Genomic DNA, 56223 nt, shown 5'->3' with positions numbered 1-56223 from the left:
CGTGGTGGTCATCTCGGACACCGGCATGTGGTCCGAGACCACGCCGACCGTCTGCACCGGCATGCGCGGCCTGGCCGACTGCCAGATCGACTTCTTCGGCCCGGACACCGACATCCACTCCGGCTCCTTCGGCGGCGCGGTGCCCAACCCGGCCGAGGTGGCCGCCTCGCTGGCCGCCGCTCTGCACGACGCCGACCGCAGGGTCGCCGTCCCCGGCTTCTACGACGGCGTGGTCGAGCTGACCGACCGCGAGCGCGAGCTCTTCGCCGAGCTGCCCTTCGACGAGGCGCAGTGGCTGCGGGTGGCCAAGTCGTACGGAACCCAGGGCGAGGCCGGCTACTCCACCCTGGAGCGGATCTGGGCCCGCCCGACGGCCGAGGTCAACGGCATCTGGGGCGGCTACACCGGGCCCGGCGGCAAGACCATCGTGCCCTCCGAGGCGCACCTGAAGCTCTCCTTCCGGCTGGTCGCCGGGCAGGAGGTGGAGAAGGTCCGGGAGGCCGTCCGCGCCTGGGTCGCCGAGCAGGTGCCCCAGGGCGTCCGGTACGAGATCGTCTTCCCCGGTGCGACCCGGCCCTGCCTGACCCCGCTGGACCACCCGGCGCTGCAGGCGGTCGTCCGGGCGATGGGCCGGGCCTTCGAGCAGAAGGTCCTGTTCACCCGGGAGGGCGGCTCCGGCCCCGCCGCGGACCTGCAGGACGTGCTGGGGGCGCCGGTGCTGTTCCTGGGCATCTCGGTGCCCTCGGACGGCTGGCACTCCGTCAACGAGAAGGTGGAGCTGGACCTGCTGCGCAAGGGCGTCGAGACCTCGGCGTACCTGTGGGGCGAGCTGGCCGGGACCCGGCCGTGATCCGGGTGACGACGATTCGGAAGATGCGACTTCGAACGGGGATGGACCGAGTTGAGCAGCGCGTCTGACACCAGGCACCTGGCCCTGGCCCGCGCCGGGGTGGACCGTGCCGCGCACCATCGGTTCGACGAGCCGTGGCTGGCCGCGGCCTGGAGCCACCCGACCACCAAGGTGCTGCCGATCGCCGGCGGCGAGGCCTTCGTGGTCGACACCGAGCGGGGCACCGAGCTCGTCCTGCTGCCCTCCTTCGAGGCGCCGGACGGCGGCGACCGCTTCTACCTCGGCACCGACGACGACGGCGTCTCCTACTTCGCGCTGGCCGGCGAGAGCCTGCCGGGCCGGCTGGACGGCGACGCCCGCCCGGCCGGGCTGCGCGAGGTCGGCGCCGCGCTCTCCGACCGGGACGCCGGGCTGCTGGTGCACGCCGTCGCCCTGGAGCACTGGCACCGGCTGCACAGCTTCTGCTCGCGCTGCGGCCACCGCACCGAGAAGGCCGGTGCCGGCCACGTCCGCCGGTGCACCTCCTGCGCGGCCGAGCACTACCCGCGGACCGACCCGGCGGTGATCATGCTGATCACCGACGACCGGGACCGCTGCCTGCTGGGGCGTCAGGCGATCTGGCCGGAGGGCCGTTGGTCCACCCTGGCCGGCTTCGTCGAGCCGGGCGAGTCGATCGAGCAGGCGGTCGCCCGCGAGGTCTTCGAGGAGGCCGGCGTGCGGGTCAGTGACGTCGAGTACGTGGCGAGCCAGCCCTGGCCGTTCCCCTCCAGCCTGATGCTGGGCTTCGTCGGACGGGCGGACCCGGCCGGCACCGCGATCACCGTGGACGGCGAGGAGCTGGCCGAGGCGCGCTGGTTCTCCCGCGAGGAGCTGGCCGCCGGCATGGCGGCGGGCGAGATCCTGCCGCCGTCCGGGATCTCGATCGCCCGGCACCTGGTCGAGCTCTGGTACGGCGAACCGCTGCCGGCGGCGGCCCGCTGGTAGGTCACCGGCCCGGCCCGGTGCAGCCCGGGCCACCGTCGGGAAAGGGGCGCGCGGACATTGTCTGCGCGCCCCTTTCTGCTTCGGAATCCCTTTTCTTTCGTCCGTGCCGCCCGACCACGGCCGGCGTTCCGCCCGCCTTTCGTCCGACTTCCGTCCGGCTTCCGTTCAAGCGGCGATATCGGTGCGAAGTGCGACCGAAGCCGTTCGGACCGGCGCCCACCTGCGACGGAGTGCGCCCGTGTGCGCGGTTCGCGCCCGGTCGAAACCTCTCGACGGCGTTCTTGGCCCGTTTCCCTGAAATGCAGGAACCCGGCTGACTACATTCACCGGTGTGACGATCCCCCGAGCCGGAGTGCCCGCTCCCAAGTACCAGCGCCTCGCCGCCGACCTGCGCCGCCGGATCGAGTCCGGTGAGTGGCAGGGCGGGGCACAGCTGCCCGTCGAGACCGAGTTGGAGCACCACTACGGCGTGGCCCGGAACACCGTGCGCCTCGCGGTCGACGTCCTGGTCAACGAGGGGCGGCTGGTCCGTCTCCAGGGCAAGGGCACCTACCTGAAGCAGCAGCCGATGCTGGACCACCGGGCCTTCGGGCCGCCGCGGCAGACCGCCGGCCCGCAGGACTGCCTGTCCGCCCCCTCCGAGGTCTACGCCGAGGAGGCCCGGGCCGCCGGCCGCCGGCTCACCTGCGACTTCGAGATGCTCGTGGTGCGCGCCCGGGCCGACATCGCCGAGCTGCTGGGCATGCTGCCCGGGGAGGCCGTGGTGGTCCGCCGGCAGCTCCGGCTCACCGACCGCGAGCCGTACTCGATCGAGGAGAGCCACTACCGGGCGGGCCTGGCCGCCGGGACGCCGCTGATGGAGCCGGAACCGGTGCCCGGCGGCGACGAGACGGTGCTCGCCGCGATCGGGCGCTGCGAGTGCGCCGCGGCCGACCGGCTGGTGGCCCGGATGCCGGGGCCGGAGGAGGCCGCCTGGTTCGAGGTCGGCCCAGGGGTGCCGCTGCTGGTGCAGACCCGGGTCACCAGTGACGCCCGCGGCCCCGTCCGGGTGGTCGAGACCCGGTACGCGGCCGACCGCTGCCGGCTGCTCTACGGACTCGGGACGGCGCAGGCCGGCACCGACGCGCCCGCCCGGGCGGCGGCCGGCGTCCCCTGACCCGCCCGCACCGGCGCCCCGACGGTCCTCGGTCGACCTCGGGGGGCGGAACCGGAACGCGGCACGGCCCCGGCGGAGGACCTCCGCCGGGGCCGTGCAGGGCCTTCGGAACGGCGGTGCGTTCCGGTGCGCCGTCAGCCGGCCAGCGCCGCCTGGACCTGGCGCAGGCTCGGGTTGGTCATCACGACCTGCTCGCCGCCGCTCTTCGGCTCGACCAGCACGGTCGGCACGGTCTGGTTGCCGTTGTTCACCGACTCCACGAAGCTCGCCGAGGCCGGGTCCAGCTCGATGTTGATCTCGGTGTAGGAAATGCCCTCGCGCTCAAGCTGGCTCTTGAGGCGGTTGCAGTAGCCGCACCAGGTCGTGCTGTACATCGTGACGGTGCCGGACATGGCGGCGTGCTCCTTCGGAGAGGGGGCGTACGGTCAGGGGTCCCAACGCACGGCGCGCATCCGTCATTCCGCACGAGCCCGGCGCGTGCGGAAGGCCACACGCCGGGCGGCGGAGCGATCGTCGTACCGCTGCTGCCGGCCGCGGGGCGGACGCCTGTGGAGAACCCGGCCGCTGTCACCGCCGGCTGCCAGGATGTGCGGTCCGGTCCGCACCGCCCGCCGGGCTGAGAGGATGGTAGCCATGCAGGAAGAGCTCTCGGGCATGTCCGGCCCGTACGACCCGTACGGCTCCTACGCCGCCGCCCCCGCCGGCGCCGACGCGGTGCTCGCCGGGCTCGACCCCGAGCAGCGCGCCGTCGCCACCGCCCTCACCGGGCCCGTCTGCGTGCTCGCGGGCGCCGGCACCGGGAAGACCCGGGCGATCACCCACCGGATCGCCTACGGGGTGCGCAGCGGCGTCTACCAGCCCCAGCAGGTCCTCGCCGTCACCTTCACCGCCCGGGCCGCGGGCGAGATGCGCGGCCGGCTCCGCCAGCTCGGCGCGGACGGCGTGCAGGCCCGCACCTTCCACTCGGCGGCGCTCCGCCAGCTCCAGTACTTCTGGCCGCGGGCGGTCGGCGGCGAGGTGCCGCGGCTGCTGGAGCGCAAGGTCCAGCTGGTCGCCGAGGCCGCCGCCCGCACCGGCCTGCGGGTGCAGCGCACCGAGCTGCGCGACCTCACCGGCGAGATCGAGTGGTGCAAGGTCACCCAGATCGTGCCGGACGACTACCCGGCCGCCGTTGCCAAGACCGGCCGCGAGGCCCCGCGCGACCCGGCCGAGATCGCCCGGGTCTACGCGACGTACGAGCAGACCAAGCGCGACCGCGGCGTGATCGACTTCGAGGACGTGCTGCTGCTGACCGCGGCCATCCTGGAGGACCGGCCGGAGATCGCCGAGCGGGTCCGCGCCCAGTACCGGCACATCACCGTGGACGAGTACCAGGACGTCTCCCCGCTCCAGCAACGGCTGCTGGACCAGTGGACGGCCGGCGGCGCCAGCCTCTGCGTGGTCGGCGACGCCAGCCAGACCATCTACTCCTTCACCGGCGCGACCCCCGAGTACCTGCTGCACTTCCGCACCCGGCACCCGGACGCCACCGTGGTGAAGCTGGTGCGCGACTACCGCTCCAGCCCGCAGGTGGTGCACCTGGCCAACGGGCTGCTCGCCCAGGCCCGCGGCCAGGCCGCCCAGCACCGGCTGGAGCTGGTCTCGCAGCGCGAGGCCGGGCCCGAGCCCGAGTACGCCGAGTACCCGGACGAGCCGACCGAGGCGGAGTCCACCGCGCACCGCATCCGCAAGCTGCTGGACAGCGGTGTGCGGGCGAGCGAGATCGCCGTGCTGTTCCGCACCAACGGCCAGTCCGAGGTCTACGAGCAGGCCCTCTCCGACCTCGGCCTGCCCTACCAGCTCAAGGGCGCGGAGCGGTTCTTCGAACGACCCGAGGTCCGCGAGGCCGGGGTGCTGCTCAAGGGCGCCGCCCGGGCCGCGTCCGACCCGCTGACCGCCGACGAGCCCGACCTCGCCGGCCAGGTCCGCGCGGTGCTCGCCACCCGCGGCTTCACCGCAACCCCGCCGGCCGGCTCCGGCGCCGTCCGCGAGCGCTGGGAGTCGCTGGCCGCGCTCGTCCGGCTCGCCGAGGAGTTCGAGGCCGGCCGCCGCAGCGCGGGGGAGAGCACCGACCTCGCCGCCTACGTCGCCGAGCTCGACGCCCGAGCCGCCGCCCAGCACGCCCCGGCCGTCGAGGGGGTCACCCTGGCATCGCTGCACGCCGCCAAGGGCCTGGAGTGGGACGCCGTCTTCCTCGTCGGCCTCAGCGAGGGCACCCTGCCGATCATCTACGCCAAGACCGACGAGCAGGTCGAGGAGGAGCGCCGGCTGCTCTACGTCGGCGTGACCCGCGCACGGCAGCACCTGATGCTCTCCTGGGCGCTCTCACGTTCCCCCGGCGGCCGCGCGAGCCGCCGCCCCACCCGCTTCCTGGACGGCCTGCGGCCCGGCTCCGGCACCGCCCGCGCGGGATCCCGCGGCGGACGCGGCGGCGTCGAGCACGGCGAGGCCCGGGCCTCCCGCCGCGCCCCGCGCGGCCCCGTCACCTGCCGGGTCTGCGGCCGCACCCTCACCGAGGCGGTCGAGCGCAAGCTGCGCCGCTGCGAGGGCTGCCCCTCCTCGATGGACGAGGCCCTGTACGAGCGGCTGCGCGCCTGGCGCGCGGCCCAGGCGAAGAAGCAGGGCGCGCCCGCCTACGTGGTGTTCACCGACGCCACCCTGATGGCGATCGCCGAGGACGTCCCGGCGGACGAGCGCGAACTGTCCCGGATTTCCGGGGTGGGCGCCATGAAACTGGACAAGTACGGCGCCGCTGTGCTCTCGTTGTGCGCGGGGGAAGAGCTCGTAGACGTGGTCTCCGATGAGACCGCGGACGGGCTCGTGGGGGAGCCGACCGAGCCGGCCTGAGCCGCTCGTGGAGATCACTCCGGAACTCGCCGGAAAAATAGTTTGCGCCCCGTACGCCGCGCGCAATAGCCTGCCGGAGCGGTCAAGGGGACGAGATCGCAAGGCCGTGGAAGGCCCACTTCCGCGTGCCGTTCGAGCACGGCCGGGTCCGTGAGGACCTACCGGCCACCACAGCTCCACACAGCATCACCAGCAGGACCGACCAATATCCGAACACCGGGGCCCGGGGGACTGGGCACCGCGAGACGCCGAGAGGAGGCGAAGACAGTGGAAACCACGAAGACGATCACCAAACTGACTGGCCAGACCGTTTTCGCCATGCCCGTGTGCGCTCCCTCGATGTTCGGCACCCGTGGCACCTCGACCGTCGTCTCGCGTCTGCGCGGCGTGGTCGTGCTGGCCGAAAACGGGCTGGGTCTCCAGGGCACCGATGTCTCCGTTGTCAGTGGCTCCGGCTTCACTGGCCTCGGCGGCGCCGATTCCTTCGAGACGGGTCTGTCCCGTGACTGGGCGATCTTCGGCGGCGGCCTCGAGCTGCGCGACGAGCGACCGACCCAGGCACCGAAGGCAGTGGCAGTGGCAGCCAAGCACGGCGGCTATGTGCGCGTCTCCGGTGCCGGAGCAGCCAAGCAGGACGAGCAGCTGATCAACCAGGCCCAGGCCGCCCACACGGGCGCCCAGGCCATCCGGATGAGGGCCTTCCGCGGCCCAGCACCCTGGAGTGAACGAACCTGAGTCAGCCTCAGGTCGGTCTCCAGGGCCGCGGAACCCGTCACCACCGGGATCCGCGGCCCTTCTGTTTTGTCCGGTACGTCAAGACAAACCCAGGTCCTTCGGGGCCTCCGGTCCGGCCCCACCAGCCAGCTGGACCGGAACCACTGAGAAAAGACGAGGAAGAAGTGTCCACGGTCATCACACCGCCCCTCCCGTCCGTACCGACAGACAAGTTCACCAAGGCCGACCAGGCCGACCCCCCGGAGGTTTCCCTGATGCAGCAGCTCAACTCGCTCGACGAGGCCGACGCTCTCGGCCGCACCATCCCGTGCCGGGCCTTCGACCCGGAGGTGTTCTTCGCCGAGACGCCGGCGGACGTCGAGTACGCCAAGTCCCTCTGCGGCACCTGCCCGGTGAAGGAGGCCTGCCTGGCCGGCGCGCTGGAGCGGCGTGAGCCGTGGGGTGTCTGGGGCGGCGAGCTCTTCGTGCAGGGCGTGGTCGTGGCCCGCAAGCGGCCGCGGGGCCGTCCGCGCAAGACCGAGGTCATGGCGTGATCACCGCCGACATGTCCTCCGGTCACGGAACCGCAGGAGTCCGACGGGGAGAGCAGCCCCCGAAGGACAACCACCTGCGCCGCTCCGTACGCATCGCCGCCGCCAAGGCCGATGCCCTAGCCCACCGCCCCTTCCCGAGCACGCACCACGAGCAGGACCACCACATGACCCCCGTCGCCGATCACACCGCCAGCTTCGAGCACAACGCCGAACTCCGAATCCGGAACAGGAACTTCGACATGAATCTTCTCCAGGAATCCCTGGCCCGCGCCCATATGCACGAACGCATCCGCGAGGCCGAGCGCCAACGCCTCGGCGCGCGCGTCGCACGGGCCGACCGCCTCCGGCGGAAGGCCGAGCGTGCCTCGCTGCGCGCCCGCAGGGCGCTTGCCGTCGCTCTGATGTGACGGACCGCCGCCCCAACCCGGGACCCCCGATCCCGGGAACGGTGCGGCCCGTCCATGGACCAGGCAGAACACCACGAACGACGGCCGCCCCCCTGCGGAAGGGGGCGGCCGTCGCCGTTCACGGTGGAGGACGCAGCCGGCGCCGCGCGCCGTGCGGTGCGCCAGGCAAGATCCGCCAGACAGGCCTTAGTTAGTCGGTGAAGCCCGGCAGCCAGGTGGTCAGTTCCTCGTGCATCCGCACGGTCGCGCCGAGCTGGCAGAGCACGCCGATCGTGCTCAGCGTCACCCGGTGGATCAGCAGGTACGAGGGCGGCAGGTTGAGCTGCTTGCCGAGGTTGTAGGCGGGCGAACGGGGGTCGGCGATCCGGGCCGCCTGTGCGCGCATCCAGTCCCGGGTGAAGGTGAACTCCTCGACCCGGGTGGGCTCGATGATCGGCAGCAGGTAGTCCAGCACCGCGTCCGGGTCCAGCGTGATGGTGGGCCGGACGAAGCCCTCCTGCCGGAGCAGGTCGTAGACGGCGCCTGCCTCGCCGGCCAGCGCGAGCCGCAGCGAGGCGCCGATCGGCTCCGGCAGCCCGCCGGGCAGCCGGTCCACCGTGCCGAAGTCGAGGACGCCGAGCCGCCACTCCTCCACCGGGCCGTCGTCGCCCAGCAGCCGGAAGTTGCCCGGGTGCGGATCGGCGTGCAGCAGGCCGGTGCGGGTCGGCCCGGCGAACAGGAAGCGGGCCAGCAGCTGGCCGGCCCGGTCCCGCTCCTCCCGCGAGCCCGAGGCGATCACCCGGGCCAGCGGCGTGCCGTCCATCCACTCGGTGACCAGCACCTGCCCGGACCGGTCGACGACCTGCGGCACGGCGATGTCCCGGTCCTCGGCGAACTCGACCGCGTGGGCCCGCTGGGCCTCCGCCTCCAGGCCGTAGTCCAGCTCCTCCGTGACCCGGGCCCGCATCTCGGCGATCAGCGGCTTCATGTCCATCCCGGGGATCAGCGGCCCCAGCACCCGCGCGAGCCGGGCCAACTGGCCGAGGTCGCTCAGCAGGGCGTCCCCGGCGCCCGGGTACTGCACCTTGACGGCGACCCGCCGTCCGTCGTGCCAGACCGCACGGTGCACCTGCCCGATGGACGCCGCGGCGGCCGGCCGGTCGTCGAAACTGCGGAACCTCTCCCGCCAGTCCGCACCGACCTGCTCCGCCATCACCCGGTGCACGGTGGCCGCGGGCATCGCCGGGGCCGAGTCCTGAAGCTTCGTCAGCGCGGCCCGGTAGGGGCCCGCCACGTCCTCCGGCAGGGCCGACTCGAAGACGGACAGCGCCTGGCCGAACTTCATCGCGCCGCCCTTGAGCTGACCGAGCGTCGAGAAGAGCTGCTCGGCCGTGCGCTGCTGGAGCTCGGCGGTGACCTCCTCGGCCGGCCGGCCGCCGAGTCGCTTGCCCAGCCCGAGCGTGGCACGGGTGGCGAAGCCGAGCGGCAGCGCCGCCAGTCGCGCCGTCCGCGTCACGGCCTTGCGCGGAAGATCGCTCACCCCGGGGCCTCCCAGTCGGATCGCGCCCGCCGGGGCGGCCCGGCGCGGAGCACCGGACACGGCCTGCCGCCGGGCAGTGGTCACCACGCCATTGTGCCCGCTCGCCGCCCTGGATCCGGCGAATCATCCGGACTGGTATTCGGGCGCGCAAGCGGAGGAGGAGGCGCGCCCGGTGGAATTCACCCCCGCGGCCCATCGGCGGGGTCCTCGCCGACCCCGACCGCCTGCGTTCACCCGCCCGAGGGAGGTTCCCGTCAGCCGGCCCGAGTGCCCGGCCGCCCGAACGGGGGACCTCGCCAGAGCGCAGGTACTGACCGGACGAGGCCCCGGCAGCACGAGGGCCGATCGATGCAAGGCGGCCCGGCCGTACGGGACACCCGGTGCACGGGAGGTTCGGTGCACGGGAGGTTCGGTGCACGGGAGGTTCGGGGCACGGGACACCCGGTGCACGGGAGGTTCGGGGCACGGGAGTCCGGTCTAACCGGGCGGCCAGGGGGCGGTCGGCACCGGTGCGGTCACGTGCCACCCCGCCCGGTACCGGAGCAGGCGCCCGCCCCGGGGACGGCCAGCGGCGGCCGTCCGCCCGGCCACTGGCAGCCGCAGGAGGGGTGGGCCGGAAGTCGCAGCCGCCGCACCATCCCGTCCGCGGCGGAGAGCTCGCACCAGCCGTCCACGCTCGGCGGCAGCACACCGTCCAGGAAGAGCTGAGCGTGCAGCGCCGCCAGCCCGGCGACCGCAGTGGCCAGTGCGCTGTCGCAGGCCGGGCGGCCGTCCAAACCGGCGCCCTCCAGCTGCGCGAGCAGCCCGGGCCAGCCCTCGTCCTCGTCGGCGCGGGTGAGCGCGGCGCAGCTGCCGCAGGCGGACGCCCCGGGCACCACCAGCGGCCCGACCACACCCAGGTGCTCCAGCACACCCACGTACAGGTGCGGCACGCCGGCCCGGGCCAGCTCGTGCGCCTCGACGGCACGGCCCGTCCAGGCGCCGGCGCCGTCCCGCGGCGCGAGGACGACCAGGGCGGGCGGCCCGGCCGCCACCGGGGCGGGACGGTGCCGCGCGGCCGGAGCGGCCCCGGCGGCCCGGAGCACGGCCTCGCGCGCCGCGGTGCTGCGCAGCCGTCCGACGTCGGTGGACGGGATCCCGGCGGGGGAGCAGTCCCCGGGGTCGACCCGGCCGCCGTCGGCCACCGTCACGGTGCCGATGCCGCCCGCGGCCAGGACGGCGGCCAGCGCCGCCCCGACCCGCCCGGCACCCCGGACCTCCACCCGGGCCAGCCGGCGGGCGGCGAGCACCTCCGCGGCCTCGCCCGGCTCCGGATGGACGAGCGAGAGCCCGGCCGCATCCGGCCCGAGCAGCTCCCGCTGCGGCTGCGGGAAGCCGCCCAGGGCCTGCCGGAGGGCCTCGGCGTCGTCCAGCAGCTCGCCGCCGGCCAACGAGTCGAGCAGTGCCCGGCCCAGACCGGGGTCGAGGCCGAGCCGCTCGCCGGCCGTGATCAGTTCGGCGGTGTCGCGGGTGCCGTCGACGAGGTCGAGGAAGGCCGTGACGGTGGCGTCGGCCTGCTCGACCAGCCGGGCGTACCGGCGGACGGTGCCGAACTGCAGGGTCAGCTCGTCCCGCCGGAGGCGGGCGAGTCCGGGTTTGAGCATCGGGCGCATGGGCGTCACTCCGGTGCGGCGTGGGGCGGATCGGGCATGGACGGGCATGGACGGGCATGGCCGGGTGCGGACAGGTGCGGACAGGTGCGGGCGGGGCCAGTCGGGTGATCCCGGTGACGGCAGGATGCCCGAGGCCGGCCTGGCCCGTGAAACGCGTTGTCCACAGGCCCGGTCGGCTTGTACGACCATCTGTGCGTACACCCTGTGGACAACTTCTGTTCGCCCGGCGTGTGCCGACCCTGCACCCGGGCGGCGGCCCCGGTGGCGCCGATCCGTCGGACCCGACGGGTAACGTCGGGTGTCATGGCGGCCGAACCGGACACCCGATCCCCCTCGCCGCGCCGGCGTACCCGGGCCGCTTCCGGTTACGGTGCCGCGGCCGGCGGCGCGCGCGGGCGCGCCCAGCAGGCGGAGACCACCGCGCAGCAGCGGCCGGCCCCGGAGCCGTCCGCCCCATCAGCCCCGGCGGCGGTCGACCGGTCGAACGTCGAGGTCCGCCGCAGCACCCGTCGCAGCCGTACCGTGTCCGCGTACCGCGAGGGCGACCGCACCGTCGTGCTGATCCCGGCCCGGATGTCGAAGGCCGAGGAGCAGCGCTGGGTCTCCCAGATGGTCGAGCGACTGGCCCGCCAGGAGAGCCGCCGCACCCTCGGCGACGACGCGCTGGAGGCCCGCGCCCGCGAGCTGTCGGCGGCGTACCTGGACGGCCGGGCGGTGCCGCGCCGGGTCCGCTGGGTCACCAACCAGAACTCCCGCTGGGGCTCCTGCACTCCGGCCGAGGGCTCGATCCGGCTCTCCCACCGGCTGCAGGGCATGCCCGGCTACGTGGTCGACTACGTGCTGCTGCACGAGCTGGCGCACCTGCTGGTGGCCGACCACGGCCCGCGGTTCTGGGCGCTGCTGGAGGCCTACCCGCGCACCGAGCGCGCCCGTGGCTACCTGGAGGGGGTGGCCGCCGCAGGCCGGCTGCCGCACCTGCCGGGCGCCCGCGGCGGAGACGCCGGGGACGCCGCCGCCGACGGGCCGCCCACGGGCGGAACCGCGGACACCGACGGCTGCGACTGAGACGGAGAAACCGCTGTGGTCGGGGCTGCTGCGGGGGCGGGCCGCTGGGATAGGGTCTCCGGGATCAGCAGCCGTACGGGAGGGGGCCGGTCCGCGCCATGTCCAGGGAACTCGTCAAGGCGTCCCGTGTCCGGATCAGCGAGCTGACCCCGAGCACCGAGCTCTACCTCGGGGTGCACATCACGGCGCCGGGGCTGACCTTCGACATCAGCTGCTTCGGCCTGGACGCCGACGAACGGCTGAGCGACGACCGCTACTTCGTCTTCTTCAACCAGCCGGCCAGCCCCGAGCAGTCGATCCGGCTGCTGGGCGCACAGGGCGGCGACTCGGAGTCCTTCGCGGTCGCGCTGCCCGCCGTCCCGGAGGCCGTCCACAAGCTGGCGCTCACCGCCACCATCGACGGCGACGGACAGATGTCCCAGGTGGCCTCCGGCTACGTGCGGATCGTGGCCGGCGGCACCGAGGTCGGCCGGTACAGCTTCACCGGCGCCGAGTTCTCCACCGAGCGGGCCGTGATGCTGGCGGACGTCTACCGCCGGGGTGGCGAGTGGCGGTTCGCCGCGGTCGGGCAGGGCTTCGACGGTGGGCTGCGCGCCCTGCTGGAGAACTTCGGCGGCGAGGCTCTGGAGGACGAGCCCGCACCGGCCACTCCCGCCGCACCGGCGGCCCCTGCCCCGGCCGCCCCGGTACCGCAGCAGACCCCGTCCGCCGCCGTCCCCGCGCCGCAGCAGTCCCCCGATGCGACCCTGCTCGCCGTCCCCGTTCCCGTCCCCGTCCCCGCCGCGCCGCTGCCCCACCCGGACGCGACCCTGCTCGCCGTGCCCGTGCCGCCGGAGGCCGTTCCGTTTGCGCCGGCCGTGCCGCCCCAGGCCGCCGTGCCGCCCCAGCCTGCCGTCCCGCCGCAGTCCGCCGGGGTGCGCATCTCCCTGACCAAGTACGCGGAGCTGACCAAGTACACCGACGCCGCGGCGGGCCAGGACTGGGTGAAGCAGAACGACAAGCTCGTCCGGGTCAGCCTGTCCAAGGGCAAGGACGTGCTGGCCCTGCAGGGCAGCATGGTCGCCTACCAGGGCAAGGCCGACTTCGCGCACGAGAGCTCCGGCATGCTGCGCACGCTGGTCGGCAATCTGACGGGCCAGCAGCTGAAGCTGATGCGGATCACCGGCGAGGGGCAGGTGTTCCTCGCGGACGAGGCCTGCGACCTGCACGTGGTGCGGCTGGAGGGTGACTCCTTCTGCGTCGGCTCGGACCGGGTGCTGGCCTTCGAGGCCGGCCTGGAGCACGAGGTGCGCCGGATCGAGGGCGAGGGCCTGCCGAACGGCGGCTTCTTCACCCTGCAGTTCAGCGGCCACGGAACGGTGGTGGTGAAGACCAACGGCACCCCGGTGGTGCTACCGGTCACTCCGGCCCCGGAGACGTACGTGGACGTGCAGGCGCTGGTCGCCTGGTCGCGCGGCTCGCAGGTGATCACCACCGCGCCGGTGCGGATCCGCCGTTCCGCCTACGCCGGGCACGCGGCGGAGTCGTACAGCCTGCAGTTCCGCGGCGCCCCGGGGAACTTCGTCGTCGTCCAGCCGTTCGAGGTCTGAGGTCCAGGAGGAGTCATGCAGGCACAGTTCCTCTCCGGGGGCGGGCTCGACGCGTACCGGGCCGCCGACACCGGCGCGCGGATGAGCAACCACGGCACCGCCATGTGCCGGGTGGCGCTGACGTCCGCCTCCGACGTCTACGCCAAGGCCGGCGCGATGGTGGCCTACGACGGCTTCCTGCAGTACGAGCCGGTGCCGCAGTCGCTGCGGAGGGCGCTCGGCGAGTGGGCGTCCGGCGAGCGCAGCCCGCTGCTGCGGTGGGCCGGGGACGGCACGCTCTACCTCGCCGACCTCGGCGCCGACGTGCTCAACCTGCAGCTCGCCGAGGAGTCGCTGTCCGTGAACGGCTCCCACCTGCTGGCCATGGACGCCACTCTGGGCTGCACCGTGGAGAAGGTCCGCGGCCCGGCCCTGCTGGCCGGCACCGGCCTCTACAACGTCACCGTGACGGGCAGCGGCTGGGTCTCCGTCACTTCCCGCGGCGTGCCTGCGGTGCTGGACTGCTCGGAGACCGAGACCTTCGTCGACCCGGACGCGCTCGTCGCGTGGACCGGTGGCCTGGAGGTGCGCACCCGCCGCACGGTCAAGGTCGGCTCGCTGATCGGCCGCGGCAGCGGCGAGGCGCTGCAGCTCGGGTTCCGGGGCCACGGCTTCGTCGTGGTGCAGCCCAGCGAGGACACCGGCGACCGTCTCAAGATCCGCGGCTGAGAACCGAGTTCGAGGAGCCCCCGTGCAGAGCCCCCTCCTGGCGCACACCGCCGGCACCGGCACCGACCGCTTCGCGCTGCAGAACCCGCAGCTGCTGCGGGTCACCCTGGACGGCCGGTCCGAGGTGCTCGCCCGTACCGGCGCCATGGTCGCCCACGTCGGCAAGGTGGACTTCACCGGCTGGACGCCGCCCGCCGGGAACCGCCGTGGCAACCGCAACGGCGGCGGCAACGCCGGCAACCGGCACCGCGACGCCGGCGCGCTCGACCTGATGCGCTGCTCCGGCACCGGCACGGTCTACCTGGCCAACCTGGCCCAGCACCTGCACGTCCTGCAGCTGAGCCAGGAGCGCCTGGTCGTCACCAACAGCTACGTGCTGGCCCTCGACACCACCCTGGACTGGCACACCGTCGCGATCGAGAACGGCGACCGGATCGCCGGCGTCGGCAGCCGCTGCCTGGAGGTCTCCGGCACCGGCGGCCTGGTGCTGATGACCTCCGGCCGCCCGCTGGTGATGCCGGTCGAACCCGGCAGCTACGTCTACGGCGACGCCGACGCGGTGGTCGGCTGGTCCTCCGGCCTGGAGGTGCAGCTGCAGGCGCAGAGCACCAACACCGAGGCCTGGCGCCGGCGCGGCACCGCGACCGAGGGCTGGGAGCTGGCCTTCACCGGCCGCGGCTTCGTGATCGTGCAGCCCAGCGAGCTGCTGCCGCCGCAGCGCGTGCCGCGCGGCTGAGACGAGAGGGCCCGCCCCCGGTGCGCCGTCGGGCGCGGGGGCGGGCTGTCGTGTGCGGACCGGGCCGATCAGACCAGGGCGCGGGCGATGCCGACCAGGGTGCGCACCGAGTCGTCACTCAGCTCGGGCAGCTCGTCGAAGCCGAACCAGCGCAGGTCCAGCGACTCCTCGCTGATCAGCTCCTGCGCCCCGGGCGGGGCGACGGCCACGTACTGCACGTCGAGGTGGGTGTTCTCCGGCCTGTCCTTGCCGGCGCAGCGCACCTGGTGCCGGTCGAGCTTCACCGGCACCGGCAGCCCGTCGACGCCGGTGAGCAGGGACAGCCCCGCGATGCCGGACTCCTCGGTGGCCTCGCGCAGCGCGGCGGCCGCCAACGTGTCGTCACCGGGCTCGCAGTGGCCGCCCATCTGCAGCCAGCGGCCGACCTTCGGATGCAGGGTCAGCAGCACCCGGCCGGCGGCCGGGTCCACCACCACCGCGCTGGCGGTGATGTGGGCGGGCAGGCAGGCCCGCATCAGCCCGTCGGAGTGGCCGGCCAGGTGGTCCAGGTAGTCGAGCCGCAGCTGGTCCTGGCCGGGGTCGGCGGTCTTCCAGTCCTGCAGGGTACGGACGGCGTCCTGGTGCAGGGCGTCGCTCACTTGCCGCCGTCCTCGTCCTCGTCGTTGTCGGTGCCCGCGGTGCCCTCGGGGCCGCCGGTGCTCGCCGAGCCGGGCTTGTCCTCGCCGCGGGCGGCGTCGCCGAGCAGCTTGTCGAGCGCGTCGAAGTCGATGCCGCCCTCCTCCGCGCGGTGCACGAACCCGTCCGGGTCGTCCAGGTCGGCGGCGGTCGGCAGCATGTCCGGGTGCTCCCAGAGGGCGTCGCGGCCCTCGATGCCGCGGGCGTCGGCGAGCGAGGCCCACAGCCGGGAGGCGTCCCGCAGCCGGCGCGGGCGCAGCTCCAGGCCGACCAGGGTGGCGAAGGTCTGCTCGGCCGGGCCGCCGGTGGCCCGGCGGCGGCGCAGCGTCTCGCGGAGCGCCGCGGCCTGCGGCAGGTGCGGCTGGGCCGCGGCGTGCACCACCGCGTCCACCCAGCCCTCGACCAGCGCGAGCGCCGTCTCCAGCCGGGCCAGCGCGGCCTTCTGCTCGGGGGTGTCCTCGGGCTGCAGCAGACCGCCGGCCAGCGCCTCCTGGAGCGCCTCCGGGTTGGTCGGGTCGAGCTGGCCGACCAGCTCCTCCATCCGCGAGGTGTCGACCTTGATGCCGCGCGCGTACGCCTCGACCGCGCCGAACAGGTGCGCCCGCAGCCACGGCACGTGTGCGAACAGGCGCTGGTGGGCGGCCTCGCGCAGGGCGAGGTACAGCCGCACCTCGTCGGCCGGCACGCTCAGGCCCTCGCCGAACTCGGCGATGTTCTGCGGCAGCAGCGCGGCCTTGCCGGACGGCGCGAGCGGCAGGCCGACGTCGGTCGAGCCGACCACCTCGGCGGCGAGCGCGCCCAGCGCCTGGCCGATCTGGGTGCCGAACATGGCACCGCCCATCGAGCGCATGACGCCCATCAGCGGGCCGGCCATGGCCTGCATCTCCGGCGGCAGCACGCCGCCCATGGCGTTGCCGACCCGCTCGGCGACCGGGTCGACCAGGTCCTTCCAGACCGGCAGGGTCGCCTCGATCCACTCGGCGCGGCTCCACGCCACGGCGGTGGTCGAGCCGGACGGGAACTCGGTGGCCGCGTCCAGCCACAGCTCGGCGAGGCGGACGGCCTCGACGACCGCGTTGCGCTCGGCCGCACCGACCGAGCGGTCCTTGCTGCGGCCCTCGGCGGGCTCGGCGACGACCGTCTGCCGGGCGATGTTCTGCGCCAGCTCCCAGTTCACCGGGCCGCCGTCGAAGGACAGCATCTGGCCGAGCTGCTGGAAGGCCGCGCCGAGGTCGTTGGGGTTGAGGTTGCCCATCATCGCGCCGAAGGGGTTGTCGCCGCCGGCGCCGCCCATGCCGAACAGCGCGCCGAGCGGGTTGCCCGCGCCCAAGCCGAAGGGCTGCTGCGGGGTCTCGCCCTGGCCGCCCTTGCCCTCGGCGGCGGCGTCGCCCTGGTCGTCCTGCTTGCCCTTGCCGTCCTCGGGCTCCTCGGGCGGGACGGAGAATCCGAAGGGGAGGTCGCTCACGGGGTCCTCAGATCTGCTCGGCCGTCACGCGGGATGTGGCGGGGAATTCGTGTGCCCGCGGAGGCGGGACGTGTCCATGGTCTCGCGGCCCGATGGCGCCGGGTGCGCCCGCCGGGCCCTTGCCTCGGGCAGGATGGACGGTACGTGACACTCGTACGTACGCACATAAGCTAACCGTGGAGGATGGCCGGTGAGTTCCCCGCCTTCGGACGTTCGCTCTGGGCTGACCGGAGGTGAGGACGACCGCGCGGCCGCCGCGGGTTCACCGTCTCCAGCCTACGGCGGCAAGCCGCTGACCGTGGCCGTCACCGGGGCGGCCGGCGTGCTCGGCGAGCGGGTCGCGGCCCGGCTGGTCGACTCGCCGGGGGTCCGCCGGGTGCTGGCCATCGACGACCGCCGCGGCGAGGTGCCCGGCGTGCACTGGCGCATCCTCGACGTCCGCGACCCGGCCGTGGCGGAGCGACTGGCCGGGGTCGACGTGGTCGTCCACCTGGCCATGGACCTCGGCATGGAGACCGACCCGCGGGCCCGGAGCGCGTACAACGTGCGGGGCGCGCAGACCGTGGTGACCGCCGCCGCGGCGGCCGGTGTCTCCCGGGTGGTGCTGTGCACCTCGGCGATGGTCTACGGCGCGCTGCCGGACAACGAGGTGCCGCTCGCCGAGGACTCCGAGCTGCGGGCCACCGAGGAGGCCACGCTCGTCGGCGACCTGCTGGAGATCGAACGGCTCGCCCGGCGCGCCCCGCGCGCCCACCCCGGCCTGCAGATCACCGTGCTCCGCCCGGCCGTGGTGGTCGGCCCGGGCATCGACACCGTGCTGACCAGGCACTTCGAGGCGCCGAGGCTGCTGGTGGTGGCCGGCTCGCGGCCGTGCTGGCAGTTCTGTCACGTCGACGACCTCGCCTCGGCGCTGGAGTACGCGGCGCTCGGCCTGGTCGAGGGGGAGGTCACCGTCGGCTCCGACGGCTGGCTGGAGCAGGAGGACGTGGAGGAGCTCTCCGGCATCCGCCGCATGGAGCTGCCGGCCTCGCTGGCCCTCGGCACCGCGGCCCGGCTGCACCGTCTCGGGCTGACCCCGGCCCCGGCCGGCGACCTCGCCTACACCATGTACCCGTGGGTGGTCTCCGGCAGCCGGCTGCACGAGGCGGGCTGGCGCCCGGAGCACAGCAACGAGGAGGTGCTCGCCGAACTGCTCGCCCAGGTCTCCGGCAAGCACGCGGTGGCCGGCCGCCGGCTCGGCGGCAAGGAGGCGGCCACCAGCCTGGGTGCGGCCGGCGCCACCGTGGCGCTGGTGGGCACCGCCGCCCTGGTCCGGCGCGCCCGCAAGCGCCGAAGGTTCTGAGCCATCCCTACCCGTCCCGGCTTTCCGCACTGCGGAATGCCACAATCGTGATGCGGAAGCCCTTGCCGGGCGGCACCCGTCATGGGGAATCATGGTGACCATGTCCGAGAACCACGACCCGATCCGCCTGCTCGCCATCCGCGACACCCCGCTGTCGCTGGACGAGGTGTACGAGGCGGTCGGCGACGACGCGGCCGGCGGCACCACGGTCTTCGTGGGGACGGTCCGCGACCACGACGGCGGCAAGTCCGTCTCCGCGCTGGAGTACAGCGCCCACCCGACGGCCGAGCGGGAGATGCGCCGGATCGCCGAGAAGATCGTCGCGGACTTCCCGGTGAAGGCGCTGGCGGCGGTGCACCGGGTCGGCCGGCTGGAGATCACCGACAAGGCGGTGATCGTCGCCGTCTCCTGCGCGCACCGCGGCGAGGCCTTCGAGGCGGCCCGCCGGCTGATCGACGACCTCAAGCACCAGGTGCCGATCTGGAAGCACCAGGTCTTCAGCGACGGCGAGGAGGAGTGGGTCGGCGCGGGCACCTGCTGACCGCCGCCGTCCCCCGTTCGCCTCACTGCCCCCAGGGGCCGCTCCCGGTCCCGGCCCGGTGCGCGGCGGCCCCGCCGTGCTCTCCGCGGCCCCCGTGGTGGCCCTCCTGCAGCCCCGTCACAGGCGTGCCGCGACCCTGCTGAGGGTGAACCGTGGCCGTAACCCGGTGCCCGCCGCCGCCGTTGTCTGCGCGGACGGTTAATCTGCTGATAGACACGACGAGCTGGGAGTACGGACATGGCTGCGCTCGCCTGGTTGATCATCCCCGTCGCCGCCGCACTGGCCGCCATGGTCTGGGCGGGCTGGGCGGCCCGCACCCCCCGCGCCACCGGTGATCCGGCCTCGCTCGCCGAGCACGAGCGGTTCCGCGCCGCGATGGAGCGATCCACCGTCGGTTCCGGCGACGGCCCCCGCCGCTGACGCCCCGGCCCGGGCAGCGCCCCACCGCCGCCGTCCCGTACTGTCGATCCATGCCACGCCGCTCCGCGACGATGCTCGCCGCCACCCTGCTGCTCATAGGCCTGCTGTGCGCCTCCGTGCTGATGCGGGTGCCGTACACCGAGATGAGCCCGGGCCCGACCTACAACACGCTCGGTGAGCAGGAGAAGAAGTCGGGCGGCTCCGTCCCGGTGATCGCCATCAGCGGCCACGAGACGTACCCGACGAGCGGCCACCTCAACATGACGACGGTGCAGGTCACCGGCGCCAAGTACGAGCCGAGCCTGGTCTCCGCGGTGATCGGCTGGCTGCGCAAGGACGTCCTCGTCGTGCCGCACGACAACGTCTACCCGAAGGGCCAGACCGACAAGGAGGCCCAGCAGGAGAACGCCGAGCAGTTCGCCACCTCCGAGGACAGCGCCAAGACGGCGGCGCTCAAGCAGCTCGGCATCCCGGTCGGCACGCAGATCGTGGTCTCCTCGGTGGTGGCCGGCGGGCCCTCGGAGGGCAAGCTGCACGCGGGCGACCGGATCGTCGCGGTGGACGGCACCCCGGTGACCGCCAAGGAGCAGGTGGCGGCGCTGGTGACCAAGCACAAGCCCGGCGAGACGGTGGAGTTCACGGTCGTCCCGCACACCGCCGCGGCGGGCACCGGCGGCTCCGCGGGCACGAACGGCTCGGCGGGCACGAACGGCTCGGCCGGTACGAACGGCACGGCGACCGACAAGGCGGCCGAGAAGAAGGTCACCGTCACCACCGGCAAGGCCTCCGACGGCCGGGCCATCGTCGGCATCCTGCCGGGGACGGACCACACCTACCCGTTCACCATCGACATCGGCCTGCAGGACGTCGGCGGCCCCAGCGCCGGCCTGATGTTCTCGCTCGGCATCGTGGACAAGCTGACGCCCGGTGACCTGACCGGCGGCAAGTTCGTCGCCGGCACCGGCACCATCAGCGACGAGGGCGAGGTCGGCCCGATCGGCGGCATCCAGATGAAGCTGATCGCGGCCCGGGACAAGGGCGCCGAGTACTTCATGACGCCGGCCGAGAACTGCACCGAGGCGTCGAAGGGCACCCCGGGCGGGCTGACCCTGGTCAAGGTGGACAGCCTCGGCGAGGCGTTGAAGGCGCTGGACCAGATCCGCTCCGGCAACACCTCGGCGCTGCCGTCCTGCCCCAAGTAGCGGGGCGCCCGGCCGGGGCACAGCGAGCCGGCGCGCAAAGCCGCAGGAGCGCAACGCGCAGGAGCGGGCCGGGGCGCCCCGTGGGGGCCCCGGCCGGCCCGGTTCAGGAGAAGGTGGCCAGCAGGGCCTCGGTGAGCCCCGGCACCAGGTCGGGGCCGGTCAGCACCTCGCGGGCGACGTCCTTCTCGCGCAGCCGCAGGGCGATCTCCCGGGAGCCGTCGCGCAGCACGGCGGCGGTGATCCGGACCTCCTGCCGCTGCGGGTGGTTCGCCACCCAGTCGGCGAGCTCCTTCTCGGTGGCGTTCTTCGGGCGGGACTGCTCGGCACCCGGGGGAAGCATCAGCCGCTCGACGACCAGCGCACAGCCGGCCACCTGGTCCGGCCAGGCGATGGTGCCGAGGAACTTGTCCAGCTCGGCGCCGGCCGGCAGCTCCTCCTGCTCGACCGGGGTCAGCCCGGTGGCCTCGTCGTCGGCCAGGCCGAGCTGGCGGGCCAGCTTCGGGTCGGCCTTGCGCAGCGCGGCGGTGTCGACCAGCGCGAACAGCCGGGCCGGGAGGTCCCAGCCGAGGGTGGCCGCGTACTCGTCGATCTCCAGGGCGGCGCGGGTCAGCGGGGACGCGGCCGGCGGCAGGCCGTCGGCGGGCGTGAGGGGTGCATCGGACATGCCCCAATCCTCACATGCCCGCGGTGCCCGGAGGCCTTGCCGGGCCCGGTAACGGTCGGGTCTCGGGAGAGCGGGCGGGCGGCCCGGCGGGAACTCAGGTGAAGACGGTCTAAGTTGCACTGAGGACCGATCCGACCACCTTCACGACACAGCAGAGGTGCCACCTTGGTTTTCCAGATGCCGGACCGCCCGGAGCCGGGCTTCCGTGCCAGAGTCGGCCCGCCCTCGCGGCGCACCAGGGTCCTGCTGCTGACGGCGGGCGTGCTCGCCGTGCTGTTCATGCTGTTCGCGCTGGTGTCCGGATTCTGGACGGACTGGCTGTGGTTCAAATCGGTCGACTACGCCACGGTCTTCACCACCCAGCTGTGGACGAAGGCCGGGCTGTTCGCCGTCTTCGGCCTGCTGATGGCCGTGGTGGTCGGCCTCAACGTCTGGCTGGCCCACCGGCTGCGGCCGCCGCTGGCCGCGATGTCGGTCGAGCAGCAGAGCCTGGACCGCTACCGGATGGGCGTGGCCCCGTACAAGAAGTGGCTGCTGGTCGCGGTCGCGCTGCTGGTCGGCCTGGTCGCCGGCGCCGCGGCCTCCGGGCAGTGGCGCACCTGGCTGCTGTGGACCAACCGGACGCCGTTCGGGGTGAAGGACCCCCAGTTCCACCGGGACGTCGCCTTCTACGCCTTCGACCTGCCCTGGTACGAGTTCATCCTGGGCTTCGCGTTCAGCGCGGTGATCGTCTCGCTGATGGCCTCCGTGCTGGTGCACTACCTCTACGGCGGCCTCCGCCTGCAGGGTCCGGGCCGCCGCGCCAGCCGCGGTGCGCAGGGCCACCTCGCGGTGCTGCTCGGTGTGTTCGTCCTGCTGAAGGCCGTCGCCTACTGGCTGGACCGGTACGGCCTGGCGGTCAAGTCCGGTGCCTACAAGGGCGTGGACGGCTGGACGGGCCTGCGCTACGTGGACGCCAACGCCTTCCTGCCGGCCAAGACGATCCTGTTCTTCGTCGCCGTCATCTGCGCGCTGCTCTTCTTCCTGACGCCGATCCGCCGCACCTGGGCGCCGGCGCTGATCGGCTTCGGTCTGATGGCGCTCTCCGCGGTGCTGATCGGCGGGGTGTACCCGGCGATAGTGCAGCAGTTCCAGGTCAAGCCGAACGAGCAGGCCAAGGAGACGCCGTACATCCAGAAGAACATCGACGCGACCCGCAAGGCGTACGGCATCGCGGGCGCCGAGACCCAGCAGTACGACCCGAAGGAGGGCACCAAGGCCGGTGCCCCGGCGCCGGACGCGCAGACGGTTGCGGACATCCGCCTGCTGGACCCGAACGTGGTCGCGCCGACGTTCCAGCAGAACGAGGCGCTGCGCAAGTACTACGCCTTCCCGCGGACGCTGGACGTCGACCGGTACGGCAACCAGGACACGGTGCTCGGTGTCCGCGAGCTCGACCTCGCGGGCGTCCAGCAGCGGAACTGGATCAACGACCACTTCAAGTACACCCACGGCTACGGCGTCGTCGCCGCCAAGGGCAACCAGGTCGACGGCAACGGCAACCCGGTCTACACCCAGTCCGGCCTGCCGACCGACGGCACCTTCGGCGACTACCGCCAGCGGGTGTACTACGGCGAGAAGACCCGGACGTACTCCATCGTCGGCGGCAGCAACCAGGAGATCGACTACACCTCCGAGAGCGGCGCCGACCAGACCTTCACCTACGACGGCGGCAGCGGCGTCTCGCTGGACAACCCGCTGACCCGGGCCGCGTACGCGATGAAGTTCTCCGAGCCGCAGATCCTGTACTCGGGGGCGATCACCGACGGCGCCCGGGTGATCTACGACCGCACGCCCAAGGAGCGGGTGGAGAAGGTCGCGCCGTGGCTGTCGATCGACGCCGACCCGTACCCCGTGGTGCAGGACGGCAAGCTGGTCTGGGTGCTGGACGGCTACACCACCTCGGACGGCTACCCGTTCTCCTCCAAGACCACCCTGGGCGAGTCGACCAAGGACTCGCTGACCGACCAGCGCGGCCGCACCCTGACCGCCGTCAACACGGTCAACTACATCCGCAACTCGGTGAAGGCCACGGTCGACGCGTACACCGGCGAGGTGACGCTGTACCAGTGGGACGAGAGCGACCCGGTGCTGAAGACCTGGATGAAGGCCTTCCCCGGCACGGTCAAGGCCCGCTCGGCGATCCCGGCCGCGCTGATGCCGCACCTGCGCTACCCGCAGGACCTGTTCAAGGTGCAGCGCGATCTGCTCGGCCAGTACCACATGACCGACGCCGACGCGTTCTTCAACGGCACGGACATCTGGCAGGTGCCGCTCGACCCCACCACCAACACCGGTGAGGTCCAGCCGCCGTACTACCTGACGCTGAAGATGCCCGGCGCCCCCTCGGCGAGCTTCTCGCTCTCCAGCAGCTTCGTGCCGAGCGGCCGCGACAACCTGGCGGCGTTCATGGCGGTCAGCGCGGACCCGGGGCCGGAGTACGGCAAGATCCGGGTGCTCAAGGTGCCGGCCGGATCGGGTGCGCTCGGGCCCAAGCTGACCCAGGCGAAGTTCAACTCCGAGAAGGCGGTGGCCAACCAGCTCACCCTGCTGAAGACCGGCAGCGACTCGGACATCGAGTACGGCAACCTGCTGACCCTGCCGGTCGGCGGCGGCCTGCTCAACATCGAGCCGGTCTACCTGCTCGGCCGCGGCGCCAAGGCGCCGGTGCTGCAGAAGGTGCTGGCGGTCTACGGCGACAAGGTGGCCCTGGAGGACAACCTGGCCAAGGCGCTCGCCGCCGTGCTGCCCGGCGCGTCCGGCAGCGCGACGGCCACTCCGACCGCCCCCGCCACTCCGACCACGCCCGCTCCCACCACACCCGGCACGGGTGCCGGCCAGGACCTGCAGAAGGCACTGCAGGACGCCCAGAAGGCCTTCACCGACGGTCAGACCGCGCTGAAGAACGGCGACTGGGCGGCGTACGGGCAGGCGCAGAAGGCGCTCCAGGACGCGCTGGACCGGGCCGCCAAGGCGCAGCCGGGCAGCGGATCGGCGACCCCGGCGCCGTCCGCCTCGCCGTCGCCCTCGGCCTCGGCGACGCCCTGAGCTGCGAGAACCGATTTGTTGGTCCACCCCGCGTCCGTGCTATGGTTCTTTCACCGACGCGGGGTGGAGCAGCTCGGTAGCTCGCTGGGCTCATAACCCAGAGGTCGCAGGTTCAAATCCTGTCCCCGCTACTGAAGATCAGGGCCCGGAGGCCGCCAGAGCAATCTGGCGCTCCGGGCCCTGACGTTTTCCGATCAAGAGGGGGCGGGCTCCGGTAGTATCGAATCGGCCGCCCCGGTCCCGTTGTTGCTGCCGGGGTTTGTGCGGCCCGAGTGTCGGGAAATCGACAAAGCGCTGAAGCAAGTCCCGCAGGCTTCGGCCCGCTCCGCCCAGACGTGGTCCGGGGCAGGTGTACGCGGGTTCCGGGTGATGCGACGATGGACCACATGGGGGAAGCCGAACGGCTGTTGACTCCTTTTCGGACCGACACCCTTTCGGACCGGCAGGGGGCGGCGGCCGCCGACACGGCGCCCCCGGCGGATGCCGCAGCACTCTGGGGGAGCGGGAGTCGGCATGAAGCTGATCGGTAGGAACGACACGGGGGCGAGGTCCGTACCGGCCGCCGTGTCGGAGGCGCACGCCGTGGCCGACACCGACGCCTGGGCGCAGTCCGCCGAGGACACCCAGCAGGGCCTGCCGGCCCAGCGCAGCTACGGCCCCGAGAGCCTCGTCCGGATCTCCGCCCAGCAGCTCGTCGACGCCGTCGGCCGCTACCCGGCCGCGGACGACGACGAGCCCGCCGGCGAACCGGAGGACGCCGCCAGCTTCGAGACCGCCCTCGCCGCCCGCGAGCAGGCCGCCCTGGAGAGCCGCCACCGTTCCGCCGCGGACGCCGGCGACCCCGGCGCCGCCAGCCAGCTCGGCGCGATGCTGCTGCGCCGCGGCGACCTGGAGGACGCCGAACCGTATCTGCGCGCCGCGGCCGCGGCCGGGCTGCGCGCCGCCGCCAACAACCTCGGCGTGCTGCTGCACCAGCGAGGCCACCGCGCCGAGGCCGCCCAGTGGTGGCGGCAGGCCGCCGTCGCCGGTTCCGCGCCGGCCGCCCACGCGCTCGGCCTCCAGCTGCGCGACCAGGGCGAGGAGGAGGCCGCCGAGTACTGGCTGCACTTCGCCGCCGAGCACGGCCACCCCCTCGGGGCCTACGCCCTGGGTGATCTGATGGAGCATCGGCGCGACGTCCGCGCCGAGCGCTGGTTCAAGGTGTCCGCCGACGCCGGCCATCGCGAGGCCGCCTACCGCCTCGCCCGGATGCGCGAGGCGGCGGGCGACAAGGAGACCGCCGAGACCTGGTACCGCACCGCCGCCGCGCGCAGCCACGCCCGCGCCGCGCTGCGGCTCGGCGTGCTGCTGGAGGAGCGCCGCGAACTCGACGAGGCGGCCCGCTGGTACCGGCAGTCCGCGCAGAACGGCGAACCGCGGGCGGCCTGCGCCCTCGGCTTCCTGCTGCGCGACGCGGGCGACCTCGTGGCCGCCGCCGAGTGGTGGCAGGAGGCGGCCGAGGCCGGCGACGGCAACGCCGCCAACGCGCTCGGCGCGCTGCACGCCGGCCGCGGCGAGGCCGCCGAGGCGGAGCGCTGGTACCGCGCCGCCCTGGACGCCGGCGACCACAACGGCGCCTTCAACCTCGGCCTGCTCTGCGCCGGGACGGGCCGCGAGACCCAGGCCGAGCAGTGGTACCGCAAGGCCGCGTACGCCGGCCACCGGGAGGCCTGCAACGCGCTGGCCGTGGTGCTGCTGCAGCGCGGCGACGAGTCCGGCGCCGAGCCGTGGTTCTCCAAGGCCGCCGAGGCGGGCAGCGTCGACGGCGCCTTCAACCTCGGTGTGCTGCACGCCGGCCGCGGCGAACTCCCGCAGGCCCACGAGTGGTACGCCCGGGCCGCCGCCGAGGGGCACGGCGAGGCCGCCCTGCAGCTCGCCGTCGTCCACGAGCAGCGCGGCAACGCCGCCGGGGCGCTGGAGCGCTACCGGCAGGCCGCGACCGGCGGCTCCGCCGAGGGCGCCTTCCGGCTGGCCGCGGTGCTGGAGCGGCGCGGCGACGCGGACGTCGAGGTCGAGCACTGGTACACGGTGGCGGCCGAGGCCGACCACCGCAGGGCCCAGGTGCGGATGGGCGTGCGCGCCGCCGAGCGCGGCGAGCTGCAGACCGCCGAGCACTGGTACCGGCGCGCCGCCGAGGCCGGCAGCCGCAGCGCCGCGTTCAACCTCGGCCTGCTGCTGGCCCGCCACGACGGCGAGAGCGAGGCCGTGCTCTGGTACACCCGGGCCGCCGACGCGGGGCACGGGCGGGCGGCGCTGCGCCTGGCGCTGCTGGCGCTGCGCCGCGGCGAGCCGGTGCAGGCGGAGAACTGGTGCCGGCGGGCCGCGGAGTCCGGCCCGGCCGAGGTGGCGGAGCGGGCGGCGAGGCTGCTCGGTGCGCTGAGCGCCGAGCTGAGCGCGTAGGGCGCGCAGCGGGGTCAGGTGGGCGAACAGTCCGGACAGAGCCCGCGGTAGGTGATCTCGGCGCCGGTCACGGTGAAGCCGAAGCGCTCCGTGGAGGGGAGGGCGGCCATCGGGTCGCCCTCCGGACGGACGTCGCGCACGGTGCCGCAGCCGGAACAGACCAGGTGCTGATGGGCCTGGTGCGCGTTGGGGTCGTACCGCTTGGCGCGGCCGTCGGTGGAGACCTCCAGGATCTCGCCGAGCGAGACCAGTTCGCCGAGCGTGTTGTACACGGTGGCCCTGGAGATCTCCGGGAGTCTCGCCACGGCACGGGCGTGCACCTCGTCCGCGGTGAGGTGGACGTGGTCGCCTTCGAGGACCTCCGCCACCGCCCGGCGCTGCGAGGTCAGTCGCCAGCCGCGTCCACGAAGCCGTTCCAGCAGGTCGCTCATGAATCCACAGTAAGGCACGTTCTTGATTTGGTTCTAGTGTTGACTTGGACTAGGTCCAAGTTAGGATCAGCTCCGATACGACCGGACGACCGAAGGACCTCCCCATGACCACCCAGGACGAGCTGCGGCCCACCCTCACCACGGAGTCCGGTGCTCCGGTGGCCGACAACCAGAACACCGAGACGGCCGGCATCGGCGGCCCGGCGCTCCTCCAGGACCAGCTGCTGTTCGAGAAGCTCGCCCACTTCAACCGCGAGCGCATCCCGGAGCGCGTGGTGCACGCCCGCGGCGCCGGCGCCTACGGCACCTTCACCGTCACCGCCGACGTCACGCCCTGGACCCGGGCGGCGTTCCTCTCCGAGGTCGGCAAGCAGACCGAGACCTTCCTCCGCTTCTCCACGGTGGCCGGCAACCTCGGCGCGGCCGACGCGGTGCGCGACCCGCGCGGCTTCGCGCTGAAGTTCTACACCGAGGAGGGCAACTACGACCTGGTCGGCAACAACACCCCGGTCTTCTTCATCAAGGACGCCATCAAGTTCCCGGACTTCATCCACACCCAGAAGCGGGACCCGTACAGCGGCTCGCAGGAGGCGGACAACGTCTGGGACTTCTGGGGCCTGTCGCCCGAGTCCACCCACCAGGTCACCTGGCTCTTCGGCGACCGCGGCATCCCGGCCACCTACCGCCACCTCAACGGCTACGGCTCGCACACCTACCAGTGGCAGAACGAGGCCGGCGAGCATTTCTGGGTGAAGTACCACTTCAAGACCGACCAGGGCATCGAGAACCTCACCCAGGCCGAGGCCAACGCCCTCGCCGGCGAGGACCCCGACAGCCACCAGCGCGACCTGCGCGAGGCCATCGAGCGCGGCGAGTTCCCGACCTGGACGGTCCAGGTGCAGATCATGCCCGCCGCCGACGCCGCGACCTACCGCTTCAACCCGTTCGACCTGACCAAGGTCTGGCCGCACGAGGACTACCCGCCGATCGAGATCGGCACGCTGGAGCTCAACCGCAACCCCGACAACATCTTCGCCGAGGTCGAGCAGTCGATCTTCTCCCCGGCCCACTTCGTGCCCGGCATCGGCCCCTCCCCGGACAAGATGCTGCAGGGCCGCCTCTTCGCGTACGCGGACGCCCACCGCTACCGCGTTGGCATCAACGCCGACCACCTGCCGGTCAACCGCCCGCACGCCACCGAGGCCCGCACCAACAGCCGCGACGGACACCTCTACGACGGCCGCCACGGCCGGCAGAAGAACTACGAGCCGAACAGCTTCGGCGGTCCCGTCCAGACCGGCCGCCCGCTCTGGTCCGCCGTCCCGGTCAGCGGCCCCACCGGCAACCACGAGGCGCCCTCGCACGCCGAGGACGACGACTTCGTGCAGGCCGGCAACCTCTACCGGCTGATGGACGACGGCGAGAAGCAGCGCCTGATCGAGAACCTCTCCGGCTTCATCGCCAAGGTCTCGGCCGACCGCGACGACATCGTCGAGCGTGCGATCGAGAACTTCCGCAGGGCCGACGCCGACTACGGCCGCCGCCTGGAGAACGCCGTCCGCGAGCTGCGCAAGCAGAAGTGACGGCCTGAGACCGCGGGCCCCGGGAACGCCACGGCGCACCCGGGGCCCGCGAACCACGCCCGGCCCCGGAGCCCTAGAGCCGCAGCAGGCCGTCCCGGATCCGCTCCAGCAGGGCCACCGAGACGTCCTCCGCCGCCCGCTCGTGAACCCGCACGTACCGCTCCGCCGCCAGGTCGGCGACCAGCACCCGGGCTACCCCCAGCGGCACCGCCAGCAGTGCAGCCAGCTCCGCCACCGACCGCGGGTACTGGCACAGCTCCACGATCCGGTGCCGCTCGAATCCCAGCGGCGCCGCCAGCGCCGCCGGCTGCGCCGTCACCAGGGTCTCCACCCGCAGCTCGTCCCGGACCGGCTGCGTCCGGCCCGCGGTGATCACGAACGGGCGGACCACCTCGCCCGCGTCGAACCCGGTCATCCCGCCACCCCGACCGCCGGTACCTGCCGCACCCCGTCCGCCAGCAGCGCCGGCGGCAGCGCCACCGTCGCGGTCACCCCGTGCACCGGCGCCGGGGCGAGGCGCACCACCGCGCCCAGGCGCTCCGCCAGCCGGCCCACCACGTAGAGGCCGAGCTGGCCGCCGCCGTCCACCAGGAAGCTCTCCCGGGCCGCCAGCCGGGCGTTCGCCCGGTCCAGTGCCGACTCGTCCAGGCCCGGCCCGCGGTCCATCACCACGATGAGGCAGCCGTCCACGCCGAGCCGCGCGAACACCTCCACATCGGCGTCCTGCGGCGAGGCGGCCAGGGCGTTCTCGATCAGCTCGGCCAGCAGGTGCGCCACCTCCGCGACCGCGCCGCCGTCCACCAGGACCCCGTCCACCTGGCGCAGCACGACCCGGCGGTAGTCCTCCACCTCGCCCAGCGCCGAGCGGACCACGTCACCCAGGGCCACCGGCTGCGGCCAGCGGCGCGGACTCGCCTCGCCGACCAGCACCAGCAGGCTCTCCGCGTTGCGGCGCATCCGGGTCGCCAGGTGGTCCAGCTCGAACAGGCTCGCCAGCGCCGCCGGGTCCTGCTCACCCCGCTCCAGTGCCGACAGCAGACCGAGCTGACGCATCACCAGCGACTGGTTCCGGCGCCCCAGACCGGCCAGTGACTGCGCGGTGTTGCGGCGCAGGACCGACTGCTCGACGGCCAGCCGGACGGCCGTCCCCGCCACCCGGTCCAGCGCCGCACCCAGCACCTCCAGCTCCGCGGTGCCCGCCGCCGCGGCCGACCCCGGCGTGGCCGCCCTGTCGCCCGCCTGGGCCCGCTCCACCGCCTCCGGCAGCACCCGGTCGGCCAGCTCCTCCGCCTCCACGGCGAGCGCCGCCACCGGCCGGGTGATCGACCGGGTCGCCAGCAGGCCGAGCAGGACCGCGCCGACGGCCGCGGCGAGCGCAAGCCCGGCGTCCACCAGCAGGGCCCGCAGCGCCTGCGAGCGCAGCTCCCCGGCCCGCGCGGAGCTGTCGCCGGCCGCCTGGGACTGCACCACGTACAGGCCGTCGACCAGCTCCGTCGCCGCCTGCCACCAGGCGTCCGCGCGGACCGGCAGCCGGGTGGCCGCCCAGCCGTCCAGGGCCTGCTGCTCCATGCCGGCGGCGGCCACCGCGGCGGGGCCGCGCAGCGCGGCGTCCAGGGCGGCGGTCCGCTCGGGCAGGGCGGTGCGCGGCACCTCGGCGAGCGCCGCGCCCCGGTCGGCGGTGATCCGCACGAATGCCGGGTAGTCGCCGCCCCGGAACGAGCCGGCCGCGAGCACGCCGCTCAGCGTGCCGCGCTCCAGCGCCGCCGCCTCGGTGGCCCGGCTCAGCGCCTCCAGGGTGGCGAGCGCATCGGCCAGCCGCCGGTCGCCGGTGGTGTCCCGGTCGGCGAGGGCCGCCGCGTTCAGCGCGGTGACCGCAGCCGTGTAGAACCTCAGTGCCTCCGCCCGGTCGGCGGCGCCGGTGTCGGCCCGGCCGCGCAGCCCGGCCAGGGTGCTCAGCCCGCCGAGCGCCGTACGCACCCGTTCCGCGCCGGGCGGATCGGCGGCCAGCCGTCGGTCGAGTGCCCGCCGGGCCGTGTCGGCGGCCTCCCGCTGCGGACCGAGCCTGGCCCGGAACGACTCCTCACCGCCGAGCAGGCCCGCGGTCAGGCCCCGCTCGCGCTGGAGCTGATGGACGAACTCCTCGGTGGCGACCACCAGGGCCACCCGGTCGCCCGTCCGGGCGGCGTCGGCGAACCGCCCGGCCTGCGCGGCCGTGCCGACTGCGCCGAGGAGCACCAGGGCGCCGGTCGGAAGGGCCAGCAGCAGGGCGAGCCGGTGGCGGATGCTGCGGAGCTTGTGCACGTGGGGAGTCCCCCTCGGCAGTGGCCCGGCGGGGTGGGGCGCACGGGGAACGGAGGCGCGGTACCGGGTACCGGCCGTTGGCCCGACGAGCCTAGGGGCCTGCTGTTGCAAGGGAGTTGCCGCGCCCTCAGCGCCGTCCGGAACGCGCTGCGGGTGGCCGGCAACCTCGCCGACCACCCGCCGAAACACACCCGCCGAAACACGCCCGCCGAAACACGCCCGCCGAAACACGCCCGCCGGACGGGCCCGTCAGCCGTTCACACGCTCGGCCTTCAGACGCTCAGCCGGCGCAGCGTCTCCGCGTGCAGCAGTCCGTTGGTGGCCACCGCGTCGGCGCCGTTCGGGCCGTCCACCCCGTCCAGGCCGGTGAACCGGCCGCCCGCCTCCTGCACCACAATGCACGGCGCGGCCATGTCCCACAGGCTCAGCTCCGGCTCCGCCGCGATGTCCGCCGCCCCCTCGGCGACCATCATGTACGACCAGAAGTCGCCGTACGCCCGGGTGCGCCAGCAGGCCCGGGTGAGGTCCAGGAACGGGTCGAGGCGGCCGCGCTCCTCCCAGCCGGTCAGCGAGGAGTACGAGAAGGAGGCGTCCTCGACCCGGGACACCTCGGAGACGTGGATCCGGGTCGCCTTGGCGAGGCTGCGCCCGGCGTACGCGCCGAGGTTGCGCGCCGCCCACCAGCGGCGGTTCAGCGCCGGCGCGGAGACGATGCCCACCACCGGCTGCATCTCGCCGTCGATGCCCTCCTCCAGTAGGGCCACCAGGGTCGCCCAGACCGGCACGCCGCGGACGTAGTTCTTGGTGCCGTCGATCGGGTCGATCACCCAGCGGCGCGGGCCCGACCCCTGCAGGCCGTACTCCTCGCCCATCACCGCGTCGCGCGGGCGGGCCCGCTGCAGCACGCTGCGGACCAGCTCCTCCGCCGCCTTGTCGGCGTCGCTGACCGGGGTGAGGTCGGGCTTGGTCTCGACCTTGAGGTCCAGCGCCTTGAAGCGCTCCAGGGTGATCGAGTCGGCCGAGTCGGCGAGGACGTGGGCGAGTCGGAGGTCGTCGTGGTAATCGGCCATGCCCGCACCCTAGCGACCCGGGGCCCTTTCGGTCAGCGCGGCTCGCACAGCGGACCGAACCAGCGTGCGGATCAGTGTCCGGAGCCGCTCAGCTGGAGGCCCACCACGCCGGCGATCACCAGGGTGATCGACACCAGTTTCAGCACGCTGCTGGACTCCTCCAGGAAGACCATCCCGTACACCGCGGTGCCGGCCGCGCCGATCCCCGTCCAGACCGCGTACGCCGAACCGACCGGCAGCGACTTGAGGGAGAGCGTCAGCAGGCCGAAGCTGCCCAGCGCGAACGCGCAGAAGCTGATGGTGGGCCAGAGCCGGGTGAAGCCGTGGCTCAGTTTGAGGTTGATCGCGAAGCCGGTCTCCAGCAGACCGGCGAGGATCACCATGGCCCATGCCATCGGGCTGACTCCCTTGCCCCTCGGAGCATCCATGCGAGCGTGTCCCACGCTCCTAGGATCACCGGCCGGGCGCCGTCCGACACCTCGGACGGCCCGGAGTCCCCGCAGTGGCGGTCAGTCGCCCTCGCGCGTCTCGCGGCTCGCGAGCAGTCGGCGCAGCGAGTACAGCCGCGCGGGCTCGGCGTGCCCGTCCGCCACCCAGGCGTCCAGGGCGCAGTCCTGCTCGTCGTGGCTGCAGGCGCGCGGGCAGTCCGCCGTGCCCGGTTCGAGGTCCGGGAAGGCGAGGATGACCCGGGACGGGTCGATGTGGGACAGGCCGAACGAGCGGAATCCCGGGGTGTCGATCACCCAGCCCGGGTCGAGAGCCTTCTTCGAGCCCGGCTTGGCCCCGGGCGGCGGCGGCAGCCGCAGCGCCAGCGCCGAGACGGTGGTGTGCCGTCCGCGGCCGGTTACCGCGTTGACCCGCCCGGTCGTCCGCTGCCGCTCCGGCACCAGCGCGTTCACCAGCGTGGTCTTGCCGACGCCGGAGTGCCCGATGAAGACGGTCGACCGCCCGCGCAGGTACTCGCGCACCGCCTCCGCGCCGGTCGTCTCCAGCTCGTCCCGCCGGGTCACCACGTAGGAGATGCCCAGCGGCGCGTACGACTCCAGCAGCGGCTCGGCCGGCGCCAGGTCGGACTTGGTGAGCACCAGCAGCGGCTCCATCCCGGCGTCGTACGCCGCCACCAGGCAGCGGTCGATCAACCGCGGCCGCGGCTCCGGGTTGGCCAGCGCGGTGACGATGGCCAGCTGCTCGGCGTTGGCGACCACGATCCGCTCGTACGGGTCGTCGTCGTCCGCGGTGCGCCGCAGCACCGAGGTGCGCTCGGAGACCCGGACGATCCGGGCCAGCGTGTCCGGCTCCCCGGACAGGTCGCCGACCAGGCTCACCGTGTCGCCGACGACGACGCCCTTGCGGCCCAGTTCGCGGGCCTTCATGGCGACGACCTCGCGCTCCTTCTTCGTGCCCGCGTCGACCAGGCAGGTCAGCCGCCCGCGGTCGACGGTGAGGATCATCGCCTCGGCGGCGTCCTCGTGCTTGGGCCGGATCCGGGTGCGGGGCCGGGAGCCCCGGCGGGCCGGGCGGTTGCGGATGTCGTCCTCGTCGGCGTCCTTGCCGTAGCGGCGCATGCTGCTCTGCCCCCGTCAGCCCTGGCCGAGGAGGTCGGCCCACATCTGCGGGAAGTCCGGCAGGGTCTTGGCGGTGGTCGCCACGTTCTCCACCCGGACGCCCTCCACCGCGAGACCGATCACCGCGGCGGCGGTCGCCAGCCGGTGGTCCTCGTAGGTGTGGAAGACACCGCCGTGCAGCGGACGCGGCCGGATCCGCAGACCGTCCTCCGTCTCCGAGACGTCGCCGCCCAGGTCGTTGATCTCCTTGGCGAGCGCGGCGAGCCGGTCGGTCTCGTGCATCCGCAGGTGGGCGATGCCGTACAGGTGGGACTCGGAGTCTGCGAGCGCGGCCACCGCGGCGATCACCGGGGTCAGCTCGCCCACGTCGTGCAGGTCGGCCTCGATGCCGTGGACCTTGCCGGTACCGGTGAACTCCAGGCCCTCGTCGGTGAACCGGCAGGCGCCGCCCATCTGGGTGTAGATGTCGCGCAGCTGGTCGCCCGGCTGGTAGGTGTGCTTCGGCCAGTCGCGGACGGTCACCCGGCCGCCGGTGACCAGCGCGGCGGCGAAGAACGGCGCCGCGTTCGAGAGGTCCGGCTCGACTACCAGGTCGCGGCCGATCAGCGCGCCGGGGGTGACCCGCCAGACGTCCTTCTCGCCGCCGTCCTCGGGCGCGTCCACCTGGCCGCCGGCCTTGCGGATCATGTCGACCGTCATCCGGATGTGCGGCAGCGAGGGCACCGTCTCGCCGATGTTCCGGATCTCCACGCCGTTGTTGTAGCGGGCGCCGGACAGCAGCAGGGCGGAGACGAACTGCGAGGACGAGGAGGCGTCCACGTCCACCGCGCCGCCGTCCACCGCGCCGGTGCCGTGCACCGTCAGCGGGAAGCCGCCGCGGCCGCCGTCGTCGATGCGCACGCCGAGGGCACGCAGCGCGTCGATCACGCCGTGCTGGGGGCGCTCGTAGCAGCGCGGGTCGCCGTCGAAGTGCACCGCGCCGTCGGCGAGCGCGGCGAGCGGGGGCAGGAAGCGCATGACCGTGCCGGCGTTGCCCACGTCCACCCGGGCCGGGCCGAGCAGCCGCGGTGCCGGGATGACCCGCCAGGCCTCGCCGCCGCCGGTGCCGCCGCTGGCCTCGTTGACCGTCTCCTCGACCGTCACGCCGAGCGCCCGCAGGCCGTCCGCCATCAGCTGGGAGTCGCGGCTGCGCAGCGGCCGGCGGACCCATCCGGGGCCGTCGGCGAGCGCGGCCAGCACCAGCGCGCGGTTGGTCGCCGACTTGGAGCCGGGGATGGTGACGGTCGCGTCCACGGCTGCGGTGGCGACGGGGGCGGGCCACAGGGCATCGGTCATGCGCCAAGTCTAGGGGGCCGCCCGGCGACGGCCCGGTGCCCGATCGCATGGCGGACGGGGGGTCTGCGGCGATTCGGTGGGGACGGTGTGCCCACCCGCCGTCAGCGGCGCGCCGGTGCCGCCGGGTTCAGTGCTTCCAGTGCAGCAGCCAGCTCGCCCCGCCCAGCAGGCAGGAGAGCGACACCACCAGGAACAGCGCCACCCACAGCACCGCGCTCACCCCGGTGAGCCGGGACAGCTGGTCCGCGTCCGAGTCCGGGGCCCCGCCGGAGCGCCGCTTGGCCTGCAGCTCGACCACCGGACGCACCCCGGCCAGCAGCAGGAACCACACGCCGAGGTAGGCGAAGGCGGCCTGCACCTGGGTGCCGCCGTACCAGGACACCACCAGGAAGAGCGCGCCGGTGAGCACCACCGCGAGCAGGCCGAAGGCGTTGCGGATCATCACCAGCATCCCGGCCAGCAGCAGGATGGAGATCCACAGCAGCGCGGTGATCCGGCCGTCGGCGAGCAGCGCGGCGCCGCCGAGGCCGAGCAGCGAGGGCGCCACGTAGCCGGCCGCCGCGGTGAGGATCATCCCGGGGCCGGTCGGGCGGCCGGAGGAGATGGTCAGGCCCGAGGTGTCGGAGTGCAGCCGGATCCCGGAGAGCCGCCGCCGGGTCAGCAGCGCCGCCACGCCGTGGCCGCCCTCGTGGGCGATGGTCACCACGGTGCGGCTGACCCGCCACACCGGCGCCGGCAGGATCGCCAGCAGGGCCAGCGCGGCGGTGGTGAGCACCAGCCAGCCCGGCGGCTCGGGCTGGACGCCCGCCACCCGCTGCCAGACGTCCGCGATCTCCATGCTCGTCCTGCCTCCCGTGTGCTGCCGGTCCGGCAGCCTCCCATGCGAGGACGCCGCGGCGGTAGCGGTCGGTTCGCTCCGGTTCGTCCCCGGCCGGTCCCGGGCCCCGTCGCCGGCCCCCTCCCGGGGCGCCCGTCCGGCTGCCGGAACCGGCCCCGGGCGGGACGCCCGGCGTGGCAGGCTTGGCCCCCATGTGCGGTCGTTTCGCCTCCAGCAGCAGGCCCGAGGACATCGTCGAGGTGTTCGGCGTCGAGCAGTGGGACCCGGCCGGGACGATCGCGCCCAGCTGGAACGTGGCCCCGACCTCGCCGGTCTACGCGGTGCTGGACCGCCCGCCGAAGGGGCAGCGCCGGCCGGTGCGGCAGCTGCGGGTGCTGCGCTGGGGCCTGATCCCGTCCTGGGCGAAGTCGCCGGAGACCGCGGTCAAGATGATCAACGCCCGGGCGGACACCGTGCACGAGAAGCCGGCCTACCGCCAGCCCTTCGCCTCCCGCCGCTGCCTGCTCCCGGTCGACGGCTACTACGAGTGGCAGACCGCCCCGGCCGGACCCGACCGGCCGCCGCGCCAGCCGTACTTCGTCTCCCGGGCGGACGGCCGCCCGCTCGCGCTGGCCGGCCTGTACGAGTTCTGGCGGGACCGCACCCTGCCCGCCGACCACCCGCAGGCCTGGCGGGTGACCTGCACCGTGGTCACCACCGAGGCCGAGCCGATGCTCGCCCCGATCCACGAGCGGATGCCGCTCTTCCTCGACCCCGGCTCCTTCGACGCCTGGCTCGACCCCGGCCTGGACGACCCGGACGCGTTGCGCGGCCTGCTGGTGCCGCCGGCGCCCGGCGCGCTCACGGTGCACCCGGTGGGCGCGGCGGTCGGCAGCATCCGCAACAACGGCCCCGAACTCGTCCGGGAGCTCACCGAGGACGACCGCACGACGCTCTTCTGACGGCGCCGGTCCGAGGGCGGCGGCCCGGCGCGTCCGCCGGCACGTCCAGTGGCACGTCCTAGGCTCGGGCCCATGCAGAAGCTGGTGCCGACAGCGGTCGGCGATGCCCGGGTGACGATGTTCGCGGCCGAGGAGCCCCGGGTGCTGCTGGCGCTCGGGCACGGGGCCGGCGGAGGGGTGGAGGCGCGGGACCTGCAGGCGCTGGCCGCCGCCCTGCCGGCCCGGGGCGTGTCGGTGGCGCTGGTCGAGCAGCCCTGGCGGGTGGCCGGCAAGCGGCTGGGCCCGGCGCCGAAGACCCTGGACGAGGCCTGGCTGCCGGTGGCGGCCGGACTCGCCGCCGAGGGCCTGCCGCTCGTGGTGGGCGGCCGCAGCGCCGGTGCCCGGGTGGCCTGCCGGACGGGCCTCGCCTCGGGGGCGGCCGCGGTGCTCGCGCTGGCCTTCCCGCTGCACCCGCCGGGCAAGCCGGAGAAGAGCCGGGCCGAGGAACTGCTGAACACCGGCCTGCCGACCCTGGTGGTGCAGGGCGGCGCGGACACCTTCGGCACCCCGGAGGAGTTCCCCGTGCTGCCGGAGGGCCACCGGCTGGTCGAGGTGCCGTACGGCAGCCACGGCTTCGCGGTGCCCAAGCGGGCCCCGGTCGGCCAGGAGGAGGTCCTGGAGGGGCTGGTGGCGGCGGTCGGGGACTGGCTCGGATCGGTTCCGTCGATCGGGTGAGCGACGGCGGGAATGCGCGGCGGTGCCGGACGGTTGTCAGGACCGTCAGCAGAGTCCCGGGTGAAAGGCAGCGTCCATGGGTTCGATCGCGTGCCCCGAGCGGCCGGAGGAGCGCGCGGCGCAAGGCGCCTTCGTGCCCGACTGGTCGGAATGGATTGTCGCGGGCGAGAAGCCGGTGGGCCGGATATCCTCCATTTCGGGTCGGCCCGCGGTGGGTGGGCCCCGCAGCTCCGAGGAGGTGGGTCCGGTCGTCGGGACCGAGGACGAGGCCGTGCCGGGCGAGGGCCTGCCGGAGGGCGGGACGCTCACCGGTGACGAGCTTGCCGAGGCGATCGGTGAGGACACCTTCCGGGTGTCCGCGGACGAGAGTGAGGACGCGCGCCGCGAGCGGTTCGAGCGCGACGCGTTGGCCTTCCTCGACCCGATGTACTCGGCCGCCCTGCGGATGACCCGCAACCCGGCGGACGCCGAGGACCTCCTCCAGGAGGCCTTCGCGAAGGCCTACGCGTCCTTCCACCAGTTCCGCGAGGGCACGAACCTCAAGGCGTGGCTGTACCGCATCCTCACCAACACGTTCATCAACTCGTACCGCAAGAAGCAGCGCGAGCCCCAGCGCACCGCGGCCGAGGAGATCGAGGACTGGCAGCTCGCCCGGGCCGAGTCGCACATGTCGACCGGCCTGCGGTCGGCCGAGGCCCAGGCGCTGGACCACCTGCCGGACAGCGACGTCAAGGACGCGCTGCAGGCGATCCCGGAGGAATTCCGGATCGCCGTGTATCTGGCGGACGTCGAGGGCTTTGCCTACAAGGAGATCGCGGACATCATGGGTACACCCATCGGTACGGTGATGTCCCGGCTGCACCGTGGCCGCCGCCAGTTGCGCGGCATGCTGGAGGACTACGCCCGTGAGCGCGGACTCGTCCCGGCGGGCAGCGGCGCAGGGCAGGAAGCGAAGGGCGCGGGCTCATGAGCTGCGGCGATCCGCACGACACCGAGTGCGGCGAGGTGCTCGACCACCTCTACGAATTCCTCGACAACGAGATGGCCGAGGGCGACTGCGTCAAGCTGCGCGTGCACTTCGAGGAGTGCTCGCCCTGCCTGGAGAAGTACGGGCTCGAACAGGCCATCAAGGCGCTGATCAAGCGCTCCTGCGGCTGTGACGACACCCCGGCGGACCTGCGCACCAAGGTGCTCGCCCGGATCGACTCCATCCGGGCCGGCCAGCGCGCCGCCCAGGTGCCGGCCGAGGAGGGTGCCGGGCACGGCGCCACCACGGCCACGGCTGCCGCCACCGAGTAGCCTCCGCCCGCACGGCGGCCGTACCCCGACAGCACCGGCGCGGGCCGGCCACCGGTCGTGCCCGGTCGCCGGCCCGCGCCGCAGGTATCAGCAGGGGCCGTCGTCGGCCCAGACGCCCCACTGCCCGCTGTTGGTCGGGATCTCGTTCTGGGTCCACCACTTCGCGTGGTAGTTGTGCCCCTGGTACGAGACCTTGTTGCCGTTGGTGTAGACGGTGGACGCGTTCCACGCGGGCAGGGTGCAGGTGCCCGGCTTGCCCGTCGGGGAGGCCGACGAGGTGGGCGAGGTGGACGAGGTCGGGGTGGCGGTCGGGGTGCTGGTGGGCGGGGTCGCCCCGGCGAACTTCACCGTGAACTTGGTGAAGTCCCAGTCGTTCTGGGCCACGCTGGAGCAGGAGCCGGACAGGCCCGGGTCCACCGTGCCGGCGCACTGCCGGTCCCGGTTGACGGACCAGTAGGTGTAGCGGGCCAGCTTGTGCGCGGTCGCGAAGTCCAGCACCGTCTGGAAGTCGGCCTGCTTGAAGTACTCGGCGGCGTCGGTGCGACCGTTCATCAGCGAGACGCCCTCGTGGGCGTAGGCGGTGGCCTCGTCCCAGCCGAAGGTGGTCTGCAGGATCTTGTTGAACTTCACCAGCGCGTCGGTCTGGGCCGCGGCGCCGTTGAAGCCGCCGTCGAACGGCATGATCGAGTAGTTGTTCGGCGTGAAGCCCTGCGACTTGGCCTCGTTCAGCATCTGCGTCCCGAACCAGCCGGTGCCCGCGTTGGTGCCCGCGGTGGTGATCGAGATGTAGAGGCCGGGGTTGTTCTGCTGGAGGATCTTCGCCGCGCCGATCTCGTTGTGGATCGCCGCCGCGTTCTCGTACTCCGGCTCCTCCAGATCGAAGTCGATCGCCTTCAGCTGGTACTTGGTGATCACCTTCTGGTAGCCGGCCGCGGTCGCCTCCGGGGTGCCGCAGCCCTGGCCGAGCTTGTTGCCGCCGTAGCCGCCGACCGAGACGGAGACGTCGCCGCCCTTCGAGCGGATCTTCTGGATCACCGCGGGCATGGCGGTGTCGGTGTCGATGGAGGAGGTGCCGCCCCAGGCCGGGGTACAGCCGCCGGAGTCGAGGATGAAGGCCAGCTGGAAGGCCTTCTGACCGGTCGCGTCCATCACCGCGGCGGCGTCCGGCGGCGAGTTGTCCTCCGGCATCAGGTACGGGGCCGAGGCGTACCAGTTGCTGCCGAGCGGCGCCGCCGCGGTTGTGGAGGCCAGGGCGTCGCCACCGCTCAGCGCTGCGGCGGCGCCGGCGGCGACCAGGCCGAGTGCGGCGATCGCGGCCGCGGCGGTGGCACCGCGCCGGCGACGGTGCCGGCCGGGTGCGGGGGAGTGGAGCTGGGCACGTTCCATCGGGGACCTCTCCGGGGCATGGGGGACCGCCGCCCGGGAGGTTCGGGCGGCGCCGGGTACAAGGACGGTCGGCATCCGCGCACGATGCCGTGGATCAGCTGCGGCCGCGCTGGCGGCCGCCCCCTTCCGGACGGGGTCAATCCCCAAAATGGACTGGACCACTGGCCGGGTCAAGAGTCCTGGGCGAGGCTTGGGCCTCTCTTAAGGAAGCCTTCGGGAAGCGCTCTCAGGGCCGCGCCCGGGGTGAGGCGGACTCAAGTCGTCCCCACCATTGGATCGTTTCACTCGTTCGGGTGAGCTGACCCGGCGTCGGCAGCGTCATTGCGCGATCGTGCGCCCCGGCCCGCGAACCGGGCCCTATTCTCCTCACTGGCCCGCGAACGGGACGGGCCGGGCACGGCGGGGGAGGCTGACATCGCCAGTGAACGCGAGGGGGACGCCCTCACCGGCGCCGCGGCCCGGTACGCCGCAGCCGTACTGGCCGGCGCCCTCTGCTGCCTGATCCCGCTCGCCGGGACCGTCCGCGGCGCGCTCGGCGGCACCGTCGACTGGCCCCGCCTCGGGCTGCTCGCCTTCCTGCACACCTGCGCCGAATCGCTCGCCCTCGGCCTCCCCACCCCGTGCGCCCGGCTCGGCCGCCGACTGCTGCGCCGACCGCCCCGCGAGGCCCGCGAGGCGGCCCGGGCACTGCCCGGCCGCGGCTTCTTCCCGGTGCTCTTCGCCGGCGTGCTGCTGCTGCCGCCCGCCGCCGCGGCCCTGGTCGCCGTCCCCGGCGCGCTCACCGCCCACCTCCCGGCACCCCGCCGACTGCGCCGACTGTGGAACGCCGCCCAACTGGCCGTCGCCGCCTTCACCGCCGCCGCCGTCTACCGCCTGCTCGGCGGACCGCACCTGCTGCTCGGCGCGCACTTCCCGACCGCCGCCCTCGGCGCACTGGCCGCCGTCGCCGTGTTCTGCCTGGTCAACGCCGCGCTGGTCGGCGTGATGCGGCACCTCTGCGCCGCCCGCCCGGCCCGCGGCGCCCACGCCGTGGACCTGGCAAGGGCCACCGGCGCCGTCGTGCTGCCCGCCCTCGTCCAGGGCGCCGGCGGACTGATGGTCGCCGTCCTGTGGCAGGGGCCGTACGGCGCGTTCGCCGCCGTGCTCGCGCTGCTGCCGCTGTCCATCTCCGCCTGGATGTTCGCCCAGGGCCACCGCGAGGCCAACGCCCACCAGGCCACCGTCCGCGCCCTCGTCCAGGCCGTGGAGATCAAGGACGCCTACACCCGCGGTCACAGCGAGAGGGTCGGCCGCGCCGCCGTCCTGATGGCCCGCCAGCTCGGCATGGCCGAGGACCGCATCCGCACCCTGCACTTCGCCGGCACCCTGCACGACGTCGGCAAGCTCGGCGTCGCCACCGAACTGCTCCGCCGCACCGGCCCGCTCACCGAGGCCGAGCGCCGTGCCGTCGAGGTGCACCCCGTCTTCGGCCACGAACTCGTCCGCGACCTCGCCTTCCTCGGCGAGGCCCGCGAGGGCATCCTGCACCACCACGAGCGGCTCGACGGCCGCGGCTACCCGGCCGGGCTGGCCGGCGACCGGATCCCCGAGTTCGCCCGGATCATCTCCGTCGCCGACGCCTTCGACTCGATGACCTCCACCCGCTCCTACCGGCGCGGCCGCCCGGTCGCCGAAGCCGTCGCCGAACTCCGGCGCTGCGCCGGAAGCCAGTTCGACCCGGCGATGGTCACCGCCCTGGTCGCCGCCGTCGACCGGCACGGCTGGCAGCCGGAACCGCCGCCGCCCGGCGGCTGGGACGGCGAGGTGCCCGACATCCCGCTCGGCGTGCCCGAGCCCGCCCGCCGGGTGCCCGGGCCCGGCGGTCGGATCACCGCGGGCGGCGCCCCGTGAGAACCGGCCGGCGCGGCCTCCTGCTGCGGCCGTCCGCCGTCCACGCCGCAGCAGGGCTGCTGCTCGCCGCAGCCCTGCTGCACGTCGCCCTGCACGGCTTCGCCCAGCCGCGGGTGGCGCTCGCCTTCGGCGCGGTCGTCGCGGTCGGCGAGTGGGCGCGCATCACCCTGCCCGGCGACCGCGAGCAGGCGCCGCTCGGCAGCGCCGCCGCACTCGCCTACGCCCTGCTCGGACCGCTCCACTCGACCCCCACCGGCCACGGAACGCTGCAGGTCGTCGCGGTCACCGGCCTCGGCACCCTGGCCGGGCTGCTGCAGCTCGCGCTGCCCGCCGTCCGCGCCCGCCGCCGCCCCGACCCGGGCCGCACCGGCGGCTCCGGCCCCGACACCGTCCACACCGTCCGGGCCGACACCGCCGCCCGGCGGCTGCTCACCACGGCCTTCGCCGCCCTGCTCTTCCAGCCGGTCTACGGCAGCGGGCTGCTCGACCGCGACCCGCTCTCCGGACCGGTCTACGGGGCCCTGCTGACCGCCGTGGCGGCCCTGACCGCACTGTGCGACACCGTGCTGGCCGCCGTCCTGCACCGGGCCCGCGCCGGCCTGCGGTTCGGCGCCGCGCTGGAGGACGAGCTGCGCTCACTGCTCGGCATCGGCTCCGCGATCGTCGCCACCGGCATGCTGGTGAGCCTGCTGGCCGGCGAGGTCGGCCTGTGGGCGCTGCCGCTGTTCTGCACCCCGCTGCTGCTCGCCCAGGCCTCCTTCCGGCGGGCCGCCGAGATCCGCGCCACCACCGGCCAGACCATCGAGGCGCTCGCCCGGGCCACCGAGACCGCCGGCTACACCCCGCCGGGGCATGCGCGCCGGGTTGCCGACACGGCGTGCGCGCTGGGGCGCGAACTCGGGCTCGGAACCCGGGACCTCGCCCTACTGGAGTACGCCGCCCTGATGCACGACATCGGCCAGCTCTCCCTCGTCGAACCCGTTCCCGGCGGCGCCACCGCCCTGTTGCCCGCCGCCGAGCAGCAGCGGATCGCCCGCCTCGGCAGCGAGGTCATCCGGCGCACCGGCGTACCGCGGCGGGTCGGCGAGCAGGTCGCCCGGCTCGCCGACCCCTGCCGGCTGCCGGGCGGCGCCGCCGACCGCAGCCTGCCGCTGGCCGCGCGCATCATCCGGGTCGCCAACGCCCACGACGACCTGCGAACGGAGGCCCGCGCCCGGGGGCTCTCCGAGGCCACCGCCGGCCTGGCCGCGCTGGAGCGGCTGCGGCTGGAGCGGGGCGGCGCGTACGACCCCGCCGTCGTCGACGCATTGGCCAGAGCGGGCGCCGCGGGCCGCGAACCGGCATGAACCGCCGCGCAGGGAGCGCGGGCCGCCGCAGGCGTGGTTGGATGCGGTCGTAGCGTGGAACACCGGATGCGGGGCCACCCGGCACACCGGATCGTTCCCGTTGCAGCAGCCGGCCTCGGAGCAGGTGCTGAGAACTGGCGGACGACAACGGCAGGGACGGAACGTGAGGATCTTCCACCGCGCACGGCACCGGCCGTCGGCCACCTGGCGGCAGACGACCGACCGTGCCTTCACGCTCATCGGCGACGGCCGCTACGAGGACGCCGGCGCGCTGCTCGTCATGGCCGCAGACCTGGAGCCGTGGCTCTCCGACTCCTGGTTCAACCTCGCCCTGCTGCACAAGTTCCGCCGCGACTGGGAGCAGGCCCGCACCGCCGGCCTGCGCGCCGTCGCCCTGCTCGACCGCGAGACCGGCGCCCCCGACTGGTGGAACCTCGGCATCACCGCCACCGCCCTGCAGGACTGGCCGCTCGCCCGCCGGGCCTGGCAGGCGTACGGACTGAGACTTCCCGGCGGGCCCGGTGGCCCGGCGGACGGGCCCGTCGACCTCGACCTCGGCACCACCCCGGTGCGGCTCTCCCCGGACGGCGAGTCCGAGGTGGTCTGGGGCCGCCGGCTGGACCCGGCCCGGATCGAGGTGCTGTCCATCCCGCTCCCGTCCTCCGGCCGCCGCTGGGGCGAGGTCGTGCTGCACGACGGCGCCCCGCACGGCGAGCGGGTCGCGGACGGCGTCGCCTACCCCGTCTTCGACGAGATCGAGCTGTGGGCGCCCTCGCCGGTGCCGACCTTCGTCGTGCTGCTGCAGGCCGCCACCGCGGGCGACCGGGACGCCCTGGAGCGGCTGGTCGCCGACGCCGGGTACGCCGCCGAGGACTGGACGAGCTCGGTGCGGCTGCTGTGCCGGGCCTGTTCGGAGAGCCGGATGGCGATCGACGACGGCCACACCGCGCACCACGACCCGCACGACGACGGCGACCCGACCCACCCCGGCCACCTGAGCCACCTCAGCCAGGGCAGTGCCGGCACCTCCTGGCTCGCCGAGCGCGAGTGCGGGATCGCCGCACCCGCCTCGCTGGTGCGCACCCTGCTGGACCGCTGGGTGGCCGCCTCCCCCGCCACGCGGGCGTACCGGGACCTCGAGGAGGTCTGCTGAGCGGGTTCGCCCGTCCGTCCTGCGCGTCCGGTCCAGTCGTCTTTCCTGCGCGTTCGTCCTGCACGGGTGTCCTGTGCGGGCGTCCGTCCTGTGCGGGCGTCCGGTCGGGTCCGGCGCCGTACCCTTGAGCGGTACACCCGGACGGAACCACGGAGCGGAAACCAGCGATGGCCGACGAGCACGAGCACGACCACCCCGAGCAGGACGAGACGGCGGAGCAGCAGGTCGTCGGCGAGCTGCCCGACGTCTCGAAGGGCACCGCCCGCCCGATCACCGTGTTCGGCAACCCGGTGCTGCACCGCGAGGTCGCCACGGTGACCTCGTTCGACGGTGAACTCGCCTCGCTCATCGACGACATGTTCGTCTCGATGTACGCCGCCGACGGGGTCGGCCTGGCCGCGAACCAGATCGGCGTCGACCTCAAGGTCTTCGTGTACGACTGCCCGGACGACGAGGGCGTGCGGCACGTCGGCCACGTCGTCAACCCGGTGCTGGAGGAGCTGCCGGCCGGCCGCCGCGCACTGGACGACTCGCCGGAGGGCTGCCTCTCCGTGCCGACCGCGTACATGGAGCTGGCCCGACCCGACTTCGCCGCGGTGACCGGCCAGGACAAGGACGGCAACCCGATCCGGGTCGAGGGCACCGGATTCTTCGCCCGCTGCCTGCAGCACGAGACCGACCACCTGTACGGCTACCTGTACATCGACCGGCTCTCCAAGCGCGACCGCAAGGACGCACTGCGGCAGATGTCCGAGGGCACCCCCAAGTACGCCACCGTGCCGAACGACTGACGGCGCGGCGGAACGAACGGCGAAGGGCCGCACCCGGATCCCGGGTGCGGCCCTTCGGCTTGCTGCGGCCCAGAGGGCGGTCCGCACGCTGCGGCGCAGAATGCGGTGCGGCCTAGAAGTCGTCGTCGAAGGAGACCGAGCCCTCGACGGCGACCTGGTACGCGGAGACCCGGCGCTCGAAGAAGTTGGTCAGCTCCTGGACGTTCTGCAGCTCCATGAACCCGAAGGGGTTGGTGGAGCCGTAGCGGATCGGCAGGCCGAGACGGGCCAGGCGCTGGTCGGCGACGGCCTCCAGGTACTGGCGCATCGACTCGGTGTTCATGCCGGGCAGACCCTCGCCGCAGAGGTCGCGGGCGAACTGGAGCTCGGCCTCGACGGCCTCCTCCAGCATCTCGGTGACCTGCTTGGCCATCTCGTCGTCGAAGAGGTCCGGCTCCTCCTCGCGGACGGTGTCCACGACGGAGAACGCGAAGTCCATGTGCATGGACTCGTCGCGGAACACCCAGTTGGTGCCGGTGGCCAGGCCGTGCAGCAGGCCGCGGCTGCGGAACCAGTACACGTACGCGAAGGCGCCGTAGAAGAACAGGCCCTCGACGCAGGCCGCGAAGCAGATCAGGTTCAGGAGGAACGCGCGGCGGTCCTCCTTGGTCTGCAGCGAGTCGATGTGGTCGACCGCGTTCATGTACTTGAAGCAGAACTGCGCCTTCTGGTGGATGGAGGGGATGTTCTCCACCGCCGCGAAGGCCGCCGCGCGGTCGTCCGGGTCGGGCAGGTAGGTGTCGAGCAGCGTCAGGTAGAACTGGACGTGCACGGCCTCCTCGAACAGCTGCCGGGACAGGTAGAGCCGGGCCTCGGGCGAGTTGATGTGCTTGTAGAGGCTCAGCACCACGTTGTTGGCGACGATCGAGTCACCGGTGGCGAAGAAGGCGACCAGGCGGCCGATCATGTGCCGCTCGCCCTCGCTCAGCTTGGCGAGGTCGGCGACGTCGGAGTGCAGGTCCACCTCCTCCACCGTCCAGGTGTTCTTGATGGCGTCGCGGTACCGGTCGTAGAACGACGGGTAGCGCATCGGACGCAGCGTCAGCTCGAAGCCAGGGTCGAGCAGCATCTTCTGGCGGTCGTCGGTGCTCACTGGCAGGCCTCGCAGGACTCGGGGTTCTCCAGGGAGCAGGCGATGGCGTCCTGCTCCTCCTGGCTCATGGTCGGCGCGGGCACCGGCACGGCGGCGCGGGCGCCCGTGGCGGCCTGCGCGATCCGGGTCGCCGGGCGCGACCGAAGGTAGTAGGTGGTCTTCAGACCGACCTTCCAGGCGTACGCGTACATCGAGCTGAGCTTGCCGATGGTCGGCGCCGCCATGAAGAGGTTCAGCGACTGGCTCTGGTCGATGTACGGCATGCGGGCCGCGGCCAGGTCGATCAGCGCGCGCTGGGGCAGCTCCCAGGCCGTGCGGTACAGCGAACGGACCTCGGCGGGCAGCCAGTTGAGGTCCTGCACCGAGCCGTTGGTCTCGCGCAGCGCGTCCCGGGTCTGCTGGTCCCAGACGCCGAGCTCCTTCAGCTCGCGCACCAGGTACGGGTTGACCTGGAGGAACTCGCCGGAGAGCGTCTCGCGCTTGAACAGGTTGGACACCTGCGGCTCGATGCACTCGTAGACGCCCGCGATGGAGGCGATGGTCGCGGTCGGCGCGATCGCCAGCAGCAGCGAGTTGCGCAGGCCGGTCTCCGCGATCCGGGCGCGCAGCGCGTCCCAGCGCTCCGTCCACTGCGGCGCGGCGGCGTTGAAGTGGTCGATGTGCAGCTCGCCGCGGGCGGCGCGGGTCTCGCCGTACGCCTCGTGGCGGCCGAACTGCTCGGCCAGGTCGGCGGAGCGCTCGTAGGCGGTGAGCATGATGCGCTCGGAGATCAGGGTGGAGAGGATCTTCGCCTCGGCGGAGTCGAAGTCGATCCGCAGCTGGAAGAAGACGTCCTGCAGGCCCATCACGCCGAGGCCGACCGGCCGCCAGCGGGAGTTGGAGGTGCCGGCCTCGGTGGTCGGGTAGAAGTTGATGTCGATGACCCGGTCCAGGAAGGTCACCGCGGTGCGGACGGTCGCGTCCAGCCGCTCCCAGTCCATGGCGTTCAGCAGGTCGGCGGCGGTGGCACCGGCGGCCACGTGGGCGCCCAGGTTGACCGAGCCCAGGTTGCAGACGGCCGTCTCGGAGTCGTCGGTGACCTCCAGGATCTCCGTGCACAGGTTGGACGAGTGCACGGTGCGGCCCGGCAGCGCGGTCTGGTTGGCGGCCCGGTTGGAGGCGTCCTTGAAGGTCATCCAGCCGTTGCCGGTCTGCGCCAGGGTGCGCATCATCCGGGCGTACAGGGTCTGCGCGGGGATGGTGCGGACGGCCTTGCCGGCCTGCTCGGCCTTGCGGTACGCCTCGTCGAAGTCGGCGCCCCACAGGTCGACCAGCTCGGGGACGTCGGCAGGGGAGAACAGCGACCAGTCCTCGTTGGCGTTCACCCGACGCATGAACTCGTCCGGGATCCAGTGCGCCAGGTTGAGGTTGTGGGTGCGCCGGGCCTCCTCGCCGGTGTTGTCGCGGAGCTCCAGGAACTCCTCGATGTCGGCGTGCCAGGTCTCCAGGTAGACGCAGGCCGCGCCCTTGCGGCGGCCGCCCTGATTGACCGCGGCGACCGAGGAGTCCAGGGTGCGCAGGAACGGCACGATGCCGTTGGACTGGCCGTTGGTGCCGCGGATCAGGCTGCCGCGGGAGCGGATCCGCGAGTAGGACAGGCCGATGCCGCCGGCGTGCTTGGACAGCCGGGCGATCTGCGCGTAGCGGTTGTAGATCGAGTCCAGGTTGTCCAGCGGCGAGTCCAGCAGGTAGCAGGACGACATCTGCGGGTGCTTGGTACCGGAGTTGAACAGCGTCGGAGAGGACGTCAGGTACTCCAGACGGCTCATCAGCCGGTACAGCTCCGCCACCTCGGCCACCGACTGCTCGGTGTCGCCGACCGCGAGGCCGGCCGCCACGCGCAGCAGGAAGAACTGCGGGGTCTCGATCACCTTGCGGGTGATCGGGTGACGCAGCAGGTAGCGGGACTGCACGGTACGCAGGCCGAAGTACTCGAAGCGGTCGTCGCCCTGCAGGTCGACCAGCGCGTCGAAGGCGTCCGCGTGCTTGGCCACGAACTCGGCGGTGGTGTCGCCGATCAGGCCCTCGGTGTGGCCGACGGCGATCGAGGCGGCGAAGGAGACCGCACCCTGGGAGACCGCCTCGTCGCGGATCTCCAGCGCCAGCAGGCGGGCCGCGAGCTTCGAGTACTGCGGGTCCTCGGCGATCATCGACGCGGCGGCCTCCACGGCCAGCCCGCGGAGCTCGGCGAAGTCCGAACCGGCGTGGCGGCCGCGCAGCGCGGCGGCGGCGACGTGGCCGGGGTCCACCTGGGGAAGGTCGGTGCTGCGGTCGGTGAGCAGCCGGAGCAGCGCGGCACCGGGGTCGGGCCGGTCGTTGTCGGCGGATCCCTGGGAGGGCAGGGTGACTGAGGCAGCGACGGTCAAGGCGCACTCTCTCCTGTGGCGGCAGCGGACGCTTCGGACACCCCCGAGCCGTGGGCCGGGGGCGCGTCCGGGCATGCGCGCGGCAGGGGGGACCGGCACACCCGACCGTGTCGGAGGTGCGCGTCGCCACCCGGCCCACCCGCGAGGCCCGGACGTACAGCTGTGCTTCATGGCATCTGCGGGGAAGCCTGTGGCACACCGTCGGCAGGCCCTCGGACTGCGCGGGCCCGGGCGTTCACGGGCCTGCTCACCGTTGCGGGGCAGTCCCGGACTCGCACCGGGTTCCCCTGCGTCGACAGCGAGAGTGAGCATACATGTTGTGGTGTCTCCCTGATGTGCCCCCATATCTTGTGCACGTAGCGTGTCGCGTCCGTGGCTGGCGCAGCCCTGCCGGACGTGCCGTGCACACCTCGGCCACATCCGATCCACCCGTCGCCCCCGCGCCGCCCTCACGGAACGGCCACCACCCGGGAGGGGGGCCGCGCCGGATGGCCTACGATCTCCAGTCATGAGCGACGGTACGGGGGCACCGCCAGGTCGGTCGGGGTGGCCGGGGGCCCAGGGGGCGGCGAATCCCGCAGCACGAGGGGCATCGGCCCTGCCGCCCGGACCGTGGCCTCAGGTGCTGTCCCCGGCTCGGGTGTGGCGTCCGGCACGGGTGTGACGCCCGGCCTCGGTGGCGTTTTCGACCTCGGTGGGGCGTCCGGCCTCGGTAGGGCGTCCAACGTCGGTGTGGCGTCCGGCTTCCGGGCGGGGGTTTGCTCGCGGCAATGGCGGGTCCAGTGGCCTGAGGCGTTCTCCGTGTCCTGACTGCCTGTGTCTTCAATTCGACGGCGGTGGCGGGGTTGGCGGGTGGCCGGCCTGCCGGCCGAGGATCCCGGTCGACGAGTCCGGTCGAGGATCCCGGTCGACGAGTCCGGATCCCGGGTGCGACCAGGCGGGCCTCGGTCCCGGGCCGGGTGTCCGAGGAGCTTCGGCAGAGCGCCTTCGCCGGAAGGGCTTCTTCGGAACGTCTTCGTCAGAACGTCAGGGCGTAGACCATCAGGTCGATGCCGGGCATCGGGGCCCAGTCCCGCTCGGGGGCGCGGCGGAAGCCGAGCCGTTCGTAGACCCGATGGGCGTCCGTCATGTCCGGACGGGTGGAGAAGGCCATGCCGGCCAGGCCCAGTTCGCGGCTGCGGTCCATCGCGGCCTGGACGAGGGCGGAGCCGACGCCGCGGCCGCGGGCGGCCCGGGCGACCGCCAGCATCCGGATCTCCCCCTCGTCCGGCTGCGAGATGTCGGCCCAGGCCGTACCGCCCACCGCGAAGGTCACGCAGCCGAGCACATGCTCGTCCTGGGCGTCGACAGCGACGAGGAGCTCTGCCTCCTCGTTGCGGCGGCGGGTGTCGCGGAGAAGTCCGGAGTACGGCCCGCCGGCGAGGCTGAAGCCGTCACCGACGTAGACCTCGACCGAGAGCTCGCCGGCCGGTTCGAGATCCCGTTCGCGGGCGCGGCGGATGACGACGTCCATCCGTCCAGTCTGCCTTCCGTGACGTGGAACCGGGTGGCCGGGGGTCGGTGCAGTCGATCGGGGACGGACGGATCGGCCGGATAGCCGCCGGGGCGGTGCCAGTTGTCGCGGCCGTGCCGACCGGTGCGGTCGAGATCCCGGCCGACGACGGCCCCGATCAGGGCGAACACGCCGACGAAGACGGAGAGGGCGATGGCGTTCTCGAACACGGTGGAAGTCATGCCACTACTCTCCAGGCCGGTCGGGAGTACGACGAGTGGCAGGAATGCCCCCTTGCATCGAATTACTGCCAAGGCTCATCCTGGAGTCATGCCGAAGCCCGAATCCGTGCTGAAGAACGTGGTCGCCGTCGTGCTGGAGGAAGTCCATCCCTTCGAACTCGGTGTCGCCTGCGAGGTGTTCGGCCTCGACCGCAGCGAGGAGGGGCTGCCCGTCTACGAGTTCGCCCTCGCCTCGGACCGGCCGGGACCCAAGCGCACCCATGCCGGCTTCAGCATCGACGTCCCGCACGGGCCCGAACGCCTCGCGCAGGCCGACCTGATAGTCCTCACCGCCACCGGCCTGCGCGACGAGTACCCGCCCGCCCTCGTCGCGGCCCTCCGGGCAGCCGTCGAAGGCGGCGCCCGTGCCCTGTCCATCTGCAGCGGCAGCTTCCTGCTCGGCGCCGCCGGGCTCCTCGACGGCCGGCGCTCCACCACCCACTGGAAGCACGCCGCCGAGATGGCCCGCCGCTTCCCGCTCACCACGATCGAACCGGATGTTCTTTACGTCGACGAGGACCCGGTCATCACCTCCGCGGGCACCGCCGCAGGGATCGACGCCTGCCTGCACCTTGTCCGCAAGGTCCAGGGCGCCGAGGTCGCCCGCGGCATCGCCCGGCGCATGGTCGTCGCCCCGCACCGCGAGGGCGGCCAGGCCCAGTTCGTCAACCGCCCGCTGCCCGAACCCGGCGTCGACTCGCTCGCCCCCGTCCTCGACTGGATGCGCCACCACCTCGACGAGGAAGCGACCGTGGAGCGGCTCGCCGCCCTCGCCCACATGTCCCCGCGGACCTTCGCCCGGCGATTCCAGCAGGAGACCGGCACTACCCCGCACCGCTGGCTGACCGGCCAGCGCCTGCTGCTCGCCCAGCGGCTCCTGGAGGGCACCGCGGAGCCGATCGATGCCGTCGCCGCCCGCTGCGGCTTCGGCAACGCCGCCACCCTCCGCCACCACTTCGCCCGCCGCCTCGGCACCACCCCGCAGGCCTACCGCCGCGCGTTCGCCAGCCCCGAGATCGCGGCGGGGGTGTAGCGAAGGTGCGCGCAGCGGAACGTGCTTGAGGGGGTGCCAAGGCGTGGTGGGTGGTCCGGGCGAGGTGAGGGGGTGCGCGAGCACGTGGTGGTGGGGCGGCCGGCGCGGCCTCCCAGGCAGGGCGAACGTAGGACGGAGGGCGGCGGCCGCCTGACCGGGCGCGGGGCGCGGGAGGCGGGGCGCGGGGCGCAGGTCGCGGGTCGGAGTGCCTGCTGGTGGCAGCCCCGGTGCTACTTGCCCAGCGCGGCGACGCCCGCCTGGGCGAACTGCTCGTCGAGGTCGCCGCTCGGCGCACCGGCAACGCCGATGGCCGCCACCGGCGCACCCTTAGCCTGCACCGGGGCACCGCCGCCCAGGAACAGGGTGCCCGGTATGTCCTTCAGGTTCGGCGTCTGCGCCAGCCGCTTCGCCAGCTCGGAGGTCGGGGCGTTCCAGGAGACCGCGGTGAAGGCCTTCCGCTCCGCCGACTCGGGCGACTGCGGGCCGGCGCCGTCGCCGCGCAGCGCCACGATCGTGTTGCCGTTGCGGTCCACCACGGCGACCGAGACCTTGTAGCCGCCCTTGTCGGCTGCATCCATCGCCGCCAGCGCGGCCCTGGTTGCGGCGTCCACCGACAGGTGCGAGGAGGACACCACGCCCTTGCCACCGACCTCGGCACGGGCCACCGCGGGAGCGCCGGCGGCGCCAGGGGTCTCCGCGCTCGCCGCCACCGCACCGAAGGTGCCCGCCCCCAGGGCGGCCACCGCCACAGCGCCGCCCAGCACCCGTGCCCGCATCGACGTCCTCTTCATTCCGACTCCTCGGCGAATCACCGGTCCGGCCCCTGCGGCACGGACTCCACATCGATCCTCAGGGCCGCACCCCCTCCACCGCGTCGGCGTCCCGGCTGGTCTCCGCAGGCATGATGGAGGACACCTGGGTCAACCGATCGGCCGATGTGTGGCGCCGGTGGACCGGCAAGAATCCGAACCAGGCCACGGCCGGTTCGTGACCGGTCCTTGCGGCCCGGTCCTCGGCCGGCCGGCGGCCGGCGGGCGGTCCGCCGGCGGTCGGAGGGCGGCCGGAGGGCGCCGGTGACTGCCGGCCGGTGACGATGGGAGCGCCCCGTCCGCGGAGCGCCGCGGCCATCGCAGCGCCCCACCCATCGGGGGGCCTGCGCGCCGTCCCACACCGCCACGTCGGACCGACCAACCAACCGCCCCGCACCACACAGCGGAGCCCGTCAGCACAGCGCGGCAGAACAGGAGGAGCACGTGCGACCGCCGCAGCGCAACGACGCCGACACCGACGAGCGCCGCCTCGCGCTCGTCCTCGACGCGGCCTTTCTGCTGCTCCTCGTCGGGTCCCTCAGCCGCTTCCTCACCCACCACCCGGACAGCCCGGCCACCCCCTGGGTGATCGGCCTCTCCGCTGCCCTCGCCGCCGCCCAGCTCACCGGCTCCCGGCTGCTCGCCCCGCCCCGCAGGGGCGCCCCGGGCGCGGGTGAGGCCGACTGCGCCGACCGCGCCGACGGGGCCGACCGCGTCGACGGGGCCGCTCCCGACATCGCCGCCCCCGACATCGCCACCCGGGCCGGCGGCGGCAGCCCCGGCCCGGCCGACGGCCCGGCCGACGGCCCGGCCGACGGTCGCACCGCCAGGTACGCCACCCGCCGCAGCCGTACCGCGGCAGCAGCCCTCGCGCTGGTCGTCGCCCTCTGGGTGGTCCTCGTCCTGATGGCGCCCAGCTTCGCCTGGTGCGCCGTTCCGCTGGTCTACACCGCGCTGCGGACCCTGCCCACCAAGGCCGCGCTCCCGCTGGTCGCCGCGCTCACCGCGCTGGTCACCGTCGGCCAGGCGCGGCTGCCCGGTCAGGCCGACGCCACCCTGCTGATCCTGCCGCCCACCGTCGCGGCCCTCGCCACCGCGGTCTTCCTCACCATGCGGAGACAGACCGCCCGGCAACGGGCGCTCGTCGACGACCTCGTCCGCACCCGTCGCGACCTCGCCTCCACCGAGCGCCGCGAGGGCACCCTCGCCGAACGGGAACGCCTCGCCATGGAGATCCACGACACCCTCGCCCAGGGCCTATCCAGTCAGCAGATGCTCCTCCAGGCCGCCGACCGCACCTGGGACACCGACCCGGACACGGCCCGCCGCCACGTCCGTACGGCCGCCGCCGTCACCGGCCGCAACCTCGCCGAGGCCCGCCGCTTCGTCCACGACCTCGCTCCGGCCGAGCTGGCCGACGGCGGCGGGCTCGACCACGCCCTGCGGGCCCTCGCCGACCGAGAGAGCGCCGAGACAGGCCTGCCCGTCCGCTTCCACCTCGACGGCACGCCCGTCCCGCTGCCGCCCGCCGCCCAGGCAGCCCTACTGCGGATAGCACAGGGCGCCCTTGCGAACGTCCGCGAGCACGCCGACGCCTCGGCCGCCGCCCTCACCCTCTCCTACCTCGGTGACCAGGCCGTGCTCGACATAGCCGACAACGGCCGCGGCCTGCCCCTGGACACCTCCGGGGCCACCGCCTCCCGCGGCCATGGACTGCCCGCCATGCGGGCCAGACTGCGCCAGCTTGGCGGCACCCTCACCGTCGAGAGCACCCCCGGCGAGGGCACCGTGCTCTCCGCCGCCGTTCCCCTGCACACCGGGAGGCCGGGATGAACCCGCCGGTTCGGCTCCTCGTCTGCGACGACCACACGGTTGTCCGGGCGGGCCTGCTCGCGCTGCTCGCCAGCGCCGGCGACATCGAGGTGGTCGGAGAGGCCGGCAGCGGCGAGGAGGCCGTCACCCTCGCCGCCCGGCTCCGACCGCAAGTGGTCCTCATGGACCTCCAACTGGGCAGCGGCATCGACGGCGTCGAGGCCACCAAGCGGATCACCGCAGACCCCGACGGGCCGTACGTCCTCGTCCTCACCACCTTCGACACCGACGCCGACATCACCCGCGCCATCGACGCCGGGGCCACCGGCTACCTGCTCAAGGCCGAGCGCCCGGAAGAGCTGTTCGCCGCCGTCCACGCGGCAGCCGCCGGCCGCACGGTGCTCTCGCCGCCGGTGGCGAGCCGGGTGATGGCCCAGATGCGGGCCCCCGCCCCCCGGCTCACCGACCGCGAACAGGAGATCCTCGCCCGGCTCTCCGAAGGACTGGGCAACCGGGAGATCGCACGTGCCCTGTTCATCAGCGAGGCGACCGTCAAGACCCACCTCAGCCGGATCTACGACAAGCTCGGCGTCGACACCCGCGCCGGCGCCGTCGCCACCGCCAAGGAGCGCCGCCTGCTGCGATGACCACCCGCGCGCCGGCTCGCCTGCTCGGCCCACCCGGCGCGGCCCCGGCCCTGCTGTCCGGCCACCCGTCGCGGTCCCGGCCCTGCTGTCCGGCCACCCGTCGCGGCTGCCTGGCCACCCGGCTCGGCAGCGCCGCCACCCTGCCCGGCTGTCCCGCCACCCAGCCCTGCTGTCCGGCCAGCCCGCTCGGCCACCGGGCCCGGCTATCCGGCGCGGCTACCCGGCGCGGCTACCCGGCCCGGCCGCCCGGCAGGTGGTCGGTGGTGTTCCAGAAGTCCGGGTGCAGCCGGCCGTCCGAGGCGCGCCACAGACTGGTCGAGCAGTTGCGGACGGGCTCCAGGGCGAGCAGCTGTGCCTCGGTGAGTCGGTCCAGGATGTGCCGGAGCATCAGCACCGTGCAGTCGTGCGCAACCACCAGGACGGGCCGTCCCGCCTCCTCTTCGCAGAGGTCCCGCAGCACCCCCCGCACCCGCAGCGCCACGTCCAGCCACGACTCACCGCCGGGCGGCCGGTAGTACAGCTCGCCCATCCGTCGCCGCCGTGCGGCCTCCGCAGGGTGCTCCTTCTCGATGGCGGCCCGGGTGAGCATCTCCAGCACGCCGAGTTCTCTGTCCCTCAACCGCTCGTCGTACCGCACCGGGACGCCCACCGGCACCGCCCCCAGTCCGGAGGCCTGTGCCACGGCGATCCGCGCGGTCTCCGTGGTGCGGACGTACGGGGAGCACCACACCGCCCGCGGCCGGTCCGTGGCGGGCAGCTCGGCCCACCAGCGGCCGAGCGCCTGCGCCTGTGCCTGCCCGTGCAGGGAGAGCGGGATGTCGGCGTCGCGGCTGTTGATCGGGACGGTCAGGGCACCGGTCTCCTCGGCCAGCCGGAACTCGACGTTGGCGACGGACTCGCCGTGCCGGGTGGCGATCAGGACGGAGGGCAGCGGGCGGCTGTCCTCGCGTTCGGTGCGGTGCCCGTTCAGGATGGTGCCGGCCTCTGCCATCGCCCGTCTCCCCGTCTCGGTCGTGTCGCGCTGTGCCCAGCGCGGCGGCGCCCCTGGGTGGTGGGGGAGGGCGCGCCCGTGGGGAGTCGCGCCCGGACACGATGATCGCGCCGCCACCACCAGTGTTGACGGTGGTGGCGGCGCGAGCACAGGGCGCACGAAGCGTGGCACTGTGCGCCCCTTGGATCCGTGCGCTCGCCGACCCACCCGGCTCCGCCGGGCACCCGGCCGGGGGCACCATTGCCCCGGTCCCGCAGGCCGCGCGACCGGGTTCGACTCCGGCCCGGCCCTGCCCGGCCGCCGGGCCCTGCCCTGCCCGGCCC

The 56223-nt window shown here is 73.8% G+C and carries 49 protein-coding genes, 1 tRNA gene and 1 riboswitch (1 of these 51 running past the window's edge); of the genes, 30 read left to right on the top strand and 20 right to left on the bottom strand.

What is annotated here, in order from left to right:
* From KSNIM_RS15240 to KSNIM_RS15230, 3 genes are all read left to right on the top strand, one after another.
* A protein-coding gene (locus KSNIM_RS15240) for a dipeptidase (protein ID WP_263103753.1) crosses the window boundary here: on the top strand, nucleotides 1–850 show its 3' portion. 545 nt of this gene lie to the left of the window's left edge; 850 of the gene's 1395 nt are visible here — the last part of the coding sequence; its start codon lies off the left edge, out of view; the stop codon is at nucleotides 848–850.
* Nucleotides 851–901: 51 nt separating this feature from the next.
* Nucleotides 902–1834: an NAD(+) diphosphatase gene (gene nudC / locus KSNIM_RS15235; protein ID WP_263103752.1), complete on the top strand. Its 933-nt coding sequence runs from the start codon at nucleotides 902–904 to the stop codon at nucleotides 1832–1834.
* A 331-nt stretch (nucleotides 1835–2165) separates the two neighbouring features.
* The gene (locus tag KSNIM_RS15230; RefSeq protein ID WP_263103751.1) at nucleotides 2166–2990 is read left to right on the top strand and encodes a GntR family transcriptional regulator; all 825 of its coding nucleotides are present in this window, start codon (nucleotides 2166–2168) and stop codon (nucleotides 2988–2990) included.
* A gap of 134 nt (nucleotides 2991–3124) precedes the next feature.
* Here the strand turns inward: KSNIM_RS15230 and KSNIM_RS15225 are convergent, their stop codons facing one another.
* A complete protein-coding gene (locus tag KSNIM_RS15225) occupies nucleotides 3125–3382 on the bottom strand; it encodes a mycoredoxin (RefSeq protein WP_030274906.1) in 258 nt (85 codons plus the stop codon).
* 262 nt (nucleotides 3383–3644) lie between these two features.
* Between KSNIM_RS15225 and KSNIM_RS15220 the strand changes: the two genes are divergently transcribed.
* The 4 genes from KSNIM_RS15220 to KSNIM_RS15205 all read left to right on the top strand — a co-directional run bounded on the left by KSNIM_RS15220 (nucleotide 3645) and on the right by KSNIM_RS15205 (nucleotide 7551).
* Nucleotides 3645–5876, top strand: a complete 2232-nt coding sequence (locus tag KSNIM_RS15220; protein WP_263107971.1) for an ATP-dependent DNA helicase UvrD2 — start codon at nucleotides 3645–3647, stop codon at nucleotides 5874–5876.
* A 267-nt stretch (nucleotides 5877–6143) separates the two neighbouring features.
* On the top strand, nucleotides 6144–6611 hold the full coding sequence (locus KSNIM_RS15215; protein ID WP_263103750.1) for a hypothetical protein: 468 nt from the start codon (nucleotides 6144–6146) through the stop codon (nucleotides 6609–6611).
* Between the two features lie 164 nt (nucleotides 6612–6775).
* Nucleotides 6776–7144 (top strand): WhiB family transcriptional regulator, encoded by a 369-nt coding sequence (locus KSNIM_RS15210; RefSeq protein WP_411543716.1) that lies wholly within the window; start codon nucleotides 6776–6778, stop codon nucleotides 7142–7144.
* Entirely contained in the window at nucleotides 7141–7551 is a 411-nt protein-coding gene (locus KSNIM_RS15205; protein ID WP_263103748.1) for a hypothetical protein, read from the top strand. The genes KSNIM_RS15210 and KSNIM_RS15205 overlap by 4 nt, the downstream gene beginning before the upstream one ends.
* A 190-nt stretch (nucleotides 7552–7741) precedes the next feature.
* Here KSNIM_RS15205 and KSNIM_RS15200 read toward each other — a convergent pair whose 3' ends face one another.
* Together KSNIM_RS15200 and KSNIM_RS15195 are read right to left on the bottom strand one after the other, a co-directional pair.
* A complete protein-coding gene (locus KSNIM_RS15200; protein WP_263103747.1) occupies nucleotides 7742–9070 on the bottom strand; it encodes an ABC1 kinase family protein in 1329 nt (442 codons plus the stop codon).
* A 515-nt stretch (nucleotides 9071–9585) separates the two neighbouring features.
* Complete coding sequence (locus KSNIM_RS15195) at nucleotides 9586–10713, bottom strand: ThiF family adenylyltransferase (protein WP_263103746.1); 1128 nt, start codon at nucleotides 10711–10713, stop codon at nucleotides 9586–9588.
* Nucleotides 10714–11025: 312 nt separating this feature from the next.
* Between KSNIM_RS15195 and KSNIM_RS15190 the strand changes: the two genes are divergently transcribed.
* From KSNIM_RS15190 to KSNIM_RS15175, 4 genes are all read left to right on the top strand, one after another.
* Nucleotides 11026–11787 carry a M48 family metallopeptidase gene (locus KSNIM_RS15190; RefSeq protein WP_263103745.1) on the top strand — a complete coding sequence of 254 codons (762 nt, stop codon included), beginning with the start codon at nucleotides 11026–11028 and terminating at the stop codon, nucleotides 11785–11787.
* 98 nt (nucleotides 11788–11885) lie between these two features.
* Nucleotides 11886–13376 carry a TerD family protein gene (locus KSNIM_RS15185; protein ID WP_263103744.1) on the top strand — a complete coding sequence of 497 codons (1491 nt, stop codon included), beginning with the start codon at nucleotides 11886–11888 and terminating at the stop codon, nucleotides 13374–13376.
* Between the two features lie 15 nt (nucleotides 13377–13391).
* On the top strand, nucleotides 13392–14084 hold the full coding sequence (locus tag KSNIM_RS15180) for an AIM24 family protein (RefSeq protein WP_263103743.1): 693 nt from the start codon (nucleotides 13392–13394) through the stop codon (nucleotides 14082–14084).
* Nucleotides 14085–14106: 22 nt separating this feature from the next.
* Complete coding sequence (locus KSNIM_RS15175; RefSeq protein ID WP_263103742.1) at nucleotides 14107–14820, top strand: AIM24 family protein; 714 nt, start codon at nucleotides 14107–14109, stop codon at nucleotides 14818–14820.
* A 68-nt stretch (nucleotides 14821–14888) separates the two neighbouring features.
* Here the strand turns inward: KSNIM_RS15175 and KSNIM_RS15170 are convergent, their stop codons facing one another.
* Both KSNIM_RS15170 and KSNIM_RS15165 read right to left on the bottom strand, forming a co-directional pair.
* Nucleotides 14889–15458, bottom strand: a complete 570-nt coding sequence (locus tag KSNIM_RS15170) for an NUDIX hydrolase (RefSeq protein WP_263103741.1) — start codon at nucleotides 15456–15458, stop codon at nucleotides 14889–14891.
* Entirely contained in the window at nucleotides 15455–16960 is a 1506-nt protein-coding gene (locus KSNIM_RS15165) for a zinc-dependent metalloprotease (RefSeq protein ID WP_263103740.1), read from the bottom strand. The genes KSNIM_RS15170 and KSNIM_RS15165 overlap by 4 nt, the downstream gene beginning before the upstream one ends.
* Before the next feature lie 190 nt (nucleotides 16961–17150).
* Between KSNIM_RS15165 and KSNIM_RS15160 the strand changes: the two genes are divergently transcribed.
* From KSNIM_RS15160 to KSNIM_RS15145, 4 genes are all read left to right on the top strand, one after another.
* A complete protein-coding gene (locus KSNIM_RS15160; protein ID WP_411543715.1) occupies nucleotides 17151–18302 on the top strand; it encodes an NAD-dependent epimerase/dehydratase family protein in 1152 nt (383 codons plus the stop codon).
* A gap of 100 nt (nucleotides 18303–18402) precedes the next feature.
* Nucleotides 18403–18843, top strand: a complete 441-nt coding sequence (locus KSNIM_RS15155; protein ID WP_411543714.1) for a molybdenum cofactor biosynthesis protein MoaE — start codon at nucleotides 18403–18405, stop codon at nucleotides 18841–18843.
* A gap of 237 nt (nucleotides 18844–19080) precedes the next feature.
* Nucleotides 19081–19263: a hypothetical protein gene (locus tag KSNIM_RS15150; protein WP_030274884.1), complete on the top strand. Its 183-nt coding sequence runs from the start codon at nucleotides 19081–19083 to the stop codon at nucleotides 19261–19263.
* A 50-nt stretch (nucleotides 19264–19313) separates the two neighbouring features.
* The gene (locus KSNIM_RS15145) at nucleotides 19314–20465 is read left to right on the top strand and encodes a PDZ domain-containing protein (protein WP_263103738.1); all 1152 of its coding nucleotides are present in this window, start codon (nucleotides 19314–19316) and stop codon (nucleotides 20463–20465) included.
* A 103-nt stretch (nucleotides 20466–20568) separates the two neighbouring features.
* On the opposite strand, the gene KSNIM_RS15140 is transcribed toward KSNIM_RS15145, so the two are convergent.
* Nucleotides 20569–21129 carry a PPA1309 family protein gene (locus KSNIM_RS15140; protein WP_263103737.1) on the bottom strand — a complete coding sequence of 187 codons (561 nt, stop codon included), beginning with the start codon at nucleotides 21127–21129 and terminating at the stop codon, nucleotides 20569–20571.
* A gap of 177 nt (nucleotides 21130–21306) precedes the next feature.
* Between KSNIM_RS15140 and KSNIM_RS15135 the strand changes: the two genes are divergently transcribed.
* The 3 genes from KSNIM_RS15135 to KSNIM_RS15125 all read left to right on the top strand — a co-directional run bounded on the left by KSNIM_RS15135 (nucleotide 21307) and on the right by KSNIM_RS15125 (nucleotide 26655).
* Nucleotides 21307–24216 (top strand): UPF0182 family protein, encoded by a 2910-nt coding sequence (locus KSNIM_RS15135; RefSeq protein ID WP_263107969.1) that lies wholly within the window; start codon nucleotides 21307–21309, stop codon nucleotides 24214–24216.
* 57 nt (nucleotides 24217–24273) lie between these two features.
* Nucleotides 24274–24347: transfer RNA gene (locus tag KSNIM_RS15130), tRNA-Met, on the top strand.
* A 382-nt stretch (nucleotides 24348–24729) separates the two neighbouring features.
* A complete protein-coding gene (locus tag KSNIM_RS15125; protein ID WP_263103736.1) occupies nucleotides 24730–26655 on the top strand; it encodes a tetratricopeptide repeat protein in 1926 nt (641 codons plus the stop codon).
* Nucleotides 26656–26669: 14 nt separating this feature from the next.
* Here KSNIM_RS15125 and KSNIM_RS15120 read toward each other — a convergent pair whose 3' ends face one another.
* Nucleotides 26670–27086, bottom strand: a complete 417-nt coding sequence (locus tag KSNIM_RS15120; protein ID WP_263103735.1) for a Fur family transcriptional regulator — start codon at nucleotides 27084–27086, stop codon at nucleotides 26670–26672.
* A 104-nt stretch (nucleotides 27087–27190) separates the two neighbouring features.
* On the opposite strand from KSNIM_RS15120, the gene KSNIM_RS15115 reads away from it, so the two are divergent.
* Complete coding sequence (locus KSNIM_RS15115) at nucleotides 27191–28669, top strand: catalase (RefSeq protein ID WP_263103734.1); 1479 nt, start codon at nucleotides 27191–27193, stop codon at nucleotides 28667–28669.
* 73 nt (nucleotides 28670–28742) lie between these two features.
* Here the strand turns inward: KSNIM_RS15115 and KSNIM_RS15110 are convergent, their stop codons facing one another.
* The 7 genes from KSNIM_RS15110 to KSNIM_RS15080 form a co-directional block, all read right to left on the bottom strand.
* On the bottom strand, nucleotides 28743–29084 hold the full coding sequence (locus KSNIM_RS15110; protein ID WP_263103733.1) for a DUF742 domain-containing protein: 342 nt from the start codon (nucleotides 29082–29084) through the stop codon (nucleotides 28743–28745).
* A complete protein-coding gene (locus KSNIM_RS15105) occupies nucleotides 29081–30970 on the bottom strand; it encodes a nitrate- and nitrite sensing domain-containing protein (RefSeq protein ID WP_263103732.1) in 1890 nt (629 codons plus the stop codon). Before KSNIM_RS15105 ends, KSNIM_RS15110 begins: the two co-directional genes overlap by 4 nt.
* Nucleotides 30971–31242: 272 nt before the next feature.
* Complete coding sequence (gene hisN, locus KSNIM_RS15100) at nucleotides 31243–32040, bottom strand: histidinol-phosphatase (RefSeq protein WP_263103731.1); 798 nt, start codon at nucleotides 32038–32040, stop codon at nucleotides 31243–31245.
* Nucleotides 32041–32111: 71 nt separating this feature from the next.
* Nucleotides 32112–32435 carry a DMT family transporter gene (locus tag KSNIM_RS15095; protein WP_263103730.1) on the bottom strand — a complete coding sequence of 108 codons (324 nt, stop codon included), beginning with the start codon at nucleotides 32433–32435 and terminating at the stop codon, nucleotides 32112–32114.
* A gap of 114 nt (nucleotides 32436–32549) precedes the next feature.
* Nucleotides 32550–33605, bottom strand: a complete 1056-nt coding sequence (gene rsgA, locus KSNIM_RS15090) for a ribosome small subunit-dependent GTPase A (RefSeq protein WP_263103729.1) — start codon at nucleotides 33603–33605, stop codon at nucleotides 32550–32552.
* Between the two features lie 15 nt (nucleotides 33606–33620).
* On the bottom strand, nucleotides 33621–34940 hold the full coding sequence (gene aroA / locus KSNIM_RS15085) for a 3-phosphoshikimate 1-carboxyvinyltransferase (RefSeq protein WP_263103728.1): 1320 nt from the start codon (nucleotides 34938–34940) through the stop codon (nucleotides 33621–33623).
* A 127-nt stretch (nucleotides 34941–35067) separates the two neighbouring features.
* Nucleotides 35068–35778, bottom strand: coding sequence for a M50 family metallopeptidase (locus tag KSNIM_RS15080; RefSeq protein ID WP_263103727.1), 711 nt, complete (start codon nucleotides 35776–35778; stop codon nucleotides 35068–35070).
* 191 nt (nucleotides 35779–35969) lie between these two features.
* On the opposite strand from KSNIM_RS15080, the gene KSNIM_RS15075 reads away from it, so the two are divergent.
* The 4 genes from KSNIM_RS15075 to rsrA all read left to right on the top strand — a co-directional run bounded on the left by KSNIM_RS15075 (nucleotide 35970) and on the right by rsrA (nucleotide 38732).
* Nucleotides 35970–36719: an SOS response-associated peptidase gene (locus tag KSNIM_RS15075; protein ID WP_263103726.1), complete on the top strand. Its 750-nt coding sequence runs from the start codon at nucleotides 35970–35972 to the stop codon at nucleotides 36717–36719.
* Nucleotides 36720–36791: 72 nt separating this feature from the next.
* Nucleotides 36792–37433: an alpha/beta family hydrolase gene (locus tag KSNIM_RS15070; RefSeq protein WP_263103725.1), complete on the top strand. Its 642-nt coding sequence runs from the start codon at nucleotides 36792–36794 to the stop codon at nucleotides 37431–37433.
* A 238-nt stretch (nucleotides 37434–37671) separates the two neighbouring features.
* Nucleotides 37672–38403: a sigma-70 family RNA polymerase sigma factor gene (locus KSNIM_RS15065; protein WP_317634021.1), complete on the top strand. Its 732-nt coding sequence runs from the start codon at nucleotides 37672–37674 to the stop codon at nucleotides 38401–38403.
* Nucleotides 38400–38732, top strand: coding sequence for a mycothiol system anti-sigma-R factor (gene rsrA / locus KSNIM_RS15060; protein ID WP_030267880.1), 333 nt, complete (start codon nucleotides 38400–38402; stop codon nucleotides 38730–38732). The genes KSNIM_RS15065 and rsrA overlap by 4 nt, the downstream gene beginning before the upstream one ends.
* Before the next feature lie 87 nt (nucleotides 38733–38819).
* Here the strand turns inward: rsrA and KSNIM_RS15055 are convergent, their stop codons facing one another.
* Nucleotides 38820–40118, bottom strand: coding sequence for a chitinase (locus KSNIM_RS15055; protein ID WP_263103723.1), 1299 nt, complete (start codon nucleotides 40116–40118; stop codon nucleotides 38820–38822).
* 414 nt (nucleotides 40119–40532) lie between these two features.
* Between KSNIM_RS15055 and KSNIM_RS15050 the strand changes: the two genes are divergently transcribed.
* The 4 genes from KSNIM_RS15050 to def all read left to right on the top strand — a co-directional run bounded on the left by KSNIM_RS15050 (nucleotide 40533) and on the right by def (nucleotide 45298).
* Nucleotides 40533–42008, top strand: a complete 1476-nt coding sequence (locus KSNIM_RS15050) for an HD-GYP domain-containing protein (RefSeq protein WP_411543866.1) — start codon at nucleotides 40533–40535, stop codon at nucleotides 42006–42008.
* Entirely contained in the window at nucleotides 42005–43354 is a 1350-nt protein-coding gene (locus tag KSNIM_RS15045; RefSeq protein WP_263103722.1) for an HD-GYP domain-containing protein, read from the top strand. The genes KSNIM_RS15050 and KSNIM_RS15045 overlap by 4 nt, the downstream gene beginning before the upstream one ends.
* Nucleotides 43355–43517: 163 nt before the next feature.
* Complete coding sequence (locus tag KSNIM_RS15040; protein WP_263103721.1) at nucleotides 43518–44507, top strand: tetratricopeptide repeat protein; 990 nt, start codon at nucleotides 43518–43520, stop codon at nucleotides 44505–44507.
* Between the two features lie 167 nt (nucleotides 44508–44674).
* Entirely contained in the window at nucleotides 44675–45298 is a 624-nt protein-coding gene (gene def, locus KSNIM_RS15035; RefSeq protein ID WP_263103720.1) for a peptide deformylase, read from the top strand.
* Nucleotides 45299–45410: 112 nt separating this feature from the next.
* Here def and KSNIM_RS15030 read toward each other — a convergent pair whose 3' ends face one another.
* The 3 genes from KSNIM_RS15030 to KSNIM_RS15020 form a co-directional block, all read right to left on the bottom strand.
* Nucleotides 45411–46406: a ribonucleotide-diphosphate reductase subunit beta gene (locus tag KSNIM_RS15030; protein ID WP_263107967.1), complete on the bottom strand. Its 996-nt coding sequence runs from the start codon at nucleotides 46404–46406 to the stop codon at nucleotides 45411–45413.
* A gap of 20 nt (nucleotides 46407–46426) precedes the next feature.
* Nucleotides 46427–48811: a ribonucleoside-diphosphate reductase subunit alpha gene (locus tag KSNIM_RS15025; protein WP_263107966.1), complete on the bottom strand. Its 2385-nt coding sequence runs from the start codon at nucleotides 48809–48811 to the stop codon at nucleotides 46427–46429.
* 209 nt (nucleotides 48812–49020) lie between these two features.
* Nucleotides 49021–49164: riboswitch (cobalamin riboswitch) on the bottom strand.
* A gap of 689 nt (nucleotides 49165–49853) precedes the next feature.
* A complete protein-coding gene (locus KSNIM_RS15020) occupies nucleotides 49854–50348 on the bottom strand; it encodes a GNAT family N-acetyltransferase (protein ID WP_263103719.1) in 495 nt (164 codons plus the stop codon).
* Nucleotides 50349–50675: 327 nt separating this feature from the next.
* Between KSNIM_RS15020 and KSNIM_RS15015 the strand changes: the two genes are divergently transcribed.
* Nucleotides 50676–51641: a helix-turn-helix domain-containing protein gene (locus KSNIM_RS15015; protein ID WP_263107965.1), complete on the top strand. Its 966-nt coding sequence runs from the start codon at nucleotides 50676–50678 to the stop codon at nucleotides 51639–51641.
* Between the two features lie 230 nt (nucleotides 51642–51871).
* Here the strand turns inward: KSNIM_RS15015 and KSNIM_RS15010 are convergent, their stop codons facing one another.
* On the bottom strand, nucleotides 51872–52432 hold the full coding sequence (locus KSNIM_RS15010) for a GlcG/HbpS family heme-binding protein (protein ID WP_263103718.1): 561 nt from the start codon (nucleotides 52430–52432) through the stop codon (nucleotides 51872–51874).
* A 462-nt stretch (nucleotides 52433–52894) separates the two neighbouring features.
* On the opposite strand from KSNIM_RS15010, the gene KSNIM_RS15005 reads away from it, so the two are divergent.
* Nucleotides 52895–54283 carry a sensor histidine kinase gene (locus tag KSNIM_RS15005; RefSeq protein ID WP_263103717.1) on the top strand — a complete coding sequence of 463 codons (1389 nt, stop codon included), beginning with the start codon at nucleotides 52895–52897 and terminating at the stop codon, nucleotides 54281–54283.
* Nucleotides 54280–54909, top strand: a complete 630-nt coding sequence (locus tag KSNIM_RS15000; RefSeq protein ID WP_263103716.1) for a response regulator — start codon at nucleotides 54280–54282, stop codon at nucleotides 54907–54909. The genes KSNIM_RS15005 and KSNIM_RS15000 overlap by 4 nt, the downstream gene beginning before the upstream one ends.
* 229 nt (nucleotides 54910–55138) lie before the next feature.
* Here KSNIM_RS15000 and KSNIM_RS14995 read toward each other — a convergent pair whose 3' ends face one another.
* Nucleotides 55139–55900: a histidine phosphatase family protein gene (locus KSNIM_RS14995; protein ID WP_263103715.1), complete on the bottom strand. Its 762-nt coding sequence runs from the start codon at nucleotides 55898–55900 to the stop codon at nucleotides 55139–55141.
* Nucleotides 55901–56223: the final 323 nt, after the last annotated feature.

Source organism: Kitasatospora sp. DSM 101779 (assembly GCF_025655475.1).
Taxonomy (GTDB): Bacteria; Actinomycetota; Actinomycetes; order Streptomycetales; family Streptomycetaceae; genus Kitasatospora.
This window is presented reverse-complemented; position numbering and strand designations above follow the sequence as displayed.

What these genes read in the sequence shown, in the direction of transcription:
- KSNIM_RS15225 (WP_030274906.1), bottom strand. Translation starts at nt 3,382, where the DNA reads ATGTCCGGCACCGTCACGATGTACAGCACGACCTGGTGCGGCTACTGC.
- KSNIM_RS15220 (WP_263107971.1), top strand. Translation starts at nt 3,645, where the DNA reads ATGTCCGGCCCGTACGACCCGTACGGCTCCTACGCCGCCGCCCCCGCC.
- KSNIM_RS15195 (WP_263103746.1), bottom strand. Translation starts at nt 10,713, where the DNA reads ATGCTCAAACCCGGACTCGCCCGCCTCCGGCGGGACGAGCTGACCCTG.
- KSNIM_RS15190 (WP_263103745.1), top strand. Translation starts at nt 11,026, where the DNA reads ATGGCGGCCGAACCGGACACCCGATCCCCCTCGCCGCGCCGGCGTACC.
- KSNIM_RS15185 (WP_263103744.1), top strand. Translation starts at nt 11,886, where the DNA reads ATGTCCAGGGAACTCGTCAAGGCGTCCCGTGTCCGGATCAGCGAGCTG.
- KSNIM_RS15180 (WP_263103743.1), top strand. Translation starts at nt 13,392, where the DNA reads ATGCAGGCACAGTTCCTCTCCGGGGGCGGGCTCGACGCGTACCGGGCC.
- KSNIM_RS15155 (WP_411543714.1), top strand. Translation starts at nt 18,403, where the DNA reads ATGTCCGAGAACCACGACCCGATCCGCCTGCTCGCCATCCGCGACACC.
- KSNIM_RS15150 (WP_030274884.1), top strand. Translation starts at nt 19,081, where the DNA reads ATGGCTGCGCTCGCCTGGTTGATCATCCCCGTCGCCGCCGCACTGGCC.
- KSNIM_RS15145 (WP_263103738.1), top strand. Translation starts at nt 19,314, where the DNA reads ATGCCACGCCGCTCCGCGACGATGCTCGCCGCCACCCTGCTGCTCATA.
- KSNIM_RS15140 (WP_263103737.1), bottom strand. Translation starts at nt 21,129, where the DNA reads ATGTCCGATGCACCCCTCACGCCCGCCGACGGCCTGCCGCCGGCCGCG.
- KSNIM_RS15135 (WP_263107969.1), top strand. Translation starts at nt 21,307, where the DNA reads ATGCCGGACCGCCCGGAGCCGGGCTTCCGTGCCAGAGTCGGCCCGCCC.
- KSNIM_RS15125 (WP_263103736.1), top strand. Translation starts at nt 24,730, where the DNA reads ATGAAGCTGATCGGTAGGAACGACACGGGGGCGAGGTCCGTACCGGCC.
- KSNIM_RS15120 (WP_263103735.1), bottom strand. Translation starts at nt 27,086, where the DNA reads ATGAGCGACCTGCTGGAACGGCTTCGTGGACGCGGCTGGCGACTGACC.
- KSNIM_RS15115 (WP_263103734.1), top strand. Translation starts at nt 27,191, where the DNA reads ATGACCACCCAGGACGAGCTGCGGCCCACCCTCACCACGGAGTCCGGT.
- KSNIM_RS15110 (WP_263103733.1), bottom strand. Translation starts at nt 29,084, where the DNA reads ATGACCGGGTTCGACGCGGGCGAGGTGGTCCGCCCGTTCGTGATCACC.
- hisN (WP_263103731.1), bottom strand. Translation starts at nt 32,040, where the DNA reads ATGGCCGATTACCACGACGACCTCCGACTCGCCCACGTCCTCGCCGAC.
- KSNIM_RS15095 (WP_263103730.1), bottom strand. Translation starts at nt 32,435, where the DNA reads ATGGCATGGGCCATGGTGATCCTCGCCGGTCTGCTGGAGACCGGCTTC.
- rsgA (WP_263103729.1), bottom strand. Translation starts at nt 33,605, where the DNA reads ATGCGCCGCTACGGCAAGGACGCCGACGAGGACGACATCCGCAACCGC.
- aroA (WP_263103728.1), bottom strand. Translation starts at nt 34,940, where the DNA reads ATGACCGATGCCCTGTGGCCCGCCCCCGTCGCCACCGCAGCCGTGGAC.
- KSNIM_RS15080 (WP_263103727.1), bottom strand. Translation starts at nt 35,778, where the DNA reads ATGGAGATCGCGGACGTCTGGCAGCGGGTGGCGGGCGTCCAGCCCGAG.
- KSNIM_RS15075 (WP_263103726.1), top strand. Translation starts at nt 35,970, where the DNA reads ATGTGCGGTCGTTTCGCCTCCAGCAGCAGGCCCGAGGACATCGTCGAG.
- KSNIM_RS15070 (WP_263103725.1), top strand. Translation starts at nt 36,792, where the DNA reads ATGCAGAAGCTGGTGCCGACAGCGGTCGGCGATGCCCGGGTGACGATG.
- rsrA (WP_030267880.1), top strand. Translation starts at nt 38,400, where the DNA reads ATGAGCTGCGGCGATCCGCACGACACCGAGTGCGGCGAGGTGCTCGAC.
- KSNIM_RS15055 (WP_263103723.1), bottom strand. Translation starts at nt 40,118, where the DNA reads ATGGAACGTGCCCAGCTCCACTCCCCCGCACCCGGCCGGCACCGTCGC.
- def (WP_263103720.1), top strand. Translation starts at nt 44,675, where the DNA reads ATGGCCGACGAGCACGAGCACGACCACCCCGAGCAGGACGAGACGGCG.
- KSNIM_RS15030 (WP_263107967.1), bottom strand. Translation starts at nt 46,406, where the DNA reads ATGCTGCTCGACCCTGGCTTCGAGCTGACGCTGCGTCCGATGCGCTAC.
- KSNIM_RS15020 (WP_263103719.1), bottom strand. Translation starts at nt 50,348, where the DNA reads ATGGACGTCGTCATCCGCCGCGCCCGCGAACGGGATCTCGAACCGGCC.
- KSNIM_RS15010 (WP_263103718.1), bottom strand. Translation starts at nt 52,432, where the DNA reads ATGAAGAGGACGTCGATGCGGGCACGGGTGCTGGGCGGCGCTGTGGCG.
- KSNIM_RS15000 (WP_263103716.1), top strand. Translation starts at nt 54,280, where the DNA reads ATGAACCCGCCGGTTCGGCTCCTCGTCTGCGACGACCACACGGTTGTC.
- KSNIM_RS14995 (WP_263103715.1), bottom strand. Translation starts at nt 55,900, where the DNA reads ATGGCAGAGGCCGGCACCATCCTGAACGGGCACCGCACCGAACGCGAG.